The sequence below is a fragment of the Marinitenerispora sediminis genome, assembly GCF_003336425.1.
Classification (GTDB): domain Bacteria; phylum Actinomycetota; class Actinomycetes; order Streptosporangiales; family Streptosporangiaceae; genus Marinitenerispora; species Marinitenerispora sediminis.
This window is the reverse complement of sequence record NZ_QEIO01000024.1, coordinates 1-50,486: the sequence shown is the minus strand read 5'-3', so window position 1 is coordinate 50,486 and position 50,486 is coordinate 1. Positions and strand designations below refer to the sequence as shown.

The following is a 50,486-nucleotide window of genomic DNA, read 5'->3' as shown; positions in this document are numbered from 1 at the left end:
CGCGGCGACCGAGGTGAAGCCCTCCGCCACCTGCTGCTCCTCACTCGCCCAGCCCTGGCGGCGCTCCACGTCGAGGAGCTCGCGCAGTTCCCGCGGACCGGCCGGTCCCCGGCCGGTCCGCGTCACGAAGCTGTCGGGGTGCGGGTAGAGGGCGCGTACCTGGGCCCGCGGCAGCCGGGCCAGCATCGCCCGGCCGGACGCGGTCAGGTGCGCCGGGAGCCGCACGCCCACGGCGGTGACGAGGGTCGGCGAGTCGGCTGGCTGCTCCTTCAGCAGGTAGAGCGTGTCGGATCCGTGCAGCACGCCCAGGTGCGCCGTCGCGCCGGTCTGCTCGGCCAGCCGGACGAGCAGCGGCCGGGCGAGCCGCTCCAGCGGGCCGTGCCGCAGGTAGGCGGAGCCGATCTCGAAGGCCGCCACCCCGAGGCCCCAGCGCGCCTCCTCGGGGACGTGCGTGACGAACCCCTCCTCGGCCATGGCCTCCAGCAGCTGGTAGACGCTGGACCGCGGCATGTCCAGGCCGCGGGCGAGCGCCGTGGCCGACACCGGGCCGGGCTGGGCAGCGAGATGGCGCAGCAGCCGCAGGGCGCGGGTGGCGGCGGGCACGTGACTCATGAGTCGATTCTCCCCGCTTGCGCACCCTGGTACCGAAATTAGTTTAAACTTCAACCTCCGGGTAGGGTGGGCACGACACCCCACCGGTGAGAAGGGATGAACGGATGAGCGTCCGACCTGCGGGGATCCACCACGTGACGGCGATCGCCGGCGATCCGCAGTCCAACGCCGACTTCTACCTCAACGCGCTCGGCATGCGGCTCGTCAAGCAGACGGTCAACTTCGACGCCCCGGACACCTACCACCTCTACTACGGGGACCGGGCCGGCAACCCGGGCACGATCATGACGTTCTTCCCGTGGCCGGGCGCGCCGCGCGGGCGGCACGGCTCCGGGCAGGCGACCACCACCTCCTTCTCGGTGCCCGAGGGGTCCATCGGCTGGTGGCACGACCACCTCAGCGCACGCGGCGTGGAGGTGAGCCGGCCGGACGAGCGGATCGAGGAGGACGTGCTCTCCCTGCGCGACCCCGACGGCCTGGTCATCGAGCTCGTCGCGAGCACGGACTTCCACGACACCGATCCCTGGGACGGCGCAGCGGTGCCGGCCGAGCACGCGATCCGCGGCATCCGGGCCGTGACGCTCACCGAGCACCGGCACGAGCGCACCGCGGAGATGCTCACGGAGCAGCTGGGCTTCCGGCTGGCCGCCGAGGACGGCGACCGGCTGCGGTTCCACACCGCCGACGCGGCGGCCGGCGTAGGCACCGTCGTGGACGTCGTGGCCGATCCGCACGCGCCGCGGGGACACGTGGCGGCGGGCACCGTGCACCATGTCGCCTACCGGGCACCGGACGCCGCGGCCCAGCTCGCCTGGCGGCAGGCGCTGCTCGACCAGGGGGTGGGGGTCACCGAGGTGCGCGACCGCAGCTACTTCACCTCGATCTACTTCCGCGAGCCCGGCGGGGTGCTGCTGGAGATCGCCACCGACGGCCCCGGATTCGACTACGACGAGCCGCTGCTGGAGCTGGGACGCCGGCTGCGGCTGCCCCCGTGGCTGGAGCCGAACCGGGAGCAGATCGAGAAGGCGCTGCCGGCCGTCAGCTTCGGCCCGGGCGGCGCGGCGTGACCGGCGGAGGGTTCGCGCACGTCTACACCCCGCCGTCCCGCCCCGGGGCCCCGACCCTGCTCCTGCTGCACGGTACCGGTGCCGACGAGCACGACCTGCTCGGGCTCGGCGCGGCGCTCGCTCCCGGAGCGGCGCTGCTCTCCCCGCGCGGCCGGGTGGACGAGAACGGCGCCAACCGGTGGTTCCGCCGGCTGCGCGAGGGGGTCTTCGACGTCGCTGACGTCCGCCGCCGGGCGCACGAACTCGCCGACTTCGTGGAGTCCGCGGCGGCGGAGCGCGGTTTCGATCCGGGCCGGGTCGTGGCCGTCGGATTCTCCAACGGGGCGAACATCGCCGCGGCGCTGCTGCTGCTCCGTCCCGGGCTGCTGCGGGCGGCGGCGCTGTTCGCGGCCGCGGCGCCGCTCCAGGACGAGGAGCCGGAGCCGGTCGACCTGACCGGGACCGACGTGTTCATCGGTGCGGGGGTGCGGGACCTGGTCACGCCCCTGGACCAGGCGGAGCTGCTCGCGCGCCAACTGGCCGGATTCGGCGCGCACGTGCAGATGCAAACGCACCCCGGCGGGCACGGGCTTGCGCCGGCAGTGTTGAATAGCGCGAAGGAGTGGCTGAACGGGGTCGCCGCCGGCCGCACCGAGGACCTTTCTGGATAGGCGCGTGTCCGTCCCACGCGCCGAGGGGGCGCCCCGCCCGTTGGGGGAGGTGGGGCGCCCCCTTCGCATGTCCGCCGGCGGTCCTGGTGCGGTGGGCCGCGGACGGCGCCCGTGGGCGCGCTACGCCGACAGCGACCGCGAGACGATGTCCTCGGAGAGCGGGGCGATGAGCGCGATGATCTCGCCGACCGTCTCCTCGGGGACGCCGGCGGCGGCCAGCGCCGCGCTCAGGTGCCCGGCCACCAGGTCGAAGTGCCGCTGCTCGATACCCCGCCCGGCGTGCACGTCCTTCATCGTCGCGCCGGTGTAGGCCACCGGTCCGCCGAGCGCCGCGGAGAAGAACTCCGTCTGCCGCCCCTTCAGCCTGGGCATGCTCGTCCCGCTGAAGAACCCGGCCAGCTCCGGGTCGGCGAGCACCCGCACGTAGAAGTCGTCCACCACGGCGGCGATGGCCTCGTAGCCGCCGATGCGGTCGTAGATCGTCGTGGTCTCGGTCATGGGGCACCTCGCGCGGAGCGGATCGGTCGTTCGGTCGTCACCCAGAGTGACGCATCGGCGGTTTCCTGGTCTTCAACGCCTGGTAACAGGCGCGGAAAGCTCCGCTCACACCGCCCGCCGCCCCGCTGTGCGGCGGCTGGCTCCGGGGCCGGGAACGCAGCCCTAGAATGGCTATCCATGTGGACAGGAAACAATCCATCTGGACAACATCGGCCTACGGTCGAGCCGGAAGTGCCGCCGACCGGGCCGGGCGCCGACGACCGCCGCCGGCTGTACTACCTCGACAACCTCCGCCTGCTGCTGATCGTGCTCGTCGTGGCGCACCACGCCGGCCAGCCGTACGGGCCCGCCGACTGGTGGTACGTGGAGGGGGGGGACCGCTCCGCGCTCATCTCGACCTTCGCGGCCATCAGCGGCGCGTTCCGGATGAGCCTGTTCTTCCTCGTGTCGGCGTACCTGCTCCCGCACGCCTACGACCGCAAGGGCGGCGCCCGGTTCCTCGCCGAGCGCTTCCGGCGGTTCGGGCCGCCCATCCTCATCGGGTTCTTCGTGCTCATCCCGGTGCTGATGTACGCCTATTACCTGAACTTCCGGGACCACGGACCCATCGGGTTCGGTGCCTACTACCTCGACGTCTACCTCGGCATGGGCGACGAGCCGGCCGGCTGGTCCGGTCCCATCTGGCCGGACCGCCAGTTCGGGCACCTGTGGTTCCTCCAGCACCTGCTCTGCTACGCGCTGCTGTACGCGGCCTGGCGCTGGATCACCGCACGGCGCACGACGCCGCCCGCGTCCGCGCGGCCGCACGGAGCGGCCCCGGGGACCCTCGCGATCGTGCTGTTCGTCCTCGCCGTCTCTGGTGCGACGTTCCTGCTGCGGGTCTGGTACCCGGTGGACCAGTGGGTGCCGATGCTGGAGTTCATCCAGACGGAGCCGGCCGACCTCGCCCAGTACGCGGCCTTCTTCGTCGTCGGCCTGGCCGCCTACCGCCGCGGCTGGCTGGCGGCGCTGCCGACCCGGGCCGGCTACGCCTGGCTCGGCGTGGGGATCGTCCTGGCCGGAGCGCACTTCGCGGGCGGCGGGTGGTTCGACGACGTCTACGCGATGGGCGGATGGGACGTGCGGTCGCTGCTCTGGTCCACGGTCGAGACGCTCATCTGCACCGCGCTGTCCATCGGGCTGCTGGTGGTGTTCCGGGAGTGGGCCGACCGGCCCAGCCGCCTGGTCCGCGCCCTGGCGCCGGCCACGTTCACGGTCTACGTGCTGCACGTGCCGGTGGTGGTGGCCCTGCAGTACGCGATGACGGACGCCGGCACCGGTCCGCTGCTCGCGTTCGGCGTCGTGTCGGTGACGGGTGTGCTGCTGAGCTTCGCGCTCGCCTGGTGCGTGCGGCGCACCCCGGTGCTCCGACGCCTGCTGTAGCCGTCCGCAGCGCGGCGCGGTGGCGCGGTAGGTTGACGGCCATGAGCGAGACGACGTCCCCGGACCTCACCGCGCGCGCCCGCCTGCGGATGGCGGCGCTCCGCCTGTTCGCCGAGCGCGGGTTCGAGGCCGCGTCGACCCGCGCCATCGCGGCGGAGGCCGGGGTCTCCCACGCCCTGCTCCGCCACCACTTCGGGTCCAAGGAGGGCCTGCGGCGGGCCGTGGACGAGGACGTCCTCGACACTTTCGACCGGATCCTCGCCGACCTCGACGCCCCGGCCGACGGCGACGGCCTCATGGCCGCCTTCGGCACGGTGACGGCCCGGCTGTTCGGCGCCGACGAGCTGCGCCGCGACTACCTGCGCCGCGCCCTGCTGGAGGGGAGTGCGGCCAGCGGCGAACTCTTCCGGCGCCTGCTCGACGGAGCCCGCGTCCGGCTCGACCAGCTCCGCCCCGGTGCCGGGGCGGAGCCCGGCCCGGAGGCGGAGTCCGACCGCCTCTGGGCGCCCTACCAGGTGCTCTTCCTCATCCTGGGGCCGATGCTGCTGGAACCCGTCATGCGGCACACTCTCGACCAGCCCGTCTTCGCCCCGGAGGTGCTGCACGACCGCAGCGCGGCCAACCAGCGGCTGCTGGCGCGGGGATTGTTGGCTCCTCGCAGCGGACGGGATCGTTGAGTCTCCCATGCTGGAGGCGTTCTGGCGCTAGTTTGGCGTCATGGTGACATCGATCCAGGTGAAGAACGTTCCCGAGGAGGTCAGAGACGAGCTGGCTGCCGCCGCCAAGCGGGCGGGGCACTCACTCCAGGCGTACCTGCTCGGGGTGCTGGAGCGCGAGGCGCGCTTCGCCAGGAACTTGGAAATCCTCGCCCAGACACCAGCCCCTGGCGCCAACGTCAGTCTGGATGACATTCTGGCTGCGGTCCGTGAGGCGCGTGGGGTGTCGGATTCGGACTTCCCATCGCAAGGATGATGTCGCGTGATCATCGTTGACACGTCCGTTCTGATCGACGTCTACCTGTCCAGCGGACACAGCTCGCGGACCGCGCGGCGCGTTCTGGGGCGGATACGGAGTGGTACGCGCCCATCCACCAGCCGCTCGAAGTGATGCATGCGTTGCGGGGACTTGTCAGGGCGGGCAAGGCAACCGTTGAGCAGGCGGAATGGGTCCGCAAGATCGACGCGGCCCAGGTGGTCGCTGATATCCCGATCGACGGTCCGCTCGCTGACCGGGTCTGGGAGCTGCGGCACCATCTCACCGCCTACGACGCCGCGTACGTGGCCGTCGCGGAGGCACGGGAGTGCCCGCTGGTCACGTCGGACGCTCGGTTGGCGGTGGCTCCTGGAGTACGCTGCGATATTCGGCTGGTTCGATGATGTGACCCGTGCGTCGTCTGGTATCTCGGACACGAATGGGGCGTGGGTGCTCCCGAAAACGGGCGCTGAGGCGTCCAATAGGTGGTATGTCCACCGCAGTCGAGATCGAGGTCGGCCCGCAGCCGCTGACCGCCGATGACGTCATCGCCGTCGCCCGCCACGGGGCGGCCGTCCGGATCACCGACGACGCCCGCAAGGCGCTCATCGACGGCCGGGCCCGGGTGGAGGAGCTGGCGGCGGGGGAGACCCCCGCCTACGGGGTGAGCACCGGATTCGGCGCGCTGGCCACCCGGCACATCGCCCCGGAGCTGCGCGAGCGGCTGCAGAGCTCGCTGATCCGCTCGCACGCCGCCGGGACCGGGCCCGAGGTCGAGCGGGAGGTGGTGCGGGCGCTCATGCTGCTGCGGCTGCGCACCCTCGCCACCGGGCACACCGGTGTGCGGCCCGAGACCGCGGACGCGCTCGCGGGGCTGCTGAACGCCGGGATCACGCCGGTGGTGCACGAGTACGGCAGCCTCGGCTGCTCCGGCGACCTCGCTCCGCTCGCCCACGTCGCGCTCGCGCTGACCGGCGAGGGAGAGGTCGACACCGCCGACGGCGAACGGCGCGCCGCCGCCGACGCGCTGCGCGGCGCCGGGCTGCGGCCGGTACGGCTCGCCGCCAAGGAGGGGCTGGCGCTCATCAACGGCACCGACGGCATGCTCGGGATGCTGCTGCTGGCCTGCCGCGACCTGCGCGGACTGCTCCGGGTCGCCGACATCACCGCGGCCATGAGCGTGGAGGCGCTGCTCGGCACCGACCGGGTCTTCGCCGCCGACCTGCAGCGGCTGCGCCCGCACCCCGGTCAGGCGGTCGCCGCCGCGAACATGCGGGCACTGCTCGCCGACTCCGCGATCGTCGCCTCGCACCGCGGCCCGGACTGCACCCGGGTGCAGGACGCCTACTCGCTGCGGTGCGCGCCGCAGGTGGCGGGCGCGGCCCGCGACACGCTCGCGCACGCCGAGACGGTCGCCGACCGCGAACTGGCGGCGACGATCGACAACCCCGTGGTGCTCGACGACGGCCGGGTGGAGTCCAACGGCAACTTCCACGGCGCGCCGGTGGGCTACGTGCTCGACTTCCTGGCGATCGCGGTGGCCGACGTGGCCGCCATGGCCGAACGGCGCACCGACCGGATGCTCGACGTGGCCCGCTCGCACGGCCTGCCCGCGTTCCTCGCCGACGACCCGGGTGTGGACTCCGGGCACATGATCGCGCAGTACACCCAGGCCGCCATCGTCTCGGAGCTGAAGCGGCTGGCCGCCCCGGCCAGCGTCGACACCATCCCGAGTTCGGCGATGCAGGAGGACCACGTGTCCATGGGCTGGTCGGCGGCCCGCAAACTGCGGCGCGCCCTGGACGGGCTGACCCGCGTCCTGGCGATCGAGCTGGTCACCGCCGCCCGTGCCCTTGACCTGCGCGCCCCGCTGCGGCCCGCGCCGGCGACCGCCGCGGTGGTGGCCGCGCTGCGGCAGCGGGTGCCGGGCCCCGGCCCCGACCGCCACCTCGCGCCCGAGATCGCGGCCGCCGCCGAGCTCATCGGCGACGGCGCCGTGTGCGGCGCGGCCGAATCCGTCACCCCGCTCCGCTGACCCGAGGGAGACCCGCTCATGACGACGACGCCCACCGCCGGCCCGCGCCCGGTCCGCGCCGCCCGGGGTACCCGGCTCACCGCCCGCGGCTGGCCGCAGGAGGCAGCACTGCGGATGCTGCACAACAACCTCGACCCCGAGGTGGCCGAGCACCCCGACGAGCTGGTCGTCTACGGCGGAACGGGCCGGGCCGCGCGGGACTGGGCCAGTTTCGACCGGATCACCGCCTCGCTGCGGGACCTCGCGGGCGACGAGACGCTGCTCGTCCAGTCGGGCCGGCCGGTGGGCATCCTGCGCACCCACGAGTGGGCCCCGCGGGTGCTCATCGCCAACGCCAACCTGGTACCGGACTGGGCGACCTGGCCGGAGTTCCGGCGCCTCGACGCCCTCGGCCTCACGATGTACGGGCAGATGACGGCCGGCTCCTGGATCTACATCGGCACCCAGGGCATCCTGCAGGGTACGTACGAGACCTTCGCGGCGGTCGCGGCCAAGCGGTTCGGCGGCACCCTCGCCGGCACGATCACGCTCACCGCCGGCCTGGGCGGGATGGGCGGCGCGCAGCCGCTGGCCGTGACCATGAACGGCGGGGTGGCCATCGTGGTCGAGGCCGACGACAGCCGCATCCGCCGCCGGCTGGACACCCGCTACCTCGACGTGCGGGCCGACAACCTGGACGAGGCGCTGCGGCTGGCCGTGGCGGCCCGGGACGCCCGGCGCCCCCTCTCGGTGGGGGTGCTCGGGAACGCCGCCGAGGTGCTGCCGGAGCTGCTGCGCCGCTCCGCGCCGATCGACGTCGTGACCGACCAGACCTCCGCGCACGACCCGCTGGCCTACCTGCCGGCCGGGGTCGCCTTCGAGGACTGGCGGGAGTACGCGGCCGCCAAACCCGAGGAGTTCACCCGGCGGGCGCGCGAGTCCATGGCCGCCCACGTGGCGGCGATGGTGGGCTTCATGGACGCCGGCGCCGAGGTGTTCGACTACGGCAACTCCATCCGCGGCGAGGCCCGCACCGCCGGCTACGGGCGCGCCTTCGACTTCCCCGGGTTCGTCCCGGCCTACATCCGCCCGCTGTTCTGCGAGGGCCGGGGACCGTTCCGCTGGGCCGCGCTCTCCGGCGACCCGGCGGACATCGCCGCCACCGACCGCGCGGTGCTGGAGCTCTTCCCCGACAACGAGCCGCTGGCCCGCTGGATCCGCATGGCGGGGGAGCGGGTGGCGTTCCAGGGGCTGCCGGCCCGGATCTGCTGGCTCGGGCAGGGCGAGCGCGCCGCGGCCGGCCTGCGCTTCAACGAACTGGTGGCCGACGGCACCATCAGCGCGCCGCTGGCGATCGGCCGCGACCACCTGGACACCGGATCGGTGGCCTCGCCCTACCGCGAGACCGAGGGCATGAAGGACGGCTCGGACGCCGTGGCCGACTGGCCGCTGCTCAACGCCCTGGTCAACACCGCGTCGGGTGCGTCGTGGGTGTCGATCCACCACGGGGGCGGGGTGGGGATCGGCCGCTCGGTCCACGCCGGGCAGGTCAGCGTCGCCGACGGCAGCGCGCTCGCCGCCCAGAAACTGGAGCGGGTGCTGAGCAACGACCCGGCGACGGGGGTGCTGCGCCACGTGGACGCCGGGTATCCGGAGGCGGAGGCGGTGGCGGAGCGGCACGGGATCCGGGTCCCGATGCGCGGACGCTGACGGGCGCGGGCGCCCCGCCCCCGCCCGGGACGGGGAACCACCGGTGACATGGAGGGTCATGGTCCGAGGATGCCGGCCCGGCCTCGCTCGGCGCCGCCCGATTCCGCGGCCTGTGGACAGCGCACCCCGGAACATCGGCGACACCCCGCCGGGCGGCCTTCCAGCCCGCGTCGCGGCGGGAGAGACTTCGGGGGAGGCCCGCACGCCGGCGCCCGAGGTCCCTCCCGAGCCGCACGACGACCTACGGAGATCCCGATGAGCGACACCTTCGACGAGCTGTGGGGCGCCCTCGCGCCGGTGGGCCGGCAGCGGACGACAGGCGGCTACCGCCGGTTCTCCTGGACCCCGGCCGACACGCAGGCGCGTGCGTGGTTCGCGGCCGCCGCGGCGGACCGCGGTCTCACCGTCGAGACCGACCGCAACGGCAACATGTGGGCCTGGTGGGGCGACCCGGGACCGGACGCGGTCGTCACGGGCTCGCACCTGGACTCGGTCCCCGACGGCGGTGCCTACGACGGGCCACTGGGCGTGGTCAGCGCGCTGGCGGCCGTCGACGAACTGCGCGCCCGCGGCGTGCGCCCGGCCCGGCCGCTGGCCGTCACCGTGTTCGTCGAGGAGGAGGGGGCCCGCTTCGGCGTGGCCTGCCTGGGCAGCCGGCTGCTCACCGGGGCGATCACCCCCGAGCGCGCCCGCGGCCTCACCGACGCCGACGGCGTCACCTGGGCCCGCGCCATGGCCGAGGCCGGCCTGGACCCCGAGCGGATCGGCGCCGACCCGCTGGCGCTGGAGCGCATCGGCGTCTTCGTGGAGCTGCACATCGAGCAGGGGCGCCACCTCGTACACCGGGGCAGCGCCCTCGGCGTGGCCAGCGCCGTCTGGCCGCACGGCCGCTGGCGGCTGGACTTCACCGGCCAGGCCGACCACGCCGGCACCACCCGGCTCGCCGACCGCAACGATCCCATGCTGCCGTTCGCCGAGACGGTCCTCGCCGCACGCGAGGCCGCCGAGGCCCACGACGCGGTGGCCACCATCGGAAAGGTGGCGGTGCATCCCAACGGCACCAACGCCATCCCGTCCCGGGTCCGCGCCTGGTTGGACGCCCGGGCCCCCGACGAGGGCACCCTGCGGGCCGTGGTCGACGCGATCACCGCCACCGCCCGCCGTGCCGCCGGCCGCCACGGAGTGTCCCCGGCGAGCTTCCAGGAGTCGTTCAGCCCGGTCGTCCACTTCCGCGACGACCTGCGCGACCGCGTCGCCACCACGGTCGGCGGCCCCGCCGGTCCGGCCCCGGTCCTGCCCACCGGCGCCGGCCACGACGCGGGGACCCTCGCCGCGGCGGTCCCCACCGCGATGCTGTTCGTGCGCAATCCCAGCGGCGTCTCCCACGCCCCGGACGAGTACGCCGAACCCGCCGACTGCCACACCGGCGTGCGCGCCCTGGCCGACGTGCTGGCCGACCTGCTCGCGGCGGAGTGACCGGGTGCGGGGCACGGCACACGCGCGGGCGGGCCGCCGGTGAGCCGGCTGAGGGCACCGACGTCCAGGACGACCCGCGCCGTCCCGCTGGTCCGGGACCGCGCGGCCGTGCACCGCACGCCCGGGCTCGGCGAAAGGGCGCTCGCCCCATGGCCGGCCGAGCGGAGTTCGGCGACGACGTGGAAGGGGTTCGACGGGTGACGGAACCGGCAGGCGGGGTGGAGGCGGGAACCCGGCGGTACTGGTGCGCGTGGGCGCTCACGGGTGACGGGGCGTCGGCGGTGCCCGGGACCGTGGTCGAGGTCGCGGGCGGCCGGATCACCGCGGTGGGCGCGGCGGCCGAGCCGCCACCCGGCGCCGAGCGGCTGCCCGGCCTGGCGATCCCCGGCCTGGCGAACGCCCACTCGCACGCCTTCCACCGGGCCCTGCGCGGGCGGACCGGGGAGCGCGGCGGCAGCTTCTGGACCTGGCGCGACCGCATGTACCAGGTGGCCGACCGGCTCGATCCCGACTCCTACCGCCGGCTCGCCCGCGGGGTCTACGCCGAGATGGCCCTCGCCGGGATCACCTGCGTCGGGGAGTTCCACTACCTGCACCACGGACCCGGCGGCGTGCCCTACCAGGACCGCAACGCGATGGGCGCCGCCCTGGTCGCGGCCGCGGCCGACGCCGGCGTCCGCATCACCCTGCTGGACACCTGCTACCTCTCCGGCGGGCTGGCGGCCGACGGCCGCCACCTGCCGCTCACCGGACCGCAGCTCAGGTTCGGTGACGGCGACGTCGACGCGTGGGCGCGGCGCGTCGCCGACTTCCGGCCACACGGCGGCCACGCGCGGACCGGCGCCGCGGTGCACTCCGTGCGCGCCGTACCCGCCGACGCGATCCGGCGGCTCGCCGACACCGTGCGCAGCCCGGACGAGCGCCCGGTCCACGTCCACCTCTCCGAGCAGCCGGCCGAGAACGCCGCCTGCCGGGCCGCCTACGGCCGCACTCCCGCCCAGCTCCTCGCCGACGCCGGCCTGCTGGAGCGCGCCAGGCCCACGCTCGTGCACGCCACCCACCTCACCGCGGAGGACGCCGCCCTCATCACCGGTGCCGCCGCCCGCGTCTGCCTGTGCCCCACCACCGAGGCCGACCTCGCCGACGGCTGCCCGCCCCTCGACCTCCTCGACGGCACCGAGCTGGTGCTCGGCAGCGACGGCCACTCCACCATCGACATGTTCGCCGAAGCCCGGGGCGTGGAGGCCCACGAGCGGCTCCGCACCGGCCGGCGCGGCCACGTCCCGGCCGGGCGCCTGCTGGGCGCCCTGCACCGCCCCGGCCACGCCGCCCTGGGCTGGCCGGACGCGGGCGCCATCGCCCCCGGCGCCCGCGCCGACCTCGTCGTCCTCGACCTCGACAGCGTCCGCCTGGCCGGACTCGACCCGGCCCGGGCCGCCGACGGCGTCGTGGCCGCCGCCACGGCCGCCGACGTCCGGCACGTCATGGCCGACGGCCGCTGGATCGTCCGTGACGGCCGACACCAGGCGATCCCCGACGCCGGGGCCCGGCTCGACGCCGAGATTCGAGCCCTGACCTCGGGATGAGCACGCTGGCGCCAGGGCGAGCGGACCTGCGGCCGCGACTCGGCTGCTGGCCGAGGCGGGCGGCCGGCCCTCGGACGGGCCCGGCGAGCGCGGTCCGTCCACGGCTGGAACGCGGCCGCCCCGTACCGCTGGACCACCATGTCCGTACCCGCCGCAGCGCGGGGTGACCACGGAGGAGATCCGATGACCGCCACGACCACCGCTCCGCGGTCCCTCGTCATCGACGGGATCAGCGTGCTGGTCACCAACGCTCCCGACCTCGGCGCCGGGCCGCTGGGAGAGATCACCGACGCCGCCATCGTCGTCGCCGACGGCCGCGTCGCCTGGGCCGGGCCGGCCGGGGCGGCGCCCGCTGCCGACGTCCGGGTGGACGCCGCCGGGCGGTGCGTCATCCCCGGGTTCGTGGACAGCCACACCCATATCGTCTTCGCCGGGGACCGCGGCGCGGAGTTCGCCGCGCGGATGAGCGGCGCCCCCTACCAGGCCGGCGGTATCCGCAGCACGGTCGCCGCCACCCGGGCGGCCTCCGACGCCGACCTGCTCTCGACCGCCGTCCGGCTGCTCCGCGAGGCGCGCGCCCAAGGCACCACCACGTGCGAGATCAAGTCGGGATACGGGCTGACTGTCGCCGACGAGGAGCGCCTGCTGCGGATCGCGGCCCGGCTCACCGAGGAGGTCACCTTCCTGGGCGCGCACGTGGTACCGCCGGAGTACGCCGACGACCCGGCCGGCTACGTCGACCTCGTCACCGGACCGATGCTCGACGCCTGCGCGCCGCACGCCCGCTGGATCGACGTGTTCTGCGAGCGCGGCGCCTTCGACGAGGAGGTATCCCGTCGCGTGCTGCTCGCGGGCCGCGAGCGGGGACTGGCCGCGCGCGTGCACGGCAACCAGCTCGGCACCGGGCCGGGGGTCCGCCTGGCGGTCGAGGTGGGTGCGGCGTCGGTGGACCACTGCACACACCTGACCGCCGCTGACGTCGCCGCCCTCTCCGACGCCGCGTCGGACGGCTCCGGCACCGTGGCGACCCTGCTGCCCGGCGTCGACTTCGCCACCCGCCAGCCCTACCCGGACGCCCGAGCGCTGCTGGACGCCGCGGTGCCCGTGGCGCTGGCCAGTGACTGCAACCCGGGTTCGTGCTTCACCTCCAGTGTCGCGTTCTGCATCGCGCTCGCGGTCCGGGAGATGCGGATGACCCCCCGCGAGGCGCTGTACGCGGCGACCGCTGGCGGCGCGCGGGCGCTGCGGCGCACCGACGTCGGCCACCTCGGTGTCGGCGCCCGGGCCGACCTCGTGCTCCTCGACGCGCCGGACCCGGTCTATCTCGCCTACCGGCCCGGTGTCCCGCTGGTCGCCGCCGTCTGGCAGGACGGCGAACTCGTCAGCGGCGACCCGGCTCGCTGAGCGGCCCACCACGCCGGATCCGGAGCGCTCTCCGCCCCCTTTCGAGGTGGCGGCCGGGTCCGAAACGGCGAAGTGCGGCGGAATTCCCACCGCTGTAGCCTCCCGGAAACGTCCCGGCGGCACTGTGGGGTCGAGGCCGTGCGGACCGCGGAACGCCGTGCGGCGGGTGAGGGCCGTGCCCCGCGTCCCATCGCCCGTCCCGGTGAGCCGCGGCCGCCCCCACGACGTGCACGGCCGGAGAGGACGACATGAGCCTGTGGCGCATCCGCACCGTGGTCGAGGACCGGCCGGGCCAGCTGGCCGGGATCGTGGACGCCGTGGCCCGGCACGGCGGCAATGTCGTCGGGCTGTCCATCCACGCCGACGTCGCCGGCGTGGTCGACGAGTTCATCGTGGACGTGCCGGGCGACCACCGCCCGCTGCTGCGCGAACTCGCCGCGCGCAGCGGGTCCGGAGGCGCCTCAGCCCGAGCGGCTGCGGAGCGGGTGGAGGTCCGAGCGGCTGCGGAGCGGGGTCCAGCCCGAGCGGCTGCGGAGCGGGTGGAGGTCCGAGCGGCTGCGGAGCGGGAGGTGCTCGCTACCCCCGCGCAGCCCCGCGAGGTCGGCGACGAGGCGACCCGCGCGCTGCTGCTGACCGCGCGGCTGCGCGCCGAACCCAACCGGCTGCCCGCCGCCCTGCAGGAGCTGCTGCTCGCCGACGAGGCGCGCTGGACCAACCTCACCCGTCCGGCGGCCGAGTTTCCGGAGGAGCCGGAGAGCACGCTCCTGGTGCCGGTGGGACCGCTGCGTGCCGTGCGGCTGCGGCGCGCCGACCGGCCCTTCACCTGGACCGAGTCCGCCCGGGCCGACGCGCTGGTCCGCTCGGTGCTGCCGGCCACCGGCCCGGCGCCCACCGAAGGAGCGGTGGTCACGCACCGCGGCACGGAGCTGTTCGTCTGGCGGGCGGGGACCACCGACGCCGACGCGATCCAGCGGCTGCACCGCCGCTGCTCTCCCGAGACGACCCGCCGCCGCTACTTCGCCGCCATGCCCGAGCTCAGCTCCCGCATGCTCGGCGTGTTCTGCGACCCCGAACGCGGGCTCACCCTGGCCGCGCGTCCGGCGCGTGGCGGGGAGCCCGTGGCGCTGGCCCACCTGATGTACACGCTGGATCCGGGGGTCGGCGAGATCGCGCTCTTGGTGGAGGACTCCTGGCAGGGGGTGGGAGTCGGGACCGCCTTGGTGCGGGTGCTGACCGCCATCGCCGCCGACTGGGGACTCGCCGAGGTGCGGGCCGACATGGCGGCGGCGAACGCCCCCATGCGGCACGTCATGCGCCGCGTGGGGGCGACGATCCGGCCGCCGCGCGGCGGCGTCGTGCAGGCCCGGCTCCCGGTCGCCGGGACGGTGCCCTCGCGGCGGCCGGGCCGGCTGATGACGCTGCTGGGCCAGGTCGGCGCCCCCGGGAGCGGGACGGGCGCCGCACGGTGGGCGGATCCGACCGCGGCCCGGTGACGGCGTCCCGGGGACGGCGCCCGGCAGACGGCGCGGGGCCGGCCCGGGAAGGGCCGGCCCCGCGGGGTACCGCGCCGGGGGCACCCCCCGGAAACGGGATATGCGAAGGACGGAGCGAGCGCGTGGCCGCTCAGTCGGTGCCGGGCGCCGACGGGCCGGCCTGCGCCACCTCCTGCTCGCCGCGGGCGAGCCGGCTGCGCCGCATCCCGTAGCAGAAGTAGATGACCACGCCGAGCAGCATCCAGACGCCGAACCGGATCCAGGTGTCCACGGTGAGGTTGAGCATCAGCCACAGGCAGGCGACCGCCGCGATGATCGGCAGCACCGGCACGAGCGGCGCCCGGAACGAGCGCGGCAGGTCCGGGCGCTTCTTGCGCAGCACGATGACGCCGATGGAGACCACCACGAACGCGAACAGCGTCCCGATGTTCACCATCTCCTCCAGCGCGGCGATCGGCACCAGGCCCGCGAGCACCATGACGGTCACCGTGGTCACGATGGTCATGATGTAGGGGGTACCGAATCTCGGGTGCGTCTTGGAGAGCCCGCGGGGCAGCAGCCCGTCCCGGGACATCGCGAACGCGACCCGCGACTGGCCCATCATGAGCACCAGGATCACGGTGGTGATGCCGATGACGCCGCCGAGCGAGATGAGCGTTCCCGCCCAGTCCGCGCCGACCTGGCGGAACGCCTCGGCCAGCGGTGCGGGGGAGTCGAGCTCGCTGTAGGGGCGCATGCCGGTGACCACGGCGGCGACCGCCATGTAGAGCACCGTGGTGATGATGAGCGAGCCGAAGATGCCGATGGGCATGTCGCGCTTGGGGTTGCGGGTCTCCTCCGCCGTCGTGGCCACGATGTCGAAGCCGATGAAGGAGAAGAACACGACCGACGCGGCGGCGATCACGCCCCACAGGCCGAAGGCGCTCGGCTCCAGCCCGAGCAGCACCTGGGTGAGGGGGGTGTGCCCGATGGCGGTGCTCTCACTGGGCAGCGGCTCGGCCGGCGGGATGAACGGCACCCAGTTGGCGGCCTTCACGAAGAAGGCGCCGACCACGATGATGAAGAGGACGATCCCGACCTTGATCGCGACGATGACCGCCGAGACCCGCCCGGACAGCTTGGTCCCCAGCGTGCCGAGCACGCCGAGCACGGCGACGATGAACATCGCGCCGAAGTTCACCGGCCAGCCCGCTATGGAGACTGATGTGGGTATCCCGAGGAGGTCGCCGGCGTAGCCCGACCATCCCACGGCCACGACCGACGCGGCGAGGGTGAACTCCAGGACCAGGTCCCATCCGATGATCCACGCGACGAACTCACCCAGGCTGGCGTAGCCGAAGGTGTAGGCGCTGCCGGCGACCGGCACCGTGGAGGCGAACTCGGCGTAGCACATGGCGGCGAGGGCGCACACCAGGCCGGCGATGAGGAACGACAGGACGATCGCCGGGCCGGCGTTGACCGCGGCCTGCCGGCCGGTCACCACGAAGATGCCGGTTCCGATGATGACGCCGATGCCGAAGACGATCAGATCGAAACCGCTGAGGTCCTTGCGGAGCTGGTGACCTGGTTCGTCGGTGTCCCGGATTGATTGTTCGATGCTTTTCGTACGCCAGATGCTCAAGGACGGACTCCAGCCCCCGTTATCAGGCCCTTGTGGGGCCGTAGAACAAGATCGATTGCCGCGTGAGCATACTCTCATCCGAAAGGTTTCCTAAAGTCCGCTTTGAAGGAGAGATGCTGCAAAATCGCGATCGAAGTCCGGAATGCCTACCTGGTAAGGGGTTCCGAGCCGTCTGCCGTGTCGCCGGCCGAGGGCCAGGTAATGTGAAGAATCCCACTGTATGTGCAGGTCAGCGAGTATTTCTGGTCGCCGCGCCGACGCGGTGAGCCGGCGGCCGGAATCGGTCCGACCGGCTCCGGCCGCGGCCGCCGGCACGCGGCGGCATCGTTAGGTCGGGTGAACCCGGAACCACGTCGCGCGAGGGAACGGCGAAGGCCGGCGGCGGATCCTGGAGGATCCGCCGCCGGCCGTGATGTGCGCTCGCCCGCGTGACTCGGTCGCGTCCGTGCGGAACCGGAGGTCGACGCCCGTTCGTCCGGGTGTGAAGGGCGGGGCTCCGGAAGTTCTGAGAGGTGCCGCGGCAGCGTGTGGCGCCTCGTCGTTCCGGCGCCCGCGGTCCGCCGTCGCCACGTGGCGGAGATCCCTCGTACGCCGGTTCGCTACGGTCGGACGCCGGTCAGGCGCCGCGGGAGCGTCAGGCGTCGGCCGACTGCTCCGCGCCCTCGGCGGCGGGGGCCGGCTCGGGCTTGTCGGCGCTGTCGTCGGCCTTCGGCTTGGTCGCGCGCTTCTTCTTCACCGGGCGGGAGTAGTCGACCAGCGGCTCGAACTGCGCGTCGTACTCCTTCTTGCACTCGGTGCAGGCGTCCACCTCGCGCACGGTGCCGTCCCAGGCGAACTGGAGGACCTCGGTCGCCTCGACCCTCTCGTCGCGGACGGCGTGCGGATCGCAATACTTGCGCGTGAAGACCTCGGTGACCACGGCAGTGGCATCCCTTCGGTAGTCGGTGTGGGTACTGGCGCCAAAATCATACACGCGTTCGAAAGAGCGGGCGAGGGATCGCCCGACTTCACAACGGTCGTCCGCCTCTGCCGGACACCCGAACCTCTGCGTCGCGAGCCGTGTCCCGCGCCTCCACCGGCGTCCGGGGTGAGGAGCGGCGGAGCGCCCCTGGGAGGGCGGCGGGGGCGGGGCGTGTCAGCGGTTCCGCTCGGCGTAGGAGGAGCCGCCCGGGTCGCCGTCGGCGCCGCCCGTATCGGAACGCCGTGCGAACCGGGCACGGGTGACCGGGTGAGTGCGTCGCCCAGCCGCGGCCAGCGCCCATCGGGCGGGCCCCGGGCCGCGTGTACCGGTGAGCCTACCGAAAACCCGGCGGTCACGGGACGCCAACGCGTGGCGCGCCTTGAGGGCGGGTCGAACGCCTGTGGCTATCGTCACGTTCAGTGTCGGCTCGGTACGTAATACGATCCACTTTCCGAGGAAGATTTTTTCTGGATGATCTTCCGTGGTCCGTCCGGGTCGCGAACTGCCCGAGCCTGCCTCCGGTGACGCTGCACCGAACCGAAGGACACGGGTCCGCGCACACGAGCAGAAGGCTAGAGAGAGATGGCTGGACAGACTCTGACGACGAAGTACCGACTGGCGGACACCGCCACGCTGATCGCGCGCATCGCCATCGGCGTCATCTTCATCGCGCACGGCTGGCAGAAGATCGGGTCCGGCGTCGACGCGGTGGCCGGCGGATTCGCCGCCCTGGGCATCCCGCTGCCCCAGCTGGCCGCGATCGTCGCCATCGTGGTGGAGTTCGGTGGCGGGATCCTGCTGCTCGTCGGCTTCGCGCTGCCGGTCACCGGGACCGTGCTCGCGCTGCAGATGCTCGCCGCCTACGGCTTCGCGCACTTCGGCACGCCGCTGATCGGCGAGGGCGGGTTCGAACTCGTGCTCGCGCTGGCCGTCTCCTCCCTCGCGCTCGGCTTCACCGGCGGCGGGTTCGCCGTCGACCGCCTGCTGCCCTGGGGGCGCGACCGGGAGGGCGCCCGCCCCGTGCGGGTGGCCTGACCTCGCGCGGACGACGCCGGGGCGGCCGGGAACCCAGCGGTTCCCGGCCGCCCCGGCGTCGGCACGGCCTACTCGAAGATCTCGTCCAGGAAGTCGGCCTGCCGCCGGCGCCGCTCGCCGTGGTAGGCGTCGCGGTCGGACTCCTCGGCGTACTGCGTGCCGTCCTCCCGCCGGCGGCGGCCCCCGGTGTAGCCGCCGTCCTGGCCCCGGGTCCACCGGTGCTCGGCCTCCAGGAGCTGCTCCAGCTCGCCTCTGTCCAGGAAGATCCCGCGGCACTTCGCGCACTGGTCCACGGTCACCCCCACGAGCACGCGCCGGGAGAGGCCGCCGGGGCACTTGGGGCAGTTCAGTTGCGTCATGCCCCCTTGGACAGCGCCGGGCCCGCCGCGGTTCCCGTCCGCTCCGCTCACCGGCCGAGCAGCCCGGCGACCTCCACCGGGGCACCGGACTCGATGGAGGCGTTGGCCGCCAGGCCGGTCAGCAGGGCGTGCGCGCCGTCCTCGTGGTCGGCCCGCGACTCCCCGGCCGCCGCTCCGGCGAACAGCGAGTCGAGCATGCGCACGTCGCCGCCGCCGTGCGAGCCCTCGCCCACCGCGACCGGGATCTCCCGGGGCGGCTCCCAGTGCCGGCGCAGGGTGAGGGTCGCCGTGGTGTTCTCCTTGGGCGCGGGCATCCCGCGCACCGGCGTGCGGTCGCTGCGGCCCGGCTCGGTGTGCGGGTTCTCCACGACGTCGAGCTCCAGGCGGCCCTCGCTGCCGGTGAACGCGATCCGGTAGCCCTCCCAGGGCGAGTACGCCGCGAGGTGGTAGCTGAGTTTGGCGCCGGAGTCGTAGCGGACGAGGACCGACATGTCGTCCTCGATCGTGATGTCGGGCCCGAACACGTTGCGGTCCCGCTGGTAGCCGTCCTCGTGCTCGGCGTCGAGGTAGAGGGACACGAGGTCGGGGCTGTCGGCGAGGTGCAGCGCGAAGGGGTCGTGCTCCGCGCCCGCCTCGCCGTGCGCCCGCTGGTAGTCGGCCGCCAGCTTGCGGCGCCGGCCGTTGGCCTCGCCGTAGAAGAACAGGTCGCCCCAGGCGAACACGCTCGTCGGCGCCGCCCCCAGCCACCAGTTGACGAGGTCGAAGTGGTGGCTGGACTTGTGCACCAGCAGCCCACCGGAGCTGCGCTTGTCCCGGTGCCAGCGCCGGAAGTAGTCGGCGCCGTGCCGCAGGTCGAGCAGCCACTCGAAGTGCACCGAGCCGATCTCGCCGATCGCTCCGGAGGCCAGCTGCTCGCGCAGGGCGGTGTGCACGGGGTTGAACCGGTAGTTGAAGGCCACGGAGACCCGGCGCCCGGTGCGGCGCTGGGCGTCCAGGATCTGCCGGCAGCCGTCGAGGTCGGCGGTCATCGGCTTCTCGGTGATGACGTCGCAGCCGGCCTCGAGGGCCGCGCTGATGTAGTGGGCGTGCGTGTGGTCGACGCTGCTCACCACGACCTCGTGCACGTCCTCGCGGCGCAGCATCTCGGCGAACGCGTCGGCCGAGTACGCCGGCACCGGGTCGTGGCCGAGGTCGGAGAGGATCGCGTTGTGCGCGCGCATCCGGGTCTGGTTGGTGTCGCAGAAGGCGACGAGCCTCCCGCAGTCTCGGTGCGTCGTGGCCAGGGCCCTGGTGTACATCCGCGCCCGGGAGCCGAGGCCCACGATGGCGAACCGGCGGAGGTCGGAGGGGCGGTCGAGCGGTTCGGCGGTCCGTTCGGAGCTGTCAGGGAGTGTCACAGGGGAGAGGGTAAGCGTTTTCCTGGTCCGTGACCAGCCCCGAACCCGGATTCCGGCCGCGTTGCGTGCCCGTCGGGAGCGGTGGAACCGCTGGATGCGGCCGTTCCGCGGCCGGGTTCGATCTCGGCCGAGGCCGTTCCAGATCAGGAACCCACTGTTGACTCGGCTGTAAATGGAGTGTTAAAAACCGGATATTCCGCTCTGGATAGCGCTTACCCCCGAGTGCTCGCCTCCGCCACGCCCCTGGTCGACTCCCGACAGTTTCCGCAGCTCCGCCACATCCCACGAACGGTGGCCCGATCATGTTCCTGCAACGCGAGATCACCGTGACTGCGCGGGTCGGCCACGCGGCTCCCGCCGTCCCCGCCGGCGCCGCCTGATGGTCAGCCTCGACTCGGCGCCCACGACCGCCGCCTCCGACGGCGAGCCGCCCCGGCCCACCCCCGCTCCGCGCCGCCGGCGGCCGGCCCGCGGGGACGAGAGGGCCGCCTACCTTTTCCTCGCGCCCTGGTTCCTCGGCCTGGTCGTCATCACGATCGGGCCGATGGTCGCCTCGCTGTACTTCTCGTTCACCGACTACAGCCTCCTCTCCGAACCGGAGTGGGTCGGTCTGGACAACTACCGGCGCATGCTGGAGGACGAGCGCCTGCGCAGCTCGCTGGGGGTCACGTTCTTCTACGTGTTCGTCTCGGTGCCGCTCCAGCTCGCGCTCGCCCTGCTCCTGGCGATCGTGCTCGACCGGGGGGTGCGCGGACTCGCGCTCTACCGGTCGGTCTACTACCTGCCGTCGCTGCTCGGCGGAAGCGTGGCCATCGCGATCCTGTGGCGCCAGGTGTTCGGTGCGGAGGGCCTGGTCAACTCGCTGCTCGGCCTCTTCGGGATCACCGGTGAGGGATGGGTCTCGCATCCCGACTACGCGCTCGGGACCCTCGTCGTGCTCAACGTGTGGACCTTCGGCGCCCCCATGGTCATCTTCCTCGCCGGCCTGCGCCAGATCCCGACGATGTACTACGAGGCGGCCGCCGTCGACGGCGCCGGCCCGATCCGCCGGTTCTTCCGGATCACCGTGCCGCTGCTCAGCCCCATCGTCTTCTTCAACCTGGTGCTGCAGATCATCAACGCCTTCCAGAGCTTCACGCAGGCGTTCGTCGTCAGCGGCGGGACCGGCGGCCCCTCGGACTCCACGCTCTTCTACACGCTCTACCTGTACGACCAGGGCTTCGGGTCGTTCGACATGGGCTACGCCTCGGCGATGGCCTGGCTGCTGCTCGTCATCATCGCCGGGTTCACCGCCATCCACTTCATCGCCTCCAAGTACTGGGTTTTCTATGACGACTGAGACTTCGGCGCCGCCGACCGCGCCCGACCGCCCGGCGCCGGCTCCGCGCACGGCCCGGGGGAGGCGCGGGCTGCGCGGCGGCCCCCGGCGGCTGCTGACCCACCTGGCGCTCATCTCATTCGGCCTGGTCATGCTCTATCCGCTGCTGTGGATGCTGGCCAGCTCCTTCAAACCGACCTCCGAGATCTTCCGCGACCCCGGGCTGTGGCCCACGACCTGGGCGCCGGAGAACTACACCGAGGGCTGGACCTCGCTCGCCCAGCCCTTCCACCGGTACCTGCTCAACTCCGCGATCGTCGTGGCCGGGTCCATCATCGGCAACCTGGTCTCCTGCTCCATGGCGGCCTACGCGTTCGCCCGCCTGGAGTTCCGGGGCCGCAAGCTGTTCTTCGCGATCACCCTCGCGACGCTCATGCTGCCCATCCACGTCGTGATCGTCCCGCAGTACATCCTGTTCGCGCAGCTGGACTGGATCAACACCTACCTGCCGTTGATCGTGCCGAAGCTGCTCGCGACCGACGCGTTCTTCATCTTCCTGATGGTGCAGTTCATCCGCGGCCTGCCCCGGGACCTGGACAACGCGGCGCGCATCGACGGGTGCGGGCACGCCGGCATCTTCCTGCGGATCATCATGCCGCTGTCCATGCCGGCGCTGGCCACCACCGCGATCTTCACCTTCATCTGGACCTGGAACGACTTCTTCAGCCAGTTGATCTTCCTGACCGATCCCGACATGTACACCGTCCCGGTCGCACTGCGGACGTTCGTGGACTCCACCAGCCAGACCTCGTGGGGACCGCTGTTCGCCATGTCGATCGTGGCACTGGGACCGATCTTCGGATTCTTCCTCGCCGGTCAGCGCTACCTCCTGCGGGGCATCGCGACCACCGGCATCAAATGACGAAGGGAGCCACACCGTGCGCGAGGACCGACGGGCGCAACGCCCGACGCGGCGCCGCCGCACCACGCTGGCCGCACTGGCCGGCTGCTGCGCCGTCGCCCTGGTCGCCACCGGGTGCGGCGGCGGTGCCGACGACGGCGAGGTGACGCTGCGCTTCTCCTGGTGGGGGGCCGACGAGCGGCACGCCGAGACCCAGGAGGTCATCGAGCGGTTCGAGGCCGAGAACCCCGGCATCACCGTCGAGGGCGAGTACGCCGACTGGTCCTCGTACTGGGACCGGCTGGCGACCAACGTCGCGGCCAACGACGCACCCGACATCATCCAGCACGAGGAGCGCTACCTGCGGGAGTACGGCGACCGCGGCGCGCTCGCCGACCTGCACGAGTTCGAGGACGTGCTGGACCTGTCCACCATCGACGAGCTCGCGCTCGGCGGCGGCGAGGTGGACGGCGAGCTGTACGGGGTGGCCACCGGAGTCAACGCCTACGGGATCATCGCCGACCCGGAGATCTTCGACCAGGCCGGCGTGGAGATGCCGGACGACACCACGTGGACCTGGGACGACTACGCGGAGATCGCGGCCGAGATCTCCGAGAACACCCCCGACGGCGTCTACGGCGCGCAGAACTACGGCTTCAACGAGGCCGGCTTCAACATCTTCGCCCGCCAGCGCGGGGAGGCGCTCTACACCGCCGACGGCGGCCTCGGCTTCTCCCAGGAGACGCTGGCCGACTGGTGGGAGCTGTCGCTGGAGCTCCAGGAGAGCGGCGCCGAGCCCGACGCGGCCCGCAGCGTCGAGACCGAGTCGGGCGGGGTGGACCGGTCGCTGATCGCCACCAACGCCGGCGCCATGTACCACTCGTGGAGCAACCACCTCGGTATCCTCACCAACACCTCCGGGCGGGAGCTGCAGATGCTGCGCTACCCGCGCGCCGACGAGGAGGGCCCCACCGGGCTGTACCTCAAGCCGGCGATGTACTACTCCGTCTCCGCACGCTCGGAGCACCCGCGCGAGGCGGCGATGTTCGTCGACTTCCTGCTCAACGACCCGCAGGCGGCCGAGATCATCCTGGCCGACCGGGGGCTGCCGGCCAACCTCGAACTGCGCGAGCAGATCCGCGGCGACCTGGAGCAGGGCGACGCGGTGGGCGCCGAGTTCATCGACGAGATCTCGGCGGAGATCGACGACGCGCTGCCGGTGCCGCCGATCGGGGCCGGCGAGGTGGTCGACCTGATCAAGCGGGTCAACGAGGACGTGCTGTTCGGCCGGCTGTCGCCCGACGAGGCGGCCGAGCGGTTCATGGCCGACGTGGAGAGCGCCACCGGCTGACCCCGCTCCCGCCGCCCCGTACCGGTCCGGGGCGGCGGGCCTGCGCGGCCCGGACGGTCAGCGCACCGTCCGGGCCTCCCACGCGCGGTCGACCACCCGGACCAGCCCCCGGTCGGTGATCTTGACCTGCGGCGAGACCGGAAGCGTCAGCGTCGAGACGCTCATGAACACGTTGCGGTTGCGCCAGCCCCACGCCAGCAGCGCGTCGCGCACCCGCCCGGAGACCGCGGCGACCTCGTCGGCCGGTGCCGGCGACATCACCCCGCCGATCGGCAGCGGCAGCGTGACCGCGTCGGCGCCGTCGCGCACCACGCTCATCCCGCCCCCGGCCGCGATGACGGAGTTCGCCGCCGCGCGCAGCGCCGCGCCGCTGGTCGCGATCACCGTCAGGTTGTGGCTGTCATGGGCGTAGGTGGTGGCGAACGCGCCGGCGCCGAGCTCGTGCCCGACCACCGGGGCGACGTTCATCCGGCCCGAGCCGGTGTGCCGCTCGAACACCGCGACCACCGCGGTCCGGCCCTCCCAGTCGACCAGCCCGCCCCGCACCGGCAGCCGCACCTCGGCGGGCTCGGTGTAGGTGTCCACCTCGTTCACCCGCAGCGCGCGGAACACGTGCTCGCCGTCGGGCAGGTCCACCCGCCAGTCGGCCGAGCCGGCGCCCAGCTCGGCCAGCCGCACCGTTCCCGAGAACGGCACCTCCTGCGGCGCGGCCGCGTCCGGTACCGACGCGCCGGACAGCGGCCGGCCGTCGCGGCCCGCGATCCGGCCACCGGCGACGACCACCGCGGGTGTGAGCTCGGTGAGCGAGCGCAGCAGCACCAGGTCGGCGCGCTTGCCCGGACTGACGACGCCCCGGTCGTGCAGCCCCAGCCGGCGGGCGGGGTGCAGGGTGAGGGCGCGCAGCACCGCGACCGGTGGCAGCCCCCGGCGCAGCGCCACGCCGCCGACGTGGTCGAGGTGGCCGCGCTCCAGGATGGCGTCGGCCGCGACGTCGTCGGTCACCAGGCACAGGTCCGGCAGGTGCGGCAGCCCGAGCAGCGCGTCGACCACCTCGGGTGTCAGGCACTTCTCCTGCAGCATGAGCAGCATCCCGAGCCGGGCCTTCTCCACCGCGACCTCGGGCGTGTTCTTGCAGTGGTCGGAGTCGATGCCGGCCCACAGGTACTCGCCCAGGTCGGCGCCGGACAGGTTGGGGCAGTGCCCGTCCAGGCGGACGCCGTGCCGGCGGGCCGCCGCGACGATCGCGTGCATCCGGGGGTCGCCGTCCACCACGGCGCGGTAGTCCATGACCTCGCCGAGCGTGGTGACGTCCTCCCAGCCCAGCATCTCGTCGATGTCGTCGGCGTCCAGCCGCGCCCCAGCGGTCTCGAAGCCGTCCAGGGCCGGCACGCACGAGGGGACGGCCCAGCGCATGGTCTGCGCGGTGGCCCGGCCCTCCTGGATCATCCACGCCTGGGCCTCGCGTCCCGCGACGTTGACGATCTCGTGCGCGTCGGCGAGCACGGTGGTCGTGCCGCGCGGCAGCGTGACGCGGGCGAACTCGCGCGGCGCCAGCAGCGAGCTCTCGATGTGCATGTGCGCGTCGACGTAGCCGGGGGCGACGACGAGCCCTCGGGCGTCGAGCACCTCGGCGGCGGGCAGGCGGGTCCCCGGCGGCAGGACCGCGCGGACGCGGTCGCCGACGACCGCGACGTCGGCCGGCCAGACCTCGCCGGTCTGGACGGACAGCACGTCGCCGCCCGTGATCAGCAGGTCCACGGTCTCCGGTAGCGGCATCAGGTTCGTTCCTCGGCAGACGGGTCGGCCGGCGCGGGGCGCCGGGGCGGTGGTTCGGCGGGTCTCAGCGTCCGGCGTAGCCGGCCAGCCGCTCGGTGAGCAGGGCGGTGAAGGCGTCGGCGTCCACCCGCAGCGCGATCTCCACGTCGCGGGACCGCTCCGGCCGGCGGAGGTCGGCGACCAGCGCGCCGCGGGTGAGCTCGCCGGCGCACTCGACGCCGGCCTCTCCGGCCTCCCAGCCGAGCAGCCCGGGGTGGGTGACCGCGGCGACCGCCAGCGCGTCGTGTACGGGAACCGCGGCGACGCCGTAGCGCTCCTGGTAGCGGGCGACGAAGCCGCACAGCAGCGCTCCGGCGACCCCGGCGGCGCCCGGCAGCGCGGCCAGCCGCTCGGCGGCCGCGCCGGGGAAGAGCGCGGCGCGGGTGACGTCCAGTCCGACCACCCGCACGGCCGCTCCCGAGGTCAGGACGCGGTGCGCCGCCTCGGGATCGGCGTGGAAGTTGAACTCGGCGGCCGGCGTGACGTTGCCCTGGGCGTGCGCGGCGCCGCCCATGACGACGATCTCGCGCAGCGCCGGGCCGGCCTGCGGGTGGCGGTCGAGCAGCGCCGCGACGTTGGACAGCGGGCCGATCGCCAGCAGCGTGAGCACGCCCGGCTCGGCGAGGGCGCGCTCGGCCAGCCAGTCGACGGCGTTCCCGGCCGTCGGACGGCGCGGTCCGTCCGGCACCGGGAGCCCGCCGAGCCCGCCCACCCCGTGCATGGGCTCGTCCGGGATCCGGACCGCGCCGCTGACCGGCCCGGCCAGGCCGGCGACCAGGGGCAGAGCCGCCGGGGCGCCCACCAGGTCGAGCACGTGGCCGGCGTTGCGGGTGGCCTGCTCCAGACTGACGTTGCCCGCGACCGTGGTCACGCCGCGCACGTCCAGTTCGGGGGAGGCGAACGCGAGCAGCAGGGCGATCGCGTCGTCCACCCCGGGGTCGCAGTCGATGATGACGGGCCGGCGCCGCGGGCGGCTCATCGCTCGACCTCCTCGACGTAGCGGTCCAGCCAGGCGGAGCGCTCACCGGCGATGAGGTCGAGGTCGCCCTGGCGGTAGCCGTTGCCGGCCGGGTCGACCGCGGCGTCGCCGGACACCTGGGTCATCAGGTCGGGCACCTCGGCGTCGGGATGCACCGGCTTGTCGAAGAAGGCCTCGGCCATCTGGGACTGCACCTCGGGCTCCAGCAGGAAGTCGATGAACGCCTCCGCGCCGGCCCGGTTCGGCGCGCCGGCGACGATCCGCGCGGTGTTGGCGGTCATCAGCCGGCCGCGCTCGGGGACGGCGAAGCCGATCGGCTGGCCTGCGGCGACCGACTCCGTGGCGAAGTTGTCCAGGCTGGGTGCCATGGCGATCTCGCCCCGCTCCAGCAGGCTGGAGACCTCGGTGCTGCGGCTGTAGAACTGCAGCGCGTCCGGCCCGATCTCGGCCAGCCGCTCGAAGCCGGTCTCGGCGTCGGTGGGGCCGGAGCCGTAGGCCTCCCCGGCGGCCAGCACCATCAGGGGGCCGGCCGAGACCGAGATGTCGGGGAGGGCGAACCCGCCGGGGTGCTCGGGGTCCCACAGCGCGTCCCACGAGGTCGGCGGCTCCTCGACCAGGTCCGTGCGGTACATCAGCCCGAGCAGCTGGTAGGTGTAGGCCGGGCCGTAGCCGTCGGGGTCCACGGCCCACGGCTGGATCTCGGCCAGGTTCGGCACGGCGGCCGGGTCCACCTGCTCGAACAGCCCCATGTCCTCGCCGATCGCGGCGAAGTAGTCCGAGATCAGCACGACGTCGGTGTCGGGGTGCTCGCGGTTGATCCGCAGCTTGGTCAGCCGGGTGGCGTTGTTGCCGGTGTCCAGGACGACGCGGATCCCGGTCCGCTCCTCGAACGGCTCGGCGACGACCCGCTCGAACTCCTCGGTGGCGAAGGAGAACGTGCTGACCACGAGGGTGTCGGTGTCGTTCTCGCGGACGGGCGCGCACGCGCCGGCGGCGACCACCAGCGTGCAGACGGCGGCCAGCGCGGGAATGGGGGCGGCGCGCATCAGCGGTCCTCCGTCCCGGCCCCGCCGGCGAGCGCCACCAGGTGGCGGTGCGGCAGCGCGATCCGGACCCGCGCGCCGGGGCGCACGTCATCGCCCGGGTGCAGGCAGTGCAGTGTCGCCTCCCCGTCCCCGCTCGCGGCCGCCACCTCGACCAGGCAGTGGCTGCCCTGGTAGGTGACCCCGCGCACCTGGGCGTCCAGCAGCACGCCGTCGCCGCCGGCGGCCTCGCCGTCGGCGAGCAGCCGCGTGTGCTCAGGGCGGACCGTCACCGGGCCGTGGCCGGGCACGGTGAGGAAGTTCTGGTAGCCGAGGAACTCCGCCACGAAGCGGTTGGCCGGCGCGGGGAACACCTCGCGCGGCGCGCCCTGCTGCTCCAGCCGGCCGCCGTTCATGATGACCAGGTGGTCGGAGAGCTCCAGCGCCTCGTCCTGGTCGTGGGTGACCAGGACGGCGGTGAGGCCGGTCTCGCGCTGCACCCGCAGCAGCTCCTGGCGCATCTGCACCCGCAGCCGGGCGTCGAGGTTGGACAGCGGCTCGTCCAGCAGCAACACGGAGGGGCGGACGGCGACCGCGCGGGCCAGGGCGACCCGCTGCTGCTGGCCGCCCGAGAGCTGGGCCGGCCGCCGGTCGGCGAGGTGGGAGAGCCCCACCAGCTCCAGCGCCTCGCCCGCCCGCCGGAGCACCTCGGGCTTGGCGATCCGGCGGGTCCGCAGGCCGAAGGCGACGTTGTCCCGCAGGGTCATGTGCGGGAACAGCGCGTAGGACTGGAACACCATGCCGATGTTGCGCTTCTCCGGCGGGGTGCTCGTGGCGTCGGCCCCCTCCAGCAGGATCCGGCCGCTGGTGGGCCGGACGAAGCCGGCGATCATCCGCAGCGTCGTGGTCTTGCCGCAGCCGCTTGGGCCGAGCAGGGTGGTGAACGAGCCGCGCGGCACGTCGAGGCTGAGGTCGCTCACCGCCGCGAACGCCCCGGAGGCCTTCCCGTACTCGCGGCTCACCCCGTCGAGCCGGACCACGGGGGTCCCGGGCGCGGCGGCTGTCTCGGCTGTGTTAGCCATTGCACGTCTCCACAGTGGTTGTCGAGGCCGTCACCGGCCGAAGACCTTCGTGAAACCGACGAGCCGCTCGGTCACCAGGGCGACCGCGACGCTGCCGGCCAGCAGCAGCACGCTGACCGCCGCGACGACGGGGTCGAACGAGGACTGCACGTAGTTGAGCATCTCGACCGGCAGCGTCGCCACGCCGGGGCCGGTGAGCAGCAGGGACAGCGGCACGTTGTTCAGCGAGGTGACGAACGCCAGGATCGCGGCGGACAGGATGCCCGGCCGCATCACGGGCAGCGTCACCGAGAAGAAGGTGCGCACCGGTCCGGCGCCGAGGCCGCGCGCGGCCTCCTCCAGCCGGGGGTCGGCCAGCGCGAGCGACGCGCCGGCGACCCGCACCGCGTAGGGGAGCAGCAGCACCGTGTGCCCCAGGACCAGCGCGGCGGTCGCGGTGCTGTGCAGTCCCACCATGATCTGCTGGAACAGCGCGAGGCCGAGGACCAGCTCGGGCACGATGACCGGGCTGAGGAACAGGTTCTCCAGCACCCGGCGGCCCGGGAGCGAGCCGCGGTGCAGCGCGACCGCCGCGGGGATGCCCAGCGCGAGCGCGAACAGTGTCGACGTCAGCGCCACGACGACGCTGGTGCGGAAGGAGTCCAGGAACGGCTGGTAGGCGAGGGCCGCGCCGAACCAGCGCAGCGACAGGCCCTCCGGCGGGAAGGTCAGCGTGCTCCCGGCCGTGAAGGCGACCCCGAGGAGGATGACCACCGGGCCGAGCATGATCGTGAACGCGACCGCGGCGAGCAGCGTGAGGAACGGGCGGCGGATCACTGGGCGCTTCCCTTCGGGGTCAGCCGGCCGGACAGCACGCTCACCGCGAGCACCAGCACCGTCATGACCAGCGCCACCGCGCTGGCCGCCGGCCAGTCCAGACTGACGTTCACCCGGCTGTACAGCAGGGTGGAGAGGATCCGCTCCCGCGCGCCGCCCAGCAGCTGCGGCGTGGTGAACGCCGTCACCGCGCCGGCGAACACCAGCGTGCAGCCGACCAGGGCGCCGGGCATGGCGAGCGGCAGCACCACCTGGCGGAAGGCCCGGCCGGGCGAGGCGCCGAGACCGCGCGCGGCCTCCTCCAGGCGCGGGTCCTGCTGGGAGAGGCTGCTGTAGCAGGACAGGATCATGATCGGCAGGAAGAGCTGGACCAGGCCGAGGTTGATCGCGGTCTCGGTGTAGAGCAGCTGGGGGCGGCCCAGCCCGAGCGCGGCCGACACATCGCTGATGAGGCCGTTGCTGCCGAGCAGCACCAGCCAGCCGTAGGTCCGCACCACGGTGTTGAGCATCAGGGGGAAGATCGCCAGCGCGAGGAGCCGGCCCGCCCAGCGGGCGGGAGCGCGGGAGATGAGGTAGGCCACCGGGAAGCCGAGCAGCAGGCAGGCCGCGGTGGTCACGACCGCGACCCGGATCGTCCGGGCGATCACGGGGAGCAGGTAGGGGTCGCTGAGCAGCGCCGCGGTCTCCCGGGCGACCGTGGCGGGGTCGCCGTCCGGGGGAGCGGCGAGCGTCGCTGCCACCGGGTAGAGGAAACCGAAGGCGAGCACCGCCAGACCGGGGACGAGCAGCGCGACCATGGCGCTACGCCGGAACAATGCCACCTCCGAGGGGCCGGCAGCCGAGGGGCCGACGCGGGGACAGGGAACACCTCCCGTGGTGCAACGGGAAGTAGGACCTCCCGTGGTGCAACGGGAGGCACGACCTCCCGTGGTGCAACGGGACGCGTCACTCCCCGTAGTGCGCACGGGAGGCCGAACGCGCGGGCTGAACAGCGGCAACGAGTGCGGCGGTTCTGCAAGCGCTTGCAACACCGTAGCCTTGAATCGGACATAACGACAAGCCGCACCGTAAACACGTTGTTAAGAGGGAGGCCCGGTGGCCGGTCTGGAGGATGTGGCGCGGGCCGCCGGAGTGTCGGCCTCCACGGTGTCCCGGGCGATGAGCCGGCCGGACATGGTGGCCCCCCGCACACTGGAGCGGGTGCGCGCCGCCGCCGCGGAGCTCGGCTTCCGCGCCAACCCGGCCGCGCGGGCCCTGACCACCGGCCGCACCGGCTACCTGGCCATGGTCGTCCCCGACCTGCACAATCCCTTCTACGGCGGCGTCATCTCGGGCGCGCAGCAGGCGGCCGAGCGGCGCGACGCGCGGCTGGTGATCACCGTCACCGACGGCCGCCAGGACCGGGAGGCGGCGGCGCTGCGCGACCTCGCCGGCCAGGTCGACGGCTTCGCCCTGCTCTCGCCGGTGAGCACGGCGGCCGAGCTGGCGGCGGCCCGGCGCCGCGCCCCGGTGGTGGTGGTCAACCGCCGCGTCCCCGGAGTCACCTCGTTCACGGCCGACACTCCGGGCGGGCTGGCGCGCATCTTCGACCGGCTTGAGGAGCTCGGGCACACCGACGTCGGCTACCTCGCCGGACCGCCCGGCTCCTGGATGGACCGCCGCCGCCGGGCGGAGTTGCGGGACCGCGCTGCCCGGCGCGGCCTGCGGCTGCACGTGTTCGGGCCGGTCCGGCCGGCCTTCGCCGAGGGCGCGGCTGCGGCCGGCGAGGTCCTCGCCTCCGGGTGCGGCGCGGTGCTCGCGTACAACAGTCTGCTGCTGCTCGGCCTGCTGTTCGAGTTCGGCAGGAGGGGGGTCCGGGTGCCGGCGGATATCAGCGTGGCCGCGGCCGACGACATGGCGTTCGCCGACCTGCCGGGTCAGCCGATCAGCGCCCTGCGGGTCCCCGCCGTCGAACTGGGCCTGCGGGCGGCGGACGCGCTGCGGGCCATGGTCGACGGCGGGGGGTCCAGCCCGCGGCCGGCCAGCCGGATCCTGCCCACGGAGGTCACCCTGACCGGGTCGCTGGCCGCTCCGCCCTCCCGTGGTTGAGCGCGCGGCGGTCGCGCCGCCTCACAGTGCGTGGCCGCCGGCCACCTGCAGCACCTGGCCGGTGATCCAGCGCGCCTGGTGCGAGGCCAGGAAGACCACGGCGTCGGCGATGTCCTCGGGCTCACCCACTCGGCCGAGCGGGACGACGGAGCGCGCGTACGCAGCCGTGTCGGCGTCCATCCACCCCGTCTGCACCGGGCCGGGCGCGACGGCGTTCACCCGGATCCCCGACGCGCCCAGGTCCAGCGCCGCCGCCCGGGTGAACGCCTCCAGCGCGGCCTTGGAGGTGCCGTAGCCGATCTGGCCCGGGAAGGCGCGGGCGGCGTCGGTGGAGATGTTCACGGCGCACGGGGGCGCGCCGCCGCGCGCGCGGCAGGCGAGCTCGCTGGTGAGCAGCGCGGGCGCGATCGCGTTGACCCGGTAGTGGCGCCCCAGGTTCTCGGCGGTGAGCGCGTCGACGCCGTCCGGGGTCTCGCAGTGCGCGGCGTTGTTCACCAGCACGTCGACCGGCCCGAGGAGGCGTTCGACGTCGTCGAACAGCCGGGGCGCCGCGTCCGGCGCGGAGAGGTCGGCGGCCACGGCCGCGGCGCCGGCCAGTTCCGCCACCAGCTCCTCGACGGCCGCGGGGGCCGGCGTGCGGTGCTCCCACACGGCGCCTCCCGATGCCGGAGGGTCGGCGGGCAGGTGGTGCACGGCCACCCGCGCCCCCTGGGCGTGGAAGGCCCGCGCGATGGCCGCGCCGATCCCGCCGCCGGCGCCGGTGACGAGGACGACCTTGTCGTGGAGTCGGGTGTCGAGCACGGCGGCAGGATCCCGTATCCCGCCGCCCCGGGCAACCGGTTTCTCCGGCGCCCCGGGGGCCGGTCCGGCCGCCCGCGGGGGGCCGGGGGCGGTGTCAGGGGAACGACCGGTTCTCGGACCGGCGGGAGCGGCCCGGCTGCCGGGGCGTTCGCCATGGCGGCCTTGGGCCGCCGGGCGGCGGCCTAGCCCCGCGGATCCGGCTTCCAGTCCTGGGCCAGGAGCCCGAGCAGCACCTCGTCCATGAACTCGCCCATCACCCAGGCGGAGGAGCGCAGCACGCCCTCACGGACGAAGCCGTTGCGCTCGGCGGAGCGCAGCATCGCGGCGTTGTCCGCCAGCGTCTCGACCTGCAACCGCCGCAGGCCGCGCACGACGAACCCGTAGTGGCACAGCACCGCGACCACGTCGGTGCCGTAGCCTCTGCCGCGGCAGGACGGCCGCACTCCCACCCCGATGTGCGCCGACCGGTTGTGGTTGTCGATCCCCCACAACACCGCGGTCCCGACCAGCGTGCCGCCCTCCAGCTCCACCACGGAGAACGGGACGCGCCCCTCCTCCTCGTCGTCCACCACGAGGCGCGGGTCCTTCGAGCCGGGCGTGATCGGCCGCCACGGCCCGCCTTCGGCCCGCGAGGAGGTGACCACGTCGTCGTAGAGCTCGGCCCGCAGGATCGGGATGTCGTCCTCGTGCCGTGCCCTGAGCCCGACCTTGGTTCCTGTCAGCATCCGAGCTTTCTATCCGGCCGGACCGGCCAGCGGCAAGCCGATAAGAACCCTGGTCGGATGGCCGGGCACGTGCCGCGCGTCACCGCCTCGCCGCCGGACTCCTGCGAGGCGCCCCGCGGCAGCGGTGTGAACAGGCGGGACGCCGGTCACGGTGCCATGGGCGCGACCCCCGGTGGCGCCGGCGCACCGGCCCCGCGGACCGGCGGCGGGGCGTTGCGCAGCCCGTCGATCTGGCGGTCGAGCAGGGCGCGCGCCGTCTCGGGCGCGTAGTGCGCGTGCAGCAGGTCGGTCGCGATGCCGTCGGTGGCGGCGAGGAGCGCGTACGTCTCCAGGCGGGGGTCGATCCGCTCGGGGATCTCGCCGGCGGCCGCGGCGGCGGCCAGGTGCGACATGACCTCCGCCACGAGCCGGGCCCGGCCGCGCTGGTAGAGCTTCGCCAGCTCGCGGTCGCTCAGGGCCCGGTGGAAGACGGCCAACCCGACCAGCGCGGTCTCGCGTCCGTCCGCGTCGAGCGGGAGCAGCCCGGTGAGCAGGGCACGCAGGACCAGCAGCGGGGAGCGGGGCTCGGGGACGTCCTCGGCGTGCCGGCGGATCCGCTCCTCGATCCGGCTCCGGAGCCGCGTGGCCGCGAACGCGACCAGGTCGTCCTTGCTCTCGAAGTAGTGCTGGACCCGGCCGATGGAGACCCCGGCCTCGGCCGCCACCTCGCGCATCCGCACCGCCTCCAGGCCGCGCGCCGCGGCGATCCGCCACACCGCCTCCGCGATCTCGCGTCGGCGCTCGTCATGGTCCACCTGTCTGGGCATTCGTCACTTCGCTCTCGGATGTGGTTGAATGCGGATTCAATACAAACATATTGTATAAAAGGAGAGTCCGCATGACGTCCAGGGGCCGCGGCCGAGTCGAGTCGCCCGGCGGGATCGGGCGCTTCACCTCGCCGGCCGCGCGCGCACGGTTCGAGTACCACTACGGGAAGGCACTCGACGGACTCCCGGAACGGGCGGGGCTCCACAACATCGTGACCCGGTTCGGCCGGGTGCGGGTCTACCGGTTCGGCGCCGGCGAGGGGCCGCCGCTCGTGCTCCTCCACGGCACCGGCGGAACCTCCGCGATGTGGCGTCCCAACATCGCGGCGCTGGCCGCGCGGCGCCAGGTGTACGCGGTCGACCTGCTCGGCGAGGCCGGGGGGAGCGAGCAGACCGCGCCCATCCGATCGGCGGCCGACCGCGCCGCGTGGCTCGCGGAGGCACTGGAGCGCCTGGAGATCGAGCGTGCCCACCTGGTGGGGGTGTCCATCGGCGGCTGGAGCGCCGTCAACCAGGCCGTGCACGCCCCCGAGCGGGTCGCCTCCATCAGCCTCCTCGACCCGATCCAGACATTCGCCCGCATGTCCCTCGGCCTCGTGCTGCGCACCGTCCCGACGGTCGTGCCGCTGACCGCGTCGTGGGCGCTGCCCCGCTTCCTGCGCTGGATCGACGGCCAGGGCGTGGCCCCCGAGGGCGACCCGACGGGCGAGGTCATCGCGGCGGCCCTGCGCTGCTACCGCACCGCCCTGCCCGCCCCCGCGCTCTTCACCGACGACCAGTTGCGCGGTATCAGCGTCCGGGCGCTCGCCCTCATCGCCGGTCGCAGCGTCGTGCACGACCCGCGGCGGGCGATCGAGCGGGCGCGCGCCCTCGTACCCGACGTCCAGGCCGAACTGTGGCCGGACGCCACCCACGCGATCTCCGGCCAGTGCGCGGCCGAGGTCAACGCCCGGGTCCTGCGGTTCGTGGACGAGGTCGACGGCCGGGGCGGCCCCGGGCACTGACCGCCGGGGGTCCACCGGGCCGGCGCGGCCGATCCCGGCCATCGGGCTGCGAACCGGCCCCTCCGTCCGCCAGGATGATCACCTGCGCCCCCGGGCCGGCCCGTGCACGCCCCCGGCCGGGCGCCCCCGCGCCGCCGGGCCCCCGCCGGCGACCGGTCCGCCACCGCAGTGACGAGGAGATCTTCCGTGCCCACCAGCCCACACGAACCCGCGGCGGAGGGGGTCCTCGTCGGCGTCGACCTCCGCGGCATCCAGGCGTTCGTGTTCGAGACGCGGCGGCTGCTCGACGCGGTGGGCCGGGCCGAGATGGTCGCCGAACTCACCACGCGCGCGTGGCTGGACGAGAGGCTGTACCGGAGGCACGGCGCGGAACCTCCCACCTACAGCCTCGAACGCGAGCACGGCGGCACCCTCGTCGCCGGATTCGCGGACCGCACCGCGGCCCGCGAGTTCACCGGCCGCTACACCCGCGAGGTGCGCAAGCGGTCCGACCGGCTGGTGCCGGTGGTGGCGCACCTCCCCTACGGCCCGGACGAGCCGCAGCGCACGCTCGCCGAGGCGCTCGCCGCGCTACCGGGCGAGCTCGCCACGGCCCGGGGCCGGGCCGTCGAGCACCTGCCCGCACGCGGCTTCGGCGTCACCGCGCTCTGCGAGGTGACCGGACGGCCGGCCGAGGTCGTGGACCAGCCGCCGAAGGGGCGCGGGGGCGCCGACCGGCCTGCCGAGCGGGTGGCACATGACATTGTCGAGGCACGCCGGGTCGGCAGCCAGTGGCACCGTAGACAACGAGAGGCGTGGCTGGACGCGGCCGCCCGTCCCGACGGCTGGACCGAGGACCTCGACCTGCCCACGGACGTGGAGGAACTGGGCCGCGACGTCGGCGACATCAGCCGCCTCGCCGTCATCCACCTCGACTTCAACGGCCTCGGCGACCTCCTCGCCAGATTCACGCAGGAGCTCGCCCCCGGCGAGATCGCGGCGGAACTGCGGCGCGTGTCGGCCGACATCCACGCGGTCACCGCCGGGCTCGCCGAGGCGATCACCCGCGCCGTCGCCCGCGCGATCACGCTCACGGACGACGGTGAACCGGTCATCACCGGGCGCGGGAACGGCGGCTCCGCACTGCGTCCCGCCGTCAGGTCGCCGGAGCACGGCCGACGGCGCACCCTGCTCGTCCCGGTCCGGCCGCTCGTGGTCGCCGGTGACGACCTCACCATCCTCTGCGACGCCCGGCTGGCGTGGAGCGTCACCCGGTTCGCGCTGGACTGGCTGGACGGTGCGCCCACAGGGCCGAAGGACCCCCGCCACCGCATGGTGAACCGGGGAGCACCGTGGGCCCGGCCGGTGTGGGACGGCCCGGACCTGCCGCCCCGGACCACCGGGGTGCCCACCGCGGGGGTCGGGATCGCGGTGCAGCCCGTGGGGTCCTCCCTCGCCGTCGGCTACGACATCTGCGCGGCGCTGTGCAAGCACGCGAAGGAGCAGCTCAAGGCGGAGCAGCGCAGGAAGAAGCAGCTCAAGAAGGCGGAGGGCGAGCGGGCGGACGGCGCTATCGACGACCACGTCGTCGCCTGGTCGCAGCGGTTCGACGCACCGGAGCGGGTGGTCGGGAGCCTGGCGGCGGCGCGTGGTGAGAGCGGCACTGACGGGCGCACCGCGCTGCCCATGACCGGCACCCGGTTCCGGGCCTTCCTTGACGGCTACCTCGCCGACGCGCACGGCGGCTCCGGTGCTCCCGGGGTGCTGCGGAGCCCGGACATGGCCGAGCAGCGGTCCTGGGTCCTGTCGGACCTGCGCACGCTGCTGTACGACGGTGAGCCCCTTGAGCCCGAGCTGGAGCGGCGAAAGGCCCGGGGGGTCGCCGCGGAGCTGCCGCCGGAGTGCTCCCGGGGCGAACTCCTCGACGCCATCGACCTGCTCGACGTCCACCTCGACGTGGCGCTGGCGGAGGAGCCGGTGCGGAGCGGGGAGGGCGCATGAGCGACCGGCCGGAGTTCGTCACCGTCGACATCACATCTCCCGCGATGTTCGTGGGGAACAGCGTGGCCGGCACCGCGGCCGACACCGACATCGCCACTGACGACCACGGGCTGCCCCGCCTGCCCCGGCACCGGCTCGCGGCCCGGCTGCGCGCCGCCGCCGTCGGCGTGGTCCGGGCGGAGCCCGGCCTGCTGGACGCGGCGGAGGAGGTGTTCGGGGTTCCCCGAAGGCACGACCGGGAGCGGCTCGTGCAGATCGACGACGCGCGGTGCGCCGAGCCGATCCGCGCCGCCGTCGCCTACGCGCTGCACCAGCGCGGCCACCGCCCGGGCATGACCCCGGACGGACTGGCCGCCGTCCTGGTCCGGTCGGTGACCGACGCGTTCACCAGCCTGGAGAGCGGCGTGGAGGTCGACGCGGACGGCGCTCCCATTCCAGGACGGCTGCGTACCAACCGGGTGCTCAACCCCGGGATCCACCTGGTGGCGCCCCTGCGGTGGCACGGCGAGCCCCGGGCCGACCACCTGCGGCTGCTCGCCCGCGCCGCGCTCGCCACCACCCAGGCCGGTCACCGCGAGACCCGCGGGCGGGGACGCATCGACGTCCGGCTCGGCTCGGCGAGCACGTCCGACGAGCATGAGGCGACCCTGGCGTGGGCCGGTCTGCCGCCGCGCGAGCAGCGGTCCCCGGAGGGCGCGTGAGCGGGTGCGGGTCCGGCCGGTGCCGCCCCGGTGGGCGGTCCGCCCTGCGGACCCGCTCCAGCGTGCACCCGGGCAGGTCGAGTGCCGCACCGCGTCCCCCGGCGGGGGCGGCCGCCGGCGGCCGCCGCCACCGGCCCACCCCGACGTCCGCCTGCGAGAAGGGAACCGGGTGACTGTGACCGAGTCCGCGTTCACCCCCGTACCGGGAGGGGGCGGCGTGACCGGCTATCTCCGGTTGCGCTACCACACCACGCAGTCCATGGTGCTGCGCACCGACCTCAACCCGCTGTTCGTCCGGTCGGCGGCCGTGATCGAGGGGCGGGTCCAGCGGGGCATGCTCGCCTCCGTGCTGCACCGCGCCGGGCGGCGGGACCTGGTGCCGGAGTGGGTGGCGCGCGGAGCGGTCGTCCGGTTCGCGACGGCGTTCCCGCTGCTGGAGCCGGAGGGGATGCGGCCGACCCCCACCATCCCGGCACCGCGGTGGCTCCGGGCGCACGTCGAGAAAGGTGTCGGCGTCGGACTGGTCGACACGCTGGCTGCCCGGGGCGGCGACACGGGCCGGACAGGGGAGGGCGGGCGGACCCGTTCCTACGACGGGCTGGTCACCCCCGATCTCCGCTACCGGGCGGTGCCCGCCATGAGCACGGAGCAGTACCTCGGTCGCGGCGACGGCGGGGGCCCGGGATCCGGGACGCCGTTCCTCACTACGAGCGTCGACCACGGCCAGGTCTTCGAGGCCCGGTGGCAGTTGCGCGCGCCGGACGAGGCGGGGCTGCGCGCGCTGGCGGCCGAGATCCGGACGATCCTGGTCGGCGGCGGCCACCCCGTCACCCTCGGCGCCGACCGCACCCGGGCGCACGGTGGCCGGGTGCTGGTCGGCACCCTGCCGGGGACACCCGGTGGGGACTCACCGCTCGCCGTGGACCGCACCGCCTGCCCGGCCAGCGCGTGGCCGGCCGGCGAGCACCGCGACCTGGTGGTGCTGGCTCCGGCGCTGATCGTGGACGATCGCGGCCAGCCGCACCCGGGCGCGCTGCCGGCCGCCGTGCGGAGGCTGGCGGAACGCGTCGTGGGACCGGACGCGGTGGCGGTCGAGGCCAGCCACATCGAGCCGTGCGAGCTGGTCGGGTACCACGTCGGCTACCGGTCCGAGATGGCGCAGCGCTGGGCGGCGGCCCCCGGCTCCGTGGTCCGGCTGCGCGCCATGCGCGACCTCGCGGCAGAGGAGGTGCGCGCCCTTGAGTCGGTGCCGCTCGGTACCCGGACGGTGGACGGCAACGGCGCCTTCGTGCTGCTGCCCGAGCCCGACCTGTCCCGGTTGCCGGAGGACAGGGTGCCGACCGCCGCCGGGGAGGCGGGCCCGCCGTACCGGCGGAACGGAGGCGGGCCCGGCACCCCGGTGACGCTCGCCAATGGGGAGAGCGCCCAGGTGTCGTCGGACGGGCTCGCGGCGGCCGTCAGGTCCGAAGCCGGGAAGGATGCCCCGCTCGCCGCTCTCTACGACAAGCTGCTGTGGAACGCCTGCGCCCGCGTCGTCCGCGACCGGGCCCGCGCGGTCGCCGCCGCCAGCGCCGAGGCGGGACCGCTGCCCACCAGGAGCCTGCTCGGCCGCCTGCGCGAGGTCGCCGCGGCATCGGCGCCCGGCCCCGGGGTCACCCTGAAGCGACTGGCCGGCGTCGCGGCCGGGGAGGGCGGGAAGATGGCGCACTTGGCGGCCCCGTTCAAGCCGTTCACCGGCAAGGCGGCGAAGGCGGTCGAGTCCGCCAGGGTCGAGTGGCAGGGCAAACGAGTCACGTTTCCCGCCTGGCTGACGGCGGCGGCGACGGCACCGGCGGAGTGGCGGGCCGGTGCGTTCGAGGACGCTGACGCGGCGTTGGCCCGCGCGATCGCCCCGGTCGACCTCACGGCCCCCGACCCGGCATCGGGCGTGCTCAGCCCGGCCGCCACGAGCTGGCTCGGCGACCCGCGGGTCGCCGACCGGCTCGCCCTGCTCCTCGTCACCACCTGGCTCGCCGAGGCCGCCGCCCGCGCCCGGCCCCATGACGAGGAGCGGGCCGAGAACAGGGCGGGGACCGTGTAGTGGCGGCATGCGCGTCGACGGAACCCGCGGGCACCGGCACCGCCGGCGGTCCCGTGCGAGCACCGGCCCCGACCGGCCGCCGGTACGGTCGGCCGCCGTGCCGGGAGGAGCAGGAACAGGGAGGAGCCATGGTCGGTGTGCGGCCGGAGACGTCCGTGCGCCGGTCGGCCTGGACCACCGGGAGGAGTTCCCAGGGGCCGCGGGCGGCGCGGGACGTCGCCGTCCGGCCTCGGCCGGTGGCTGCCTCCCGTTCGGAGCGGGCGAGTGACGTGTTCCGGGCGCCGCGAGGGGACCGGGGTATCCGATCGGCGGCCGCGGGGCGGACCGGTCCAGGTCCGGGAGACGTCCCGCGCGCGTGGAGCGGAGAGGCACTGACATGACGGGAACGGACCCCCAGGTGTTCGAGAAGCGCCTGGACGAGTTCGCCGGCGGCGCGCCCGCCGGGCCGCGGGTGATCTGGGAGATCAGCACGCGGCTGCGGCTCCTCGGCGACACCCACATCGGCTCGGCCGCCCCCAGCGCGCCGCACGCCGCCGAGAGCGAGGTCGACCAGCTCCTGGACCGCGACCCGGTGACCAGAGAACCCCGACTGCGGGCCAGCACGCTCGCGGGACTGCTCCGGCACCACCTGGCCGACCGATGCGACCCACCGGTCCACGCCGACGCCACCGGCGCCGCGGGGGCCGGACGACGCGGCTGGGCCGACACGCTGTTCGGGGCACCCGCGGTCCCGGAGTTCGCCGCGACCGACACCGAACCGGCGACCATGAGCGCGCTCGACATCGACGACGCGGTGGCCGTCCTCCCCGAAGACGCGAACATCACCGTCCGGGTCGGCAACCGGATCGACCCCGATTCGGGCACCGCCGCGCCCGGCGCGTTCTGGCGGATGGAGGTGCTGCCGGCCGGAACGTCGTTCACCGTCACGATGCGGCTGCGAGTGCCGGACGGCGACGAGGGGCGGCTGCTGGCGCTCGTCTCGACGGCCGCCGCCGGGCTCGCCGCCGACAGCGAAGGCGAAACATCTGACGACGGCCTCCCCGGGCCCGCCGGCATCCGCATCGGAGCCCGGACCGGGCGCGGGTACGGGGAGGTGGTGGCCGAGGCATGGCATGTCCGGCGCCACGACCTGCACACGCCGGAGGGCTGGGGAGCCTACTACGCCCGCGGATGGGAGGAGCGCTGGAAAGAGGCCCGCAACGGGCTGGAAACCTCCGACCGCCACGCTCGGCTGGAATCCGCGGTGGACGGCACCCTCGCCGCCCTGCGGACCGCCGCACTGGCCGAAGCCGGTCACGACGAGCGGGCCGGGTGGACCGCTCGCGACCTCGAACGGACGCACACCGCCTTCCACCACGAACTCGACGCCCGGCGTGCCGACGTCCGGTGCCGCGACACCTTCGTCGTCACACTGGCCGTCGCCGAGCGCAGCACCCGGTCCTTCGTCCCCGCACCGTTCGACGACCTCGACGGCGCGCCCGCCACCGGGCCGTGGCCCGGCGTGCTGCTGGTGGGCGACACGCCGGCGCCGGACCGCCTCGGCGAGGTGGACCGCGCGCACCGCACCCGGCCGCGCTACTCCGACGGCCGCGTGCAGTGGCGGCCCGAGCTGGGCGGGACCGCGGTCTTCGCGCTGTTCAAACGCACCGCACGCGGTCTGGTGCGCGAGATCGCCGGCACCGCCGAGCAGCCGGGAGCGGAGTGGGACGTCTCGGGCGACCCGGCCCATAACTGGTTCGCCCACTGGTGGGGAAGCGACACCGGGCCCGGCGGGGACGGAGGTCCGCGCCCGGCGCGGCTCCGGCTGCGCTCGCCCGGAGTCCTCTCCGAAAGCACGAGGTTGCGCACCACCCGCACGACGATCGACACGCTGTTCGGCGACACCGTCGACGGCCGGCTGTTCACCGACGACGTCGAGGCCGGCGGGGTCGCCCGCGTCGTCCTCGACGCCGCCGACGCCGACGACGCCCTGCGGGGCCTGCTCACGCTGGTCGTCCGCGAGCTCTACACCGTCCCGTTCCACTCCATCGGCGGCGGCGCGGGTGTGGGCCACGGCCGGCTCACGGTGCGGTCCGCGGTGCTGGTGTCCCGCCGGCCGGGCGAGGAGACGGAGCGGACCGACCTGCTGCGGGCGATCGACGACCCGGCCAGCCCGGACCGGGCACGGGCCGCCGACTGGCTGGCCGAGCTGCACAAGGAGGCCGGAGGCGGAGCCGATCCGTCGGCGGCCGGAACACCGTCCGGAGCGCGGTCGCCCAGAGCGCAGCCGTCCGGAGCAGCGTCGTCCGGAGCAGCGTCGTCCGGAGGAGAGGGGAACGGATGACCACGAACGACACGACGGGCTCACCGGGAGTCGCCCCGGAGGATGGCGAGCTTTCCGCGCCGCACGGCGTGCTGGTGCGCGAACTCGGTGACGACGAGATCGCGGCGGCCTTCGCTGACGTGTTCGGCGAACAACGCCGCTGCCGTGTGCTCGACGCGGTGGCCCCGAGGGAGCCGCAGTGGCTGCTCGCGGAGTTCGGCCACGGCCGGATCACCGGTGGCTGCCCCGATGAGACGTGGCGGCTGTCCAGCACCGACCAGGCCACGCAGCAGCTCTCCGCCCCGACCCCGGCCGCCGACCGGTCCGACGCCTGGCAACTGCTGGAGGCGATCGTGTTCTCTCCGTCGGCCGAACTGCGCATCGGGGAGGGCGCCGAACGGGCGTGGCTGTCGCGGGACGCGGAGGACGTCGGCCGGCTCCCGTCCTGGCTCCAGCCGCGGGACCGGTGGTTCCTGCTGCTCGGCGGCACGGTCACCCAGCTTCCCGAGAGCAGGCCGGGCATCGGCCCCCTGTGCATCGCCACGGACCGGTCCGGGTCCACGGCCGTCCATCCGGTCGAGTGGCAGGCCCCGGAACCGGACGGCGAGAAGGGCTACGGCAGTTGGCTCACCGTCCGCGAGTACTGGGCGGAGGACCCGGCTACGGGGGCGGTGGGGGTGGTGTTCCACCGGCTCACAGGTTTCCGGACGACCAGACCCGACCCGGCAGCGGGAGGCCGAGGAGCATGAGCGAGCCGAAACCGACGTCCCCGACGGACGGGGTGCGACCGAACCCCAACATCATGCGGAAGACGAAGCAAACCGACGCGGTACGCCGACAGCCCAGGCCACCCCGTTCCGGTGGCGATCGGCCTTCCCGCCAGGCGAAAGGCGGCTCGATCGGCGACGAGGGAAGGTTGCCCCGCAACCGGGCCCTGGCCCCCTACGGCCTGGTGCCGCTGCCCGACCACCCCATGCCGGCGGAGCGCCTCCAGACGTCCGTCGGGGAGACCCTGCGGCAGGAGGAGCTGCTGAGGAGCCACGACCGGCGGATTCCGGGCACTCACACCGGATGGATCGACCTGCGGATCCAGAACCTGACGCCGCTCTTCATCGGGGCCACGGATCCGCAGAATCCCGAGTCGACGCGTTCATTGCGTGTCAATGGGCGTCCGGCCATTCCGGGATCGTCGTTGCGTGGGATGCTCCGCGACTACCTTCGGATGCTGACCGGGGGAGAGGTGGGGCCGGTCAACACCCCGCAGCTGTTCTTCCGGGCGCCGATCAAGGTCAAGGGGGGCAAGGACAGACCGTTGAATCGCTCCCAATGGGTCATGTCGCGCCTCCACGACCAGTACAAGGCGAAGCACTCAGGCAATGTCGAGACCAAGATCGGTTTTCTCTTCCGCGGCGGCGACGGGTGGCGGATCAAACGCAGCCCCTCCAAGCTGCCGCTGGAGATGTCATTCACGGACTTCCAGCGCTGCATCGCGGAACACGAGTTTCCCCACCGCACGTTCCTGATCCCGCCGAACGACAACACCTACGGCCCCATGGAGGACCCGCATCATCGGCACTTCCAGTTCCGCATCGTGTATGCGCTGGATCCGCCGCCCGATCCCGATGGCGGGTATCAGGAGGTCGAGCGAGTGTTCCCGAGTCGGGAGCGGGCGTCCGAGTTTCAGCGGACCCGCCAGGGCTACCAGAACCACGAGATCGTGCGGTGCGTGATCGTCCTGACCGGTGTGGCGGCCGGTCAGCGGACGCACCTGTACCTCTTCCCGATGCCGGACGGCTTCCGAGGTGACCTCCTTTCCGTTCCGGAGCGACTCATCACGGAATTCGAATCATCTGAACAGGTCACTCAGTATCAGCAGCAGAACTTTCCCGGATATCTCCGGGTCAGAGACATCGATGCGGAGCTGAACGAGGAGGAGTCGAAGCGGCGACTGCTTCCGTACGGCCGTGGCGGCGGCCTCCCGGCTCAAGGGATCGAACCGGTCTGGTTCCGGGCTGATGAATCAGGAGAAGTGCTCTCCTTCGGCCGGGCTGGGGGCTACCGGATCGCGGTCGGCGACTTCGATCCCATCCGCGTGGCGGTCCCCGAACCGCTGATGGGGGAGACAACCGGCCGTGCGATCGACGTTCCCCGTGCCCTTTTCGGCGACATCGACCTGTGCACGAGCGACGACGACAGACCGCTCGCCGTGCGTGGACGGGTATCGGTCGGCTCGGCGGTGAGCAGCGACGAGAACCCGGATGACAGAACGCCCCTGCGGGTCCAGCTCCTCTCACCGCATCGCACGGCGTTCGGACAGTACCTCGTTCAGAACCACCCCAGCTGCTGGGAGGAGAACCCCCGCCTGAACACCTGGTCCCAGGAGAACCAGGACAGGATCCGCCTCACCGGCTACAAGACCTACCTCCACCGCCACGCCACCAAGCCCGACGGCTCCGACGCGCCCCCGGAGCTGGACGTGCCCCCGGAACTCAAGGACGCCCGCGAGCGGTGGTCCGCGACGCAACCGCCCGGCGACACCGAACGCGACATCGTGCCGCTCCGCGCGGGCCTGACGTTCCACGCCCGGATCACCTTCCGCAACCTGACCGACGCCGAGCTGGGCGCGCTGCTGCGCGTCCTGCACCTCGGCAACCCGGTCGGCGCGGAGCCGGGTAGCAAGTCCGCCGCCAAGGACCTCGGCCCCGCGTACGCCCACAAGATCGGCCTCGGCAAGCCGCTGGGTTTGGGCAGCATCCACATCACCCTGCGGCTGCGCCTCACGGACCCCCGCGAGCGGACCCGCAGCCTGGACGCGGCGGCGGGCTTCCGCGCCGTGGGGTCGGACGAGGTACAGCGCTACCTGGACGCCTTCGACGGTGCCCTGCTCGCTTGGGAACGGGAGGAGGCCGCTCGCGCGAAGCGCCCTGAGCCGGTCGAACTCCGGCACGTCGAGCGGGTGGACGCGCTGCTGCTCTCCGCCCAGTGGCGGGACCGGCTCCCTGCCTCGAAGACCAGGACCATGACTCTGGAAGAATTCGCGCACTATCCGGTGCTGCCTAGCATCCGGGACCGGTTTTCGAGGAAAGGGGCGTCGAGAGGGCGATGACCGTTCACCTGGTGACGGTGGGGCTCAGCCTCCGGAACAAGCTCCACGCTTGGCTGGAGAAGGAGGCGGCGAAGCGTGAGCACAACAGCCCGGCAGTGCCGAGCGCCCCCGATCTGAAACTCGTCCCCCTCGGCGACACGGGCGTGCAGGACTTCCTGCGAGCCGCGCTCACTCCGGGAAGCCCAGAATCGGAACTGCTGCGCGCGGCCGCCGCCGAATTCCGAGTGCACGATTGGCCGAGCAACCTCAGCGCCGAGCTCACCACGCTCGCCCGCCACGCCGACGAGAACGCCGCCGAACCGCCTGAAAAGGTGCGCGCCGGCGCGGACGACATCGTGGTCCTTATCGCCAGCGACACCCCCGGGGCGCTGCGGGCGGCACTGTGGGACGCGGTCGCTCTCACCGACGGCGACCTGTCCCGCATCCGCTACCTGCACGAGCCCGACCAGGGGTCCGAGGAGGCCCGGGGGCAGGTCCTCATCGTGCGGGTGCCAGGCATGGACGTGGGCAGCGGCGAGGGCTTCCGCCTCGCGATGCGCCAACTCGGGACGCTCGCCCGTCACCTCATCGAACGGCTCGCCGGCCCGGAGCAGGACTATGTCTTCCACTTGACTGGGGGCTATAAGGCGGCTGGCTTCTACTGGCTTGGGATCGCCGAGGGCATGCTCGGCCTGGCGCGTGCCGATGGCGGGAAGAAGCGTGAGGTCAGGTCGGTGCGGGCCGTGGTAATCCACGAGTTGTCCCACGACTTCATCGACATCCCAGTGCGGCCGCTCAGTCCCCGGATGGTGGCCGTGGAGCTGCGTCCGACTGACAAGGACGGTGTATTCCGCCTCCCACCGCACCGATCTCGGCTGTTGGAGGGGTATGCCTACGTCGAGGAGCCCGAAGGACACTGGCGGACCACGCCGTTCGGTGAGGGACTCCGTACCCTCTTGCCGAGCCGGGAGTCCTGACGGTGCCAGCGGGGCCGGACGCTGGGAGTGACACAGGCGCGTCGCCACCCCCGGAGCTGTACGTGCGCCTCGCGGGCGGTGTGTTGGATGCGGCTGAACGGTCTCGCGATCCAGGAGCCGGCCACGACGACGCCCGAAAGCTCAGGGAGCCGCTGTCGTCGGAGCTGCAGAAATTGTGGTCCCTCCATACCACCAGGGTGGAGTCGGAGACGGAAGTGGAAGCTGCCATCGGCGACGCCGCTGCATGGTTGGCAACTCACGAGGACATGCTGCGTGCCATCCTCCACCATCCGCACGAGCAGATGACGAGGTCTGCGAATGTCCCTGGGGCTGACGACGAGCGGGATCACTGGGCGCGGCTCTGCCTACTGGCCGAAGCGGCCTGGCGCAGCCTGTCCGCCCCGGAGATGGATCCGGTGGTGGCTCGCCGTCTGCGTCCCCTGGCTGCTCGATTCCGGTTCCTGACCCTGAGCGAGCCGTTCCGCTACCGGCGAGCGGCCGGGACGGTATGGCTCTCCGAAGACGAGATGACGGATGAGCCAACGGAGATACGCATGGGCCAAGTCTTCGGAGGCGACACGGAACACTTGCTGCTCCGCCGCGCCCGTGAGGCGAGGGCGGATTGGGCTGCCTGTCTCGATGCCCGGCACTCACACCCGTTTTTGGCCGGAGCGGATCCCGAGGAGGTCGAGGCCGAGATCGACACCCTTGTCGCCGCACGTGGTTACCGTAGTGGGCAACTGAAGCTGACTCTGACAGACCTGCAGAACTACGAGGCGCCTACCTCCGATGACCGTGCGATCAACCTTGCGGTGGCCGAACGCCATCTGCTACCCCGCTTCCGGGTGCTCGCGGTCGCGGCGCTCTGCGAGCCCACCCAGTGGGTGGGGTACCTGCCGTTGTACGCCGCCGTCGCGGGTGGCCTGGGGGCGGTGGCCCTTGCAGCGGGCGGCGGCCACTTCGGTATGGCGGCGCTGGCCGCCGCCGCGTGCTATGCGCTGATCGCGGCGGGCGCCATCGGCCTGGGCGCGCTGTGGGCCGCCCAGTGGCTGCTCCGGCTGCCCGCTGCGGCGGCCGTCGGCCTGGTCGCGCTGGTGGCGCTGCCGGACTGGTGGCAGCGGGCCCGGCTCGACTCCCCGCAGCACTGGTGGGCCTTCGCGGCGCTGGCCGGGGTGGCGTGGGGATACCTGGTCATCGAGGGGCGCAACCACGGGCTGTCCGCGTCGGCCTGCCTGCGCCGCTCCACCGGGGTGGCCGCGATGGGGTTGGCGCACGGGCTCCTGGTCAGCCTGATCGGGTTGGTGGCGGTCGCCCCGGCCTTCGCGGAAGAGGACGCGGCCCGCCCGCTGAGCGCTCTGTGGGCCGGTGCCACCGGCGACCCGTGGGCGGTGCTGCTGCTGTCCAGCGCGTGGTGTCTGGCCATCGGGGTGTTCTCCCAGATCCTCTGGGACGACCGGCCCATCACGGCACCGCTGCGGCACCTGTGACCGCCGATCCATCGGCTTCTCACCGGCAGGGTGCGGCGTAGCAGCGCGCCGCGACGGTGCGGCCGTCAAGGCCCAGCGGACCAGGCCCGCCAGGCCCGCCGGGCCACCGGGGTGTTGAGCTCTATAGCTGGCCGTGTCTGATGGCCGCGAGGAAGGCGGTCCACTCCGGGCTAGGGAAGGTGAAATGGCCCTTGTCTGGGTGCTTGGAGTCGCGCAGGGCGATGGTGGAGGGGAGATGGGCGCACTCGACGCAGTTTCCTCCTAGATCCCCGCTGTAGCTGGATCTGCGCCACCGGCCATGGAGGGGGGTCACTTCGAATTCTCTTGCAGGGGCGCCGCGTAGTACCGGGCAGGGAAGGTGCTGTCACGGCCAAAGGAATGCGTTGCGGTTGCGAGGAATGTCCAGCCCAGGCTCTCGTACAGGCGGATGGCTGCGGTGTCCTTTTCCAGGACGTCGAGTAAGAGGTCGGTCTGTCGGCTCTGAGCGTAGCCGGTCGCCGCTTGGACCAGCGCCTTGCCGACGGACTGCCTGCGGGTCTCCGGGTGGACGAAGAGTCGGGCGAGGACTGCCACCCGGCTAGCCGGGGCGGTGGTACGTGTTCGCCAGAGGGCGACGGCTTGATCGTCCCCTGGGGGGGCGGTGAGACTGACGTGTCCGACGATCGCGCCGTTCAACTCGGCGATCCAGGAGCGCATGAGACCGGGAGGCTGTAGCCAGGCGCGGGGGTCGGCGACGCCTTCGACCGGGTAGCCGTCGCGGCGATGTACCTCGATGAGGAGGGCTGTGGTCGCCTCAATATCCGCCATCTCACGTGGGCGGATGATTGTAGAAGCAGATGGTGGTGTGGGATAGGTGGAGTTGTCCATGTTCAGTCCTCGACAGGCATGTTGTAGTCCAGGCCATTGAGATCTGCCCGCATGACAAAACGGGTGACTTCGAATGGAGTTCCATCCCCGGTGATTCCGGTGTGTAGCACTTCGAGTACGGGAACTCCGTCAGGGATAGACAGATTCCGGCTCTCCGCTGGGGTCGGCATCCGCGCCGCGATTTCCTCGCGGATCCGGGCGATGGGGTATCCCAGTTCCTCGAACCGGGCGTAAAGGCTTCCCCTGCCCATGTTTGCGGAGGTAGCGAGAACGGAGCCTTCCGCGATCGCGAGTGGGATGAAGGTTACGCCGATCTGGACGGGTTCGCCATCCGCGTAATACCAGTTCTCGCGTCGGACAACGGAATCTGCCTCATGGTCAACGGCGAGTCGCTCTGCAACCTCCGGTGGTGGTTTGACGTGGGTAATCGAGGTGCAGTCAACATGTGCTGTACGCCCCTGCTTCGCGAGTTCCGCGCGGTAGGGAGACAGCCCTGTCTCCTCACGCAGCCGACGCGAATAACGCTCGCTGCCGAAGTGGAACCGCCGGTGCTTTCTGCGCACGAAGACGCCCCGACCATGCTGGACATCGACGAGCCCTTGCTCCACGAGCAGGCGTATGGCCTCTCGGGCGGTGTTGCGGGCAGTGCCGTACTCCTGGGCGAGGACTCGTTCGGAGGGAAGCTTGGCCCCCTCTGGGAGGGTCTTCGACTCGATCGCACGTCGCAGGTCTTCCGCGATCCTGCGGCTCGGGAGTTGATGGCTCTCGCTGGTTGCACCCATGCAGCCAGCATACAAGAAGTGGTTCAAGCCAGTTGCTTGACAGGTGTGTGTGGCTGTGTTTGGCTGGCTTAAGCCTCTACTCTCCGTGTGTCGGCTAAGGAGAAGTACATGCGTCCACCTGCGATCGGCTTTGAGTCCCGTCCTCCGGAAGAGGCTAGGCGTCACTACCTCGTCGCTCTCGCTCAAGCACTTCACAGTCTTGGCCTACGGGCTCTACTCGCCCGCCCACACGAAGCCGTGCCGATTCTCTACGTCGCCCCGCATGGCCGCCGCATCACGGTTGTCGCTGCGCAGTCTCCACGTGGCTGGGTCTTCCTCACCTGCGGCCTTGAAGTCACCGCCGACGACCCCGCAACCGCCGCACGGCAGGTAGCTACCACCCTGCCGCCCTTCGGTCCCAGCGGTCCGCCACTTCGTCGTCCATTTCCGGTGGTCGCGCAGTTGAGGGCGGTGGTGTGACGCCATGACCCCCTTCGCGCTCAACACCGAGCACGTCCTCCCCGGCACCCTCACCGCAGTGTGCTCCGCCCGAGCGCTTGCCCGCGACGTCCTGATCGACCGCTACACCCCCGACCTGGTCGACACCGTCGAACTCTGCGTCTCCGAATCCGTCACCAACGCCCTGCAACACACCCGCTCCGGCGACCCCGGCGGAACCGTCACCCTGCGCTTCTACGCCCTCGGCGCGCGCACCGTCCTGCACGTCGACGTTCAGGACGACGGTCCCCTCAAGCCCGACGACCGCCCCGCCGTCAGTGATGCCGCCGCCGACCTCACCGCCGAACACGGGCGCGGCCTCTACCTCATCCATGAGCTGACCCGCTACTGGATGTACGTCCCCCGCCTCGACCACGGCTGCCTCTGCCTGACTTTCGACACCACCGGCACGAGCCGCAAGACGGAGGACCGTCATGAGATCCGGCGGTAGACCTGACAGACCCCGCAAACCCCGCAGACCTCACCCCACCGGTCACACGTCGGCCCCGCCTCCACCAGGAGACGGGGCCGATCTCGCGTGCTGGGATGCGCGGCCGGTCAGACCACCCCGGCCGGGGCCAGCCCCGCCGGGAGCCGGGCCGCCGCTGGCCGGTCCAGCAGGAACAGGGTGCGGGACCGCCCGCGCGCCCCCGCTGCCGGGACCTGGACCGGGCCGGCCTCGCCCAGGGCGAGTCGGACGGCGTCGGCCTTGGCCCCGCCCGAGCCGAGCACCCACACCTCATGCGAGGCGCGGATGGTGGGC

Annotated in this window: 46 protein-coding genes; 27 read left to right on the top strand and 19 right to left on the bottom strand. The window is 73.2% G+C overall.

Features of this window, described 5'->3' with window-relative positions; all coding sequences use genetic code 11:
- The coding region (locus DEF28_RS07070) for an IclR family transcriptional regulator (RefSeq protein ID WP_147281053.1) at window positions 1-612 on the bottom strand (612 nt) is incomplete at its 3' end.
- 104 nt (window positions 613-716) lie between these two features.
- On the opposite strand from DEF28_RS07070, the gene DEF28_RS07065 reads away from it, so the two are divergent.
- Complete coding sequence (locus DEF28_RS07065) at window positions 717-1,679, top strand: ring-cleaving dioxygenase (RefSeq protein ID WP_114397064.1); 963 nt, start codon at window positions 717-719, stop codon at window positions 1,677-1,679.
- Window positions 1,676-2,329, top strand: a complete 654-nt coding sequence (locus DEF28_RS07060) for an alpha/beta hydrolase (RefSeq protein WP_114397065.1) — start codon at window positions 1,676-1,678, stop codon at window positions 2,327-2,329. Before DEF28_RS07065 ends, DEF28_RS07060 begins: the two co-directional genes overlap by 4 nt.
- Window positions 2,330-2,449: 120 nt before the next feature.
- Here the strand turns inward: DEF28_RS07060 and DEF28_RS07055 are convergent, their stop codons facing one another.
- Entirely contained in the window at window positions 2,450-2,827 is a 378-nt protein-coding gene (locus DEF28_RS07055; RefSeq protein ID WP_114397066.1) for a group I truncated hemoglobin, read from the bottom strand.
- Window positions 2,828-3,058: 231 nt separating this feature from the next.
- On the opposite strand from DEF28_RS07055, the gene DEF28_RS07050 reads away from it, so the two are divergent.
- The 10 genes from DEF28_RS07050 (at window position 3,059) to DEF28_RS07005 (ending at window position 14,904) form a co-directional block, all read left to right on the top strand.
- A complete protein-coding gene (locus DEF28_RS07050) occupies window positions 3,059-4,249 on the top strand; it encodes an acyltransferase family protein (protein ID WP_199493166.1) in 1,191 nt (396 codons plus the stop codon).
- Between the two features lie 41 nt (window positions 4,250-4,290).
- A complete protein-coding gene (locus DEF28_RS07045; RefSeq protein ID WP_114397068.1) occupies window positions 4,291-4,926 on the top strand; it encodes a TetR/AcrR family transcriptional regulator in 636 nt (211 codons plus the stop codon).
- Between the two features lie 43 nt (window positions 4,927-4,969).
- A complete protein-coding gene (locus DEF28_RS07040; RefSeq protein WP_114397092.1) occupies window positions 4,970-5,221 on the top strand; it encodes a FitA-like ribbon-helix-helix domain-containing protein in 252 nt (83 codons plus the stop codon).
- 134 nt (window positions 5,222-5,355) lie between these two features.
- Entirely contained in the window at window positions 5,356-5,625 is a 270-nt protein-coding gene (locus DEF28_RS07035; protein WP_233515142.1) for a PIN domain-containing protein, read from the top strand.
- An 86-nt stretch (window positions 5,626-5,711) separates the two neighbouring features.
- Window positions 5,712-7,256 carry a histidine ammonia-lyase gene (gene hutH / locus DEF28_RS07030; protein ID WP_114397069.1) on the top strand — a complete coding sequence of 515 codons (1,545 nt, stop codon included), beginning with the start codon at window positions 5,712-5,714 and terminating at the stop codon, window positions 7,254-7,256.
- 18 nt (window positions 7,257-7,274) lie between these two features.
- The gene (gene hutU, locus DEF28_RS07025; RefSeq protein ID WP_114397070.1) at window positions 7,275-8,945 is read left to right on the top strand and encodes a urocanate hydratase; all 1,671 of its coding nucleotides are present in this window, start codon (window positions 7,275-7,277) and stop codon (window positions 8,943-8,945) included.
- 255 nt (window positions 8,946-9,200) lie between these two features.
- On the top strand, window positions 9,201-10,421 hold the full coding sequence (locus DEF28_RS07020; RefSeq protein ID WP_114397071.1) for an allantoate amidohydrolase: 1,221 nt from the start codon (window positions 9,201-9,203) through the stop codon (window positions 10,419-10,421).
- Between the two features lie 197 nt (window positions 10,422-10,618).
- Window positions 10,619-12,007, top strand: coding sequence for a formimidoylglutamate deiminase (locus tag DEF28_RS07015; RefSeq protein WP_374058085.1), 1,389 nt, complete (start codon window positions 10,619-10,621; stop codon window positions 12,005-12,007).
- Window positions 12,008-12,190: 183 nt separating this feature from the next.
- The gene (gene hutI, locus DEF28_RS07010; RefSeq protein ID WP_114397073.1) at window positions 12,191-13,411 is read left to right on the top strand and encodes an imidazolonepropionase; all 1,221 of its coding nucleotides are present in this window, start codon (window positions 12,191-12,193) and stop codon (window positions 13,409-13,411) included.
- Window positions 13,412-13,659: 248 nt separating this feature from the next.
- Window positions 13,660-14,904: a GNAT family N-acetyltransferase gene (locus tag DEF28_RS07005; protein WP_114397074.1), complete on the top strand. Its 1,245-nt coding sequence runs from the start codon at window positions 13,660-13,662 to the stop codon at window positions 14,902-14,904.
- A gap of 130 nt (window positions 14,905-15,034) precedes the next feature.
- On the opposite strand, the gene DEF28_RS07000 is transcribed toward DEF28_RS07005, so the two are convergent.
- On the bottom strand, window positions 15,035-16,525 hold the full coding sequence (locus tag DEF28_RS07000; RefSeq protein WP_114397075.1) for an amino acid permease: 1,491 nt from the start codon (window positions 16,523-16,525) through the stop codon (window positions 15,035-15,037).
- Between the two features lie 634 nt (window positions 16,526-17,159).
- Complete coding sequence (locus tag DEF28_RS06995; protein ID WP_114397076.1) at window positions 17,160-17,444, bottom strand: hypothetical protein; 285 nt, start codon at window positions 17,442-17,444, stop codon at window positions 17,160-17,162.
- 624 nt (window positions 17,445-18,068) lie between these two features.
- Here DEF28_RS06995 and DEF28_RS06990 point away from each other — a divergent pair.
- Window positions 18,069-18,521 carry a DoxX family protein gene (locus tag DEF28_RS06990; RefSeq protein WP_114397077.1) on the top strand — a complete coding sequence of 151 codons (453 nt, stop codon included), beginning with the start codon at window positions 18,069-18,071 and terminating at the stop codon, window positions 18,519-18,521.
- Window positions 18,522-18,589: 68 nt separating this feature from the next.
- Here DEF28_RS06990 and DEF28_RS06985 read toward each other — a convergent pair whose 3' ends face one another.
- Together DEF28_RS06985 and DEF28_RS06980 are read right to left on the bottom strand one after the other, a co-directional pair.
- Window positions 18,590-18,880, bottom strand: a complete 291-nt coding sequence (locus DEF28_RS06985; protein ID WP_114397078.1) for a TFIIB-type zinc ribbon-containing protein — start codon at window positions 18,878-18,880, stop codon at window positions 18,590-18,592.
- 47 nt (window positions 18,881-18,927) lie between these two features.
- Window positions 18,928-20,178, bottom strand: coding sequence for a Gfo/Idh/MocA family protein (locus DEF28_RS06980; protein WP_114397093.1), 1,251 nt, complete (start codon window positions 20,176-20,178; stop codon window positions 18,928-18,930).
- A 478-nt stretch (window positions 20,179-20,656) separates the two neighbouring features.
- Between DEF28_RS06980 and DEF28_RS06975 the strand changes: the two genes are divergently transcribed.
- The 3 genes from DEF28_RS06975 to DEF28_RS06965 are packed head-to-tail and all read left to right on the top strand — an operon-like array spanning window position 20,657 to window position 23,847.
- On the top strand, window positions 20,657-21,616 hold the full coding sequence (locus DEF28_RS06975) for a carbohydrate ABC transporter permease (RefSeq protein WP_114397079.1): 960 nt from the start codon (window positions 20,657-20,659) through the stop codon (window positions 21,614-21,616).
- Window positions 21,606-22,517 carry a carbohydrate ABC transporter permease gene (locus DEF28_RS06970; RefSeq protein ID WP_114397080.1) on the top strand — a complete coding sequence of 304 codons (912 nt, stop codon included), beginning with the start codon at window positions 21,606-21,608 and terminating at the stop codon, window positions 22,515-22,517. Before DEF28_RS06975 ends, DEF28_RS06970 begins: the two co-directional genes overlap by 11 nt.
- 16 nt (window positions 22,518-22,533) lie before the next feature.
- Window positions 22,534-23,847 (top strand): ABC transporter substrate-binding protein, encoded by a 1,314-nt coding sequence (locus tag DEF28_RS06965; RefSeq protein WP_114397081.1) that lies wholly within the window; start codon window positions 22,534-22,536, stop codon window positions 23,845-23,847.
- Between the two features lie 57 nt (window positions 23,848-23,904).
- Here DEF28_RS06965 and DEF28_RS06960 read toward each other — a convergent pair whose 3' ends face one another.
- The 6 genes from DEF28_RS06960 to DEF28_RS06935 form a co-directional block, all read right to left on the bottom strand.
- Complete coding sequence (locus tag DEF28_RS06960; RefSeq protein WP_114397082.1) at window positions 23,905-25,623, bottom strand: adenine deaminase C-terminal domain-containing protein; 1,719 nt, start codon at window positions 25,621-25,623, stop codon at window positions 23,905-23,907.
- A 64-nt stretch (window positions 25,624-25,687) separates the two neighbouring features.
- Window positions 25,688-26,641 carry a nucleoside hydrolase gene (locus DEF28_RS06955; protein ID WP_114397083.1) on the bottom strand — a complete coding sequence of 318 codons (954 nt, stop codon included), beginning with the start codon at window positions 26,639-26,641 and terminating at the stop codon, window positions 25,688-25,690.
- Window positions 26,638-27,687: an ABC transporter substrate-binding protein gene (locus DEF28_RS06950; protein ID WP_114397084.1), complete on the bottom strand. Its 1,050-nt coding sequence runs from the start codon at window positions 27,685-27,687 to the stop codon at window positions 26,638-26,640. Before DEF28_RS06950 ends, DEF28_RS06955 begins: the two co-directional genes overlap by 4 nt.
- Window positions 27,687-28,745 (bottom strand): ABC transporter ATP-binding protein, encoded by a 1,059-nt coding sequence (locus tag DEF28_RS06945; protein ID WP_114397085.1) that lies wholly within the window; start codon window positions 28,743-28,745, stop codon window positions 27,687-27,689. Before DEF28_RS06945 ends, DEF28_RS06950 begins: the two co-directional genes overlap by 1 nt.
- Window positions 28,746-28,775: 30 nt before the next feature.
- Window positions 28,776-29,561, bottom strand: coding sequence for an ABC transporter permease (locus DEF28_RS06940; protein WP_233515139.1), 786 nt, complete (start codon window positions 29,559-29,561; stop codon window positions 28,776-28,778).
- Complete coding sequence (locus DEF28_RS06935; protein ID WP_374058086.1) at window positions 29,558-30,382, bottom strand: ABC transporter permease; 825 nt, start codon at window positions 30,380-30,382, stop codon at window positions 29,558-29,560. The genes DEF28_RS06940 and DEF28_RS06935 overlap by 4 nt, the downstream gene beginning before the upstream one ends.
- 274 nt (window positions 30,383-30,656) lie before the next feature.
- Between DEF28_RS06935 and DEF28_RS06930 the strand changes: the two genes are divergently transcribed.
- Window positions 30,657-31,649 carry a LacI family DNA-binding transcriptional regulator gene (locus DEF28_RS06930; protein ID WP_114397087.1) on the top strand — a complete coding sequence of 331 codons (993 nt, stop codon included), beginning with the start codon at window positions 30,657-30,659 and terminating at the stop codon, window positions 31,647-31,649.
- Window positions 31,650-31,670: 21 nt separating this feature from the next.
- Here DEF28_RS06930 and DEF28_RS06925 read toward each other — a convergent pair whose 3' ends face one another.
- From DEF28_RS06925 to DEF28_RS06915, 3 genes are all read right to left on the bottom strand, one after another.
- Window positions 31,671-32,450 (bottom strand): SDR family NAD(P)-dependent oxidoreductase, encoded by a 780-nt coding sequence (locus DEF28_RS06925; protein ID WP_114397088.1) that lies wholly within the window; start codon window positions 32,448-32,450, stop codon window positions 31,671-31,673.
- Window positions 32,451-32,632: 182 nt separating this feature from the next.
- Window positions 32,633-33,175 (bottom strand): GNAT family N-acetyltransferase, encoded by a 543-nt coding sequence (locus tag DEF28_RS06920; protein ID WP_114397089.1) that lies wholly within the window; start codon window positions 33,173-33,175, stop codon window positions 32,633-32,635.
- A 146-nt stretch (window positions 33,176-33,321) separates the two neighbouring features.
- Window positions 33,322-33,981, bottom strand: a complete 660-nt coding sequence (locus tag DEF28_RS06915; protein ID WP_114397090.1) for a TetR/AcrR family transcriptional regulator — start codon at window positions 33,979-33,981, stop codon at window positions 33,322-33,324.
- Between the two features lie 71 nt (window positions 33,982-34,052).
- Here DEF28_RS06915 and DEF28_RS06910 point away from each other — a divergent pair, with 71 nt between their 5' ends.
- The 9 genes from DEF28_RS06910 (at window position 34,053) to DEF28_RS27230 (ending at window position 47,597) form a co-directional block, all read left to right on the top strand.
- Window positions 34,053-34,985: an alpha/beta fold hydrolase gene (locus DEF28_RS06910; protein ID WP_114397091.1), complete on the top strand. Its 933-nt coding sequence runs from the start codon at window positions 34,053-34,055 to the stop codon at window positions 34,983-34,985.
- A gap of 186 nt (window positions 34,986-35,171) precedes the next feature.
- Window positions 35,172-36,965: a hypothetical protein gene (locus tag DEF28_RS06905; protein WP_114399520.1), complete on the top strand. Its 1,794-nt coding sequence runs from the start codon at window positions 35,172-35,174 to the stop codon at window positions 36,963-36,965.
- Window positions 36,962-37,666, top strand: a complete 705-nt coding sequence (locus tag DEF28_RS06900; RefSeq protein WP_114399521.1) for a hypothetical protein — start codon at window positions 36,962-36,964, stop codon at window positions 37,664-37,666. Before DEF28_RS06905 ends, DEF28_RS06900 begins: the two co-directional genes overlap by 4 nt.
- 217 nt (window positions 37,667-37,883) lie before the next feature.
- The gene (locus DEF28_RS06895) at window positions 37,884-39,746 is read left to right on the top strand and encodes a hypothetical protein (RefSeq protein ID WP_147280206.1); all 1,863 of its coding nucleotides are present in this window, start codon (window positions 37,884-37,886) and stop codon (window positions 39,744-39,746) included.
- A 376-nt stretch (window positions 39,747-40,122) separates the two neighbouring features.
- Window positions 40,123-42,069 carry an RAMP superfamily CRISPR-associated protein gene (locus DEF28_RS06890; protein WP_114399523.1) on the top strand — a complete coding sequence of 649 codons (1,947 nt, stop codon included), beginning with the start codon at window positions 40,123-40,125 and terminating at the stop codon, window positions 42,067-42,069.
- Window positions 42,066-42,797, top strand: coding sequence for a hypothetical protein (locus DEF28_RS06885; protein WP_114399524.1), 732 nt, complete (start codon window positions 42,066-42,068; stop codon window positions 42,795-42,797). Before DEF28_RS06890 ends, DEF28_RS06885 begins: the two co-directional genes overlap by 4 nt.
- Window positions 42,794-45,154: a TIGR03986 family type III CRISPR-associated RAMP protein gene (locus DEF28_RS06880; protein WP_114399525.1), complete on the top strand. Its 2,361-nt coding sequence runs from the start codon at window positions 42,794-42,796 to the stop codon at window positions 45,152-45,154. The genes DEF28_RS06885 and DEF28_RS06880 overlap by 4 nt, the downstream gene beginning before the upstream one ends.
- Window positions 45,151-46,110, top strand: a complete 960-nt coding sequence (locus DEF28_RS06875; protein ID WP_114399526.1) for a hypothetical protein — start codon at window positions 45,151-45,153, stop codon at window positions 46,108-46,110. Before DEF28_RS06880 ends, DEF28_RS06875 begins: the two co-directional genes overlap by 4 nt.
- Before the next feature lie 812 nt (window positions 46,111-46,922).
- Window positions 46,923-47,597 carry a hypothetical protein gene (locus DEF28_RS27230; RefSeq protein ID WP_147280207.1) on the top strand — a complete coding sequence of 225 codons (675 nt, stop codon included), beginning with the start codon at window positions 46,923-46,925 and terminating at the stop codon, window positions 47,595-47,597.
- A 121-nt stretch (window positions 47,598-47,718) separates the two neighbouring features.
- Here DEF28_RS27230 and DEF28_RS06865 read toward each other — a convergent pair whose 3' ends face one another.
- From DEF28_RS06865 to DEF28_RS06855, 3 genes are read right to left on the bottom strand one after another with little or no spacing between them, the layout of a single operon-like run.
- On the bottom strand, window positions 47,719-47,910 hold the full coding sequence (locus tag DEF28_RS06865; RefSeq protein WP_114399528.1) for a DUF397 domain-containing protein: 192 nt from the start codon (window positions 47,908-47,910) through the stop codon (window positions 47,719-47,721).
- Window positions 47,907-48,464: a GNAT family N-acetyltransferase gene (locus DEF28_RS06860; protein ID WP_114399529.1), complete on the bottom strand. Its 558-nt coding sequence runs from the start codon at window positions 48,462-48,464 to the stop codon at window positions 47,907-47,909. Before DEF28_RS06860 ends, DEF28_RS06865 begins: the two co-directional genes overlap by 4 nt.
- Window positions 48,465-48,466: 2 nt before the next feature.
- Window positions 48,467-49,246: a GntR family transcriptional regulator gene (locus DEF28_RS06855; protein WP_114399530.1), complete on the bottom strand. Its 780-nt coding sequence runs from the start codon at window positions 49,244-49,246 to the stop codon at window positions 48,467-48,469.
- Window positions 49,247-49,709: 463 nt separating this feature from the next.
- Between DEF28_RS06855 and DEF28_RS06850 the strand changes: the two genes are divergently transcribed.
- Complete coding sequence (locus DEF28_RS06850) at window positions 49,710-50,174, top strand: ATP-binding protein (protein WP_114399531.1); 465 nt, start codon at window positions 49,710-49,712, stop codon at window positions 50,172-50,174.
- 107 nt (window positions 50,175-50,281) lie between these two features.
- Here the strand turns inward: DEF28_RS06850 and DEF28_RS06845 are convergent.
- Window positions 50,282-50,486, bottom strand: a 205-nt coding sequence (locus tag DEF28_RS06845) for a 6-phosphogluconolactonase (protein WP_199493165.1), incomplete at its 5' end; no start/stop codon positions are given.

Excerpts from the sequence above, each read along its gene's own strand:
- hutH (WP_114397069.1), top strand. The coding sequence starts at position 5,712 with ATGTCCACCGCAGTCGAGATCGAGGTCGGCCCGCAGCCGCTGACCGCC.
- DEF28_RS06960 (WP_114397082.1), bottom strand. The coding sequence starts at position 25,623 with ATGCCGCTACCGGAGACCGTGGACCTGCTGATCACGGGCGGCGACGTG.
- DEF28_RS06950 (WP_114397084.1), bottom strand. The coding sequence starts at position 27,687 with ATGCGCGCCGCCCCCATTCCCGCGCTGGCCGCCGTCTGCACGCTGGTG.
- DEF28_RS06920 (WP_114397089.1), bottom strand. The coding sequence starts at position 33,175 with ATGCTGACAGGAACCAAGGTCGGGCTCAGGGCACGGCACGAGGACGAC.
- DEF28_RS06880 (WP_114399525.1), top strand. The coding sequence starts at position 42,794 with ATGAGCGAGCCGAAACCGACGTCCCCGACGGACGGGGTGCGACCGAAC.
- DEF28_RS06955 (WP_114397083.1), bottom strand. The coding sequence starts at position 26,641 with ATGAGCCGCCCGCGGCGCCGGCCCGTCATCATCGACTGCGACCCCGGG.
- DEF28_RS07055 (WP_114397066.1), bottom strand. The coding sequence starts at position 2,827 with ATGACCGAGACCACGACGATCTACGACCGCATCGGCGGCTACGAGGCC.
- DEF28_RS06980 (WP_114397093.1), bottom strand. The coding sequence starts at position 20,178 with ATGTACACCAGGGCCCTGGCCACGACGCACCGAGACTGCGGGAGGCTC.
- DEF28_RS07045 (WP_114397068.1), top strand. The coding sequence starts at position 4,291 with ATGAGCGAGACGACGTCCCCGGACCTCACCGCGCGCGCCCGCCTGCGG.
- DEF28_RS06975 (WP_114397079.1), top strand. The coding sequence starts at position 20,657 with ATGGTCAGCCTCGACTCGGCGCCCACGACCGCCGCCTCCGACGGCGAG.
- DEF28_RS06970 (WP_114397080.1), top strand. The coding sequence starts at position 21,606 with ATGACGACTGAGACTTCGGCGCCGCCGACCGCGCCCGACCGCCCGGCG.
- DEF28_RS06910 (WP_114397091.1), top strand. The coding sequence starts at position 34,053 with ATGACGTCCAGGGGCCGCGGCCGAGTCGAGTCGCCCGGCGGGATCGGG.
- DEF28_RS06855 (WP_114399530.1), bottom strand. The coding sequence starts at position 49,246 with ATGGGTGCAACCAGCGAGAGCCATCAACTCCCGAGCCGCAGGATCGCG.
- DEF28_RS06945 (WP_114397085.1), bottom strand. The coding sequence starts at position 28,745 with ATGGCTAACACAGCCGAGACAGCCGCCGCGCCCGGGACCCCCGTGGTC.
- hutI (WP_114397073.1), top strand. The coding sequence starts at position 12,191 with ATGACCGCCACGACCACCGCTCCGCGGTCCCTCGTCATCGACGGGATC.
- DEF28_RS07005 (WP_114397074.1), top strand. The coding sequence starts at position 13,660 with ATGAGCCTGTGGCGCATCCGCACCGTGGTCGAGGACCGGCCGGGCCAG.
- DEF28_RS06900 (WP_114399521.1), top strand. The coding sequence starts at position 36,962 with ATGAGCGACCGGCCGGAGTTCGTCACCGTCGACATCACATCTCCCGCG.
- DEF28_RS06890 (WP_114399523.1), top strand. The coding sequence starts at position 40,123 with ATGACGGGAACGGACCCCCAGGTGTTCGAGAAGCGCCTGGACGAGTTC.
- DEF28_RS06985 (WP_114397078.1), bottom strand. The coding sequence starts at position 18,880 with ATGACGCAACTGAACTGCCCCAAGTGCCCCGGCGGCCTCTCCCGGCGC.
- DEF28_RS07020 (WP_114397071.1), top strand. The coding sequence starts at position 9,201 with ATGAGCGACACCTTCGACGAGCTGTGGGGCGCCCTCGCGCCGGTGGGC.
- DEF28_RS07065 (WP_114397064.1), top strand. The coding sequence starts at position 717 with ATGAGCGTCCGACCTGCGGGGATCCACCACGTGACGGCGATCGCCGGC.
- DEF28_RS06850 (WP_114399531.1), top strand. The coding sequence starts at position 49,710 with ATGACCCCCTTCGCGCTCAACACCGAGCACGTCCTCCCCGGCACCCTC.
- DEF28_RS06860 (WP_114399529.1), bottom strand. The coding sequence starts at position 48,464 with ATGGACAACTCCACCTATCCCACACCACCATCTGCTTCTACAATCATC.
- DEF28_RS06915 (WP_114397090.1), bottom strand. The coding sequence starts at position 33,981 with ATGCCCAGACAGGTGGACCATGACGAGCGCCGACGCGAGATCGCGGAG.
- DEF28_RS06990 (WP_114397077.1), top strand. The coding sequence starts at position 18,069 with ATGGCTGGACAGACTCTGACGACGAAGTACCGACTGGCGGACACCGCC.
- DEF28_RS07035 (WP_233515142.1), top strand. The coding sequence starts at position 5,356 with ATGCATGCGTTGCGGGGACTTGTCAGGGCGGGCAAGGCAACCGTTGAG.
- hutU (WP_114397070.1), top strand. The coding sequence starts at position 7,275 with ATGACGACGACGCCCACCGCCGGCCCGCGCCCGGTCCGCGCCGCCCGG.
- DEF28_RS06885 (WP_114399524.1), top strand. The coding sequence starts at position 42,066 with ATGACCACGAACGACACGACGGGCTCACCGGGAGTCGCCCCGGAGGAT.
- DEF28_RS06875 (WP_114399526.1), top strand. The coding sequence starts at position 45,151 with ATGACCGTTCACCTGGTGACGGTGGGGCTCAGCCTCCGGAACAAGCTC.